Here is a 57,499-nt window from a genome sequence, read left to right as displayed (position 1 = left end):
GTTTAGTGATTTATTGACTATTTAAAACAGTTTCCCAAGCTGGGGGTCGCGAGTTCGAGCCTCGTTTACCGCTCTTTTTGAAAATCAGGCAGTTATCTATGCGATGCTGCCTTTTTTTATGTTCGGAATATCCCATTTGAGACAGCGTAATCGAAGCCTCTTTTTGTTTGCTTATGGTTGTTTATTCGAATTCGAATTAAAGTAGTAAAACGCTTCTCATTAAGCTTAATTTATGCTTTTGTATATGTATCTAAAGCAAATTAAACTTATATTTGCATTAACAGTAAAAACATGCTGGCGAAAAGATTACTTTTCTTTTTGATTTTAAATTCCGGACAGATAGAAATTTGGCGATACATCTGATTCGATGGAATATGTGATGGATTTGGAATTTATAAACAAGCATTCGTTATATTCAATCCAACAAGGAGGGAGGTGTTTTATGATGAAAAAAGAATATCGTATAAATCTTTATCAGGCTCTATTTATTTTGTTGGTGAGTTGGTTGTATACACTTTTAACCTACTACATACCATTTGAAATAAATAGGTATTCTTTATGTGAAATTTACACATTTCAAGGAGTACCGTTTGGGCTTTTATTGGGAGTAGTTCTACATTATTATGATAAACGTAAAAAATGACACTGTGAAAATTAAGAATATCAATTGCATTGTTCTGTCTTCTTGCCACAGTTTCCTGTAGTGTTGAAAGCGAGATAATTATGCCGAAGAGTGAATCTTTATCTGCTATGCAGGTCTCATGCAAACAGAGTAAAGAACTAACGTTTGTTCATAACAGAATGCCGGATTCTTTCTATAAATAAGCATTGTCGGATAAAATCAGGTTTGGTAAACCTTTATCATCAGATATATAATAAAAATATGACATCAGATTGATTATAACTGAAAGTTATATTGCATAAATAGAAACGATTGGTATGCTTAGGGCGTTTGTTGTATCTTTGCGCTTCGGAAATAATAAAAAAAATATCCTTATGATTTCAACCGTAACAAAAACGCTGCAAGCAAACAACAAAGCGATTTACGTCGCTCTTCTTTCCTCATTGAGTTTCTTTCTGTTTTTAGATTATATTCCCGGCATGCAGGCATGGTCTGCATGGGTGACACCTCCGGTAGCCCTGTTTCTCGGACTGGTTTTCGCATTAGTTTGCGGCCGGGCGCACCCGAAGTTTAATAAGAAAACCTCTAAATATCTGCTGCAATATTCCGTTGTCGGACTGGGCTTCGGCATGAACCTCCACGATGCTTTGGCTTCGGGCAGGGAAGGGATGGAGTTTACCATCCTCTCTGTAGCGGGCACGCTGCTGATCGGTTGGTTTATCGGGCGGAAAATCTTCAAAGTCGACCGTAACACTTCTTATCTTATCAGTTCCGGAACCGCCATTTGCGGCGGTAGTGCCATTGCGGCGGTAGGGCCTGTGTTGAAAGCGAAAGACAGTGAAATGTCCGTCGCGTTGGGAACGGTTTTCATTCTCAATGCCATTGCCCTGTTTATCTTTCCTCTGATAGGACATGCCCTGAATATGACTCAACATGAGTTCGGTACATGGGCGGCAATTGCCATTCACGACACCAGTTCGGTGGTAGGAGCGGGAGCCGCCTATGGCGAAGAAGCGCTAAAGGTAGCCACAACCATAAAATTGACTCGTGCTCTTTGGATTATTCCCGTAGCGTTTGCCACGTCTTTCATCTTTAAGAGCAAAGGACAAAAGGTAAGTATCCCTTGGTTTATTTTCTTTTTCGTTCTGGCGATGGTTGCGAATACGTATCTGCTGGCACATGTTCCTGCGCTGGGAGAGGCTATTAATAGATTTGCACGAAAGACGCTTACCATTACGATGTTCTTCATCGGAGCTTCGCTTTCCGTCGATGTGCTTAGGTCTGTAGGAGTGAGACCGCTCGTTCAGGGTGTGTTGCTCTGGATTGTCATCAGCCTGAGTACGTTGGCTTATATTTACTTTTTTGTATAAGCCGGATCTTACTTTTTAACTTTTCGGTATTTGCAGCCATCCGCATTTTGACACAGAGGCGCGCGGTTGTAATATAAAAATTGGGTGAAGCGGACTTGTTGCACCGACCGCTTCACCCAACTTGATAAAACACTAATTCCGACAGGCGTTCTGTTTTCAGACAAAAACCGTTCCGTTTTCGCAGATTACTTTTGTTGTTCGAACTTGGCGATATACAGGAAACGTGTGGGTTATTCCGTTCTCGCGGATCACTTTCTTTGCCTGAGGGCACTCCGTCCTTTTTTTTATTTTCCCGAAAAAGGGGACCGGATCGAAATGCACGGTATATGAGGTCTTCTCTATTCATGATAAAGAAAACGATTTCAATTTTCGATTGTGCGTGATCCGGTTTTCTTGTATGAACCGTCCGGCTTTTCAGACTGACTTCGGAAAAGCCGGAAACAACTGCCGGATTTCCGTAATGCGGTTTTTATTTCTTCTTCAGTTCCTCGAAGATCAACCCTTCCAATTCTTCTGAGAGCTCCGGATTGTCGGCGATACATTGTTTGGCGGCATCGCGTCCCTGTCCCAGTTTCGTGTCGTTGTAGCTGTACCACGAACCGCTCTTTTTAATGATACCCATGTCCGTACCCAAGTCGATGATTTCTCCGGAGTGGGAGATCCCCTCGCCGAACATGATGTCGAATTCCGCCTTGCGGAAAGGAGGAGCCACTTTGTTCTTCACCACTTTTACTTTCGTCAGCTTTCCAAGCACCTCTTCTCCATCTTTGATAGGACTTCCCGGACGGATATCCAAGCGAACCGAAGCATAGAACTTCAGCGCGTTACCTCCGGTTGTCGTTTCCGGATTGCCGAACATGACACCGATTTTCTCGCGAAGCTGGTTGATGAAGATACAAGTCGTACGTGTCTTGCTGACGGTTGCAGTCAGTTTGCGCAAAGCCTGAGACATCAAGCGTGCCTGGAGTCCGACTTTGTTTTCGCCCATATCGCCTTCGATCTCCGATTTCGGAGTCAATGCGGCAACAGAGTCGATAACGATAATGTCGATAGCCGACGAGCGAATCAACTGCTCGGCAATTTCCAACGCTTGTTCTCCGTTGTCGGGTTGAGATATCCATAAATTGTCGATATCCACGCCGAGCTTGGCTGCGTAAAAGCGGTCGAACGCGTGCTCCGCATCGATGAAAGCAGCGATCCCTCCGGCTTTTTGCGCTTCGGCGATGGCATGAATGGCGAGTGTCGTTTTACCCGAAGACTCCGGTCCGTATATCTCGATGATTCTGCCACGGGGATATCCGCCTACGCCTAATGCCACATTCAAGCCGATAGACCCGGTAGGTATCACCTCTACTTGTTCCACACTTTCGTCTCCCATTTTCATGATAGAGCCTTTGCCGAAATTCTTTTCTATTTTTTCCATTGCAGCCTGCAAGGCTTTGAGCTTTTCGCTCGAGCCTTTTTTGTTGTCTGCTTCAAAGTTCAGTTCGTCTTTTTTTGCCATCTGTTCTTTTGTTTTTAAGTTCTTGGTCGGGGCAGTTTCTTTTTTGCAAAACTATCCCAATATCTGTGAAGCGTGTTCTTTGGTCTTCACCTCTTTAGGAGTAATGATTCGTTCCACAACCCCTTCTTCATCGATAACGAAAGTGGTGCGGAAAGTTCCCATGTAAGTGCGTCCGTACATTTTCTTTTCTCCCCATACTCCAAACTGTTCCACCAGTTTCTTATCGGTATCGGCTATAAGTGTAAAGGGAAGGTTGTTCTTCTCTATGAATTTCCGGTGCGACTTTTCGTCGTCTACGCTTACGCCGATCACTTCATAGCCTGCTTTGCGAAGCTCGGCATAATTGTCGCGCAGATTGCAAGCTTGTGCGGTGCAACCCGATGTGCTGTCTTTGGGATAAAAATACAATACTACCTTCTTTCCTTTGTATGCGCTCAGACAAATCTCTTTGCCGTTTTCGTCGATGCCTAAGATTTCGGGCGCTTTATCTCCTACATTCATCATGACTTCTTTTTTAATGGTTATATAAATACCGATGCATCCACGGAGAATGTAGCACATATATTCCGTCTCCTGGGTGCATCGGCCGGTTTGTTTATTTATGCGGGCTGTTACAGTTCAAGATCCTTGTCGAATTCTTCGTGCCAGGGCAATCCTTGCTTGTTGAGCTGCTCCATAAACGGATCGGGGTTGAACTCTTCCACATTGTTCACGCCCGAGCGTTTCCATTCGCCTTTGAAGAACATCATGGCTCCGATCATGGCAGGAACACCTGTCGTATAGCTTACTCCCTGCATGCCTGTTTCCTTGTATGCCTCCTGATGGCTGCAATTATTGTACACGTAATACGTGCGTTCTTTGCCGTCTTTGATTCCGCGGATACGGCAGCCGATGGAAGTCTCTCCTTCATAGTTTTCACCTAAGTCTTGCGGATTGGGCAATACGGCTTTCAGGAATTGCAACGGAACGATCTTCATGCCATTGTAGTCTACTTCGTCGATACGCGCCATGCCGATGTTCTGTATGACACGAAGGTGAGTCAGGTACTCCTGTCCGAAAGTCATCCAGAAACGGGCGCGCTTGATGGTCGGGAAGTTTTTTACCAACGATTCCAGTTCTTCGTGATAAAGCAGGTATGAGTCGCGCGGTCCGATATTCGGATATGTGAGGTCTTTATGAATCTCCAACGGTTTGGTGGTCACCCATTTGCCGTTTTCATAGTAACGACCGTTCTGAGTGATTTCACGAATATTGATCTCGGGATTGAAATTGGTGGCGAATGCCTTGTGATGGTTTCCCGCATTGCAGTCCACAATATCCAGATAGTGAATTTCGTCGAAATAATGCTTGGCGGCATAGGCTGTGAATATTCCGCTTACACCCGGGTCGAAGCCGCATCCTAATATCGCAGTCAGTCCGGCTTCTTTGAAACGCTCGTGATAAGCCCATTGCCAACTGTATTCGAAATGAGCTTCGTCTTTCGGCTCGTAATTGGCGGTATCGAGATAGTTGACTCCGGCTTTCAGGCAAGCTTCCATGATTGTAAGGTCCTGATAAGGGAGCGCTACGTTGATCACCATCTCCGGTTTGAAGTCGTTGAACAACGCTACCAGTTCGTCTACATTGTCGGCATCTACCTTGGCGGTTTTGATGTTCGGATTCCCTATTGCTTCGACAATCTTGTCGCACTTTTCTTTCGTACGGCTGGCAATCATGATGTCTGTGAATACATCGGCATTTTGTGCCACTTTGTGTGCAACGACAGTACCCACACCGCCTGCACCGATAATAAGAACTCTACCCATTTTTATTTTTATGAATTATGATTTATAGTTTGTTTTTTTATGATTTTCGAGCTGGGCAGCCATGTGTGTAACCGATGTGACTCATAGTCGGCTGTTTACAACTTTCAAATCATTGCAAATATACATTTTTATTTTTAGATAGCTGCGGCGGGCTCTCCTTTTTTATCCTTTATTGTGCGCAATGATCCAAACGATGACGGGCGCTCCGAATAATGCTGTGACCGCATTGATGGGCAGCGTGCCTTGCATGCCCGGAAGTTGCGAGATGATGTCGCATATCAATAGTGTGACAGAACCGCAAAGAAGTGAAGCGGGAAGGATGACGCGGTGGTTTAATGTGTGGAACAATCCCCTTGCGATATGTGGCATGGTGATACCGATGAAAGCGATCGGTCCGGTAAAGGCAGTGGATGTGCCTGCCAATATGGCTGTTGCGAGAATGATCCATAGCCGCAGGCGGGGGACCGAAATGCCTAATCCGCCGGCATAATTTTTACCCAGCAGCAAGATATTGAGAGGCTTTTGTAAGAATAAGGCGACCATTGTTCCGATGATGATTACGGGCGCCATGATTCCCATTTGTTGCCATCCCACCGCCGAAAGACTGCCGAATGTCCAGGAAATGAAAAGTTTCAAGGCGTCGGGATTGCTTACGCTTTGTAAGATACTTACAATGGCTCCGGTGAAATAGCCGAACATCATGCCTACGATGAGCAGTGAAACTGTCTGCCGGATTTTGACGGATGCGATGATGATGAGCAGCAGTACGCCGATAGCGCCCATGAATGCGGCTGTGACCTGTCCCCATCCGCTGATGAACCATGCAGGAAGAGCAGATGTACCCAAGGTGAGCAACGCCACTCCGAGACTCGAACCGGAAGTGACGCCTAATACGTCGGGGCCTGCCAGCGGATTGCTGAACAAAGTTTGCATCAGTACTCCCGCAATAGATAAAGCCGCACCGGTGAGAATTGCGGTGAGTGCTTTGGGAAGCCTGTGGTTGAAAATGATTTCCCTGTAAATGAGGTTGTCGCTTGTTCCCGTGAGCGTTTTCCACACTTCGCCGACCGGAAGATTTACACTGCCGAAGGCGATGTCGGCAAGGAAAGCCGCTATGAGGGCCATGAAAAGCAGTAAGAATAGATGTACCCGACTCATGAAAATGTTTACTTTAATTGTTCGAAGTATGTCGACTCATATTCTTCCGTCTGTTGCGGATGGCAGATTTTGATCATATCTTTCAAGAGCAGGTCGGGTCGGGCCACTCCGCTTTCCCAATAATCGTTTCCTCCGGTTGCATTCATACGTTTGCCCATGTTGTATACCTGTCCTGTTTTGAAAGCTTTGAACAGTTTGTATTTACTGTTTGTCTTTTTGAGTTCGTCCAGCGAACGGGCTTTGACTCCTACCCAGATGTCTGCTTCACTGAAGTCGATAAGCGCTTTTTCGATGTTCAGCGGGATACTGGCGGAAACACTGTCGCGGCTATATAGGTACGTGGCGCCTGCGTCTCTGAACAATTGAGCGAGATAGCTTTTCCCTCCGGGCATACTCCACGTTCCCCGGTAATCTTCTCCGGAGAAGATGGCGGGTTCTCCGGAGAATGCCGCGGCTTTCTCTTTCAGCCGGTTATACTTTTCCGTTACCTCTTCGAAAATGCTGTCGGCTTCCGCTTCCTTATCGAAAAAAGCGGCTACGTATTTTATCCATTCCGCCCTTCCGAGTATTGACGGTTCCTGCCATTCTATATTATACAGGATGGGTATGCCGGTTTGCTTCATTTTCCGGCTGTTCTCATCATCGGCGTTGTATGCTGATGTCATGACCGCCTGCGGACGCAGGAGCAACAGGTTTTCGATGTCGAGGTTGAAAGCGTCTCCGAGATCTTTAACACGTCCTTCCTTGACTCCTTGCAAGATGGAGGGATTGTAAATGTATTGCGTACTACAGATGCCGGTCACTTTATCCAGTTCGTCCAGTAACTCGAGAAATCCCAAGTGTGTCGCCGAGTTGGCCATAAGGGTTTTAAGCGGAACGACAATTTTTTGCCCGTCTGCCGGAACATCGATCTCCTGCTTTTTTACCAGATAATATTTGTCGTATATCGCCCCATTCTTCCAAGGATTGTAAACGGTGACTGCGGTATACATTTCCGTATGTGCAATATCGAATCCTTTGGCATACGAAAGGCTGACTTTTGTTTCATTCGCTTTGTTTTTCGCTGCATCCGGCTTTCTGTGGCATCCCGCCAATAAAAGAATAAGCAATGTGAGAGATAGCAATCGTTTCATCATCGGTGGTTATTTAGTTTTCATTTCCTGCAAAGATAAAAAAAGATTTGCATTTGGAGGCATAAGAATACATTGGTTGCGATAATGAACGCATATCGAAATTGGGGCCAAATTATTCCGGTAAATGTTTGTTTCGCCCCGACATTGCTTTACGCGAAAGAGTGTCTTTTCTTTAGGCAGAGACGTTTTGTCCGAACGAGATTTTGTCGTTCTTTTGAGACCGATCATCGGGAGAATCATTGTTAAGATCTTATGGGGCACTGTTGCAAAGTCTTTTGCATTTCCGGAAGGCTGGCTTAAAATAAGATTGTGTGAATCACACTGACTTGGATTAATGGAACGTGAGGTGGAACAGAAGCGAACCTTAGCACTCGAAAGTAGACAGCTTAATGGAAGCGAGGGGAGGAGTAGAAGTAAACTCCAGAACTTTTCGATTATAGGTAGGATAATGTTCTTGTCCGGTGGAAGTGTTTTTATAGATTCTGTCTTTTTGGCAGATTTCGTGTCAGTCTTCTGTGTTCTCTCTTTTTTGGCACATCGTTTGTTTTTAAATGGTCGAATGATTTTGGACTTAATTTAAAACAACTTGAATAATAACAATAAATAAAATAACAATCATGGGAAAAATTATTGGAATTGATTTAGGAACTACAAATTCTTGCGTTTCCGTATTTGAAGGAAACGAACCTGTAGTAATCACAAATGCTGAAGGAAAGCGTACCACACCTTCTATTGTGGCATTTGTAGATGGCGGCGAACGTAAAGTCGGTGATCCGGCAAAACGGCAGGCCATCACGAATCCGCAACGTACAGTCTTCTCTATCAAACGTTTCATGGGTGAGAACTGGGATCAAGTGCAAAAAGAAATTTCGCGCGTACCATATAAAGTAGTAAAAGGCGATAATAACATGCCGCGTGTGGATATAGACGGACGTCTGTATACTCCGCAAGAAATTTCAGCAATGATTCTTCAGAAAATGAAGAAAACAGCCGAAGACTATTTGGGGCAGGAAGTTACTGAAGCGGTAATCACTGTTCCTGCATACTTCTCCGACTCTCAGCGTCAGGCAACGAAAGAAGCCGGACAGATTGCCGGACTCGAAGTGAAGCGTATCGTGAACGAGCCGACAGCCGCAGCGCTTGCTTATGGTCTTGACAAGGCTCATAAAGACATGAAGATCGCCGTATTCGACTTGGGTGGAGGTACATTCGATATTTCTATTCTTGAATTTGGGGGCGGTGTGTTTGAAGTACTTTCTACCAATGGCGACACTCACCTCGGTGGTGACGACTTCGACCAAGTGATTATCAATTGGCTGGTGGAAGAATTCAAGAATGACGAAGGCGCCGACTTGACACAAGATCCGATGGCTTTGCAACGTTTGAAAGAAGCTGCCGAGAAAGCCAAAATTGAATTGTCTTCTTCTACAACCACCGAAATTAACTTACCTTATATTATGCCAGTAGGTGGTGTGCCCAAACACTTGGTTAAGACGCTGACACGTGCTAAATTCGAATCTTTGGCACATAGCCTCATTCAGGCTTGTCTCGAACCTTGCAAGAAAGCGATGAGTGATGCCGGATTGTCTAATTCGGATATCGATGAAGTAATCCTTGTAGGTGGTTCTTCACGTATTCCGGCAGTTCAGAAGTTGGTAGAGGACTTTTTCGGTAAGGTTCCTTCGAAAGGAGTGAATCCGGATGAAGTGGTAGCCGTGGGTGCTGCTGTGCAAGGTGCGGTGTTGACCGATGAAATCAAGGGTGTGGTATTGCTCGACGTTACCCCTTTGTCGATGGGTATCGAAACGTTGGGTGGCGTAATGACTAAACTGATCGACGCCAATACGACAATCCCATGCAAGAAGAGCGAAACTTTCTCAACGGCTGCCGACAACCAGACAGAAGTGACTATCCATGTATTGCAAGGTGAGCGTCCAATGGCCGCACAGAATAAGTCTATCGGTCAGTTCAACCTGACAGGTATCGCTCCTGCACGTCGTGGAGTTCCTCAGATTGAAGTGACATTCGATATCGATGCCAATGGTATTCTGAAAGTATCTGCTAAGGATAAAGCAACGGGTAAGGAACAGGCTATCCGCATCGAAGCATCGAGCGGTTTGAGCAAGGAGGAAATCGAACGTATGAAAGCCGAAGCCGAGGCCAATGCCGAAGCCGACAAGAAAGAACGTGAAAAGATCGATAAGTTGAATCAGGCTGACAGCTTAATCTTCTCTACCGAGAATCAGTTGAAAGAATTGGGTGATAAGTTGCCTGCTGACAAGAAAGCTCCGATCGAAACCGCTTTACAAAAGTTGAAAGATGCTCATAAAGCGCAGGATTTGTCAGCTATCGACACGGCTATGGCAGAAATCAATACAGCCTTTCAAGCTGCAAGTGCAGAGATGTACGCTCAAAGTGGCGCACAAGCCGATCCGAATATGAACGGCGCTCAAGGTAATGCTGAAGGAGCGGATAGTAAGCATGGAGATAATGTACAAGATGCTGACTTTGAGGAGGTGAAATAGGCTTTAAGAAATAACCATAAATAAATATATAAAAAACGGTGTAATTCGTTGAGTTACATCGTTTTTTTTGCTCTTGCGTTATCTATTTATTATGCTACAATAGTACCCTATATTTGGACGTTGCTATGATATTGGGGATATGGAGCAGATGTTTTCTTGAATGATTATCACAGCAGAAATGCTAGTAATAATATCCCCGAAAGTTTTTCAAGCTTTCGGGGGGTATTATATTATCACACATTCTCTTAATTTATTCTATTTTCGGAATATTATTCCTAATTAGCTTTCTATGAATGGTCTGCAGGTAATTAAACATTTTTGTTTATGCATGTTTACATTAAGAATCCAAGTAAGATACCTGCTGCAACAGCAGAGCCGATTACTCCTGATACGTTTGGTCCCATTGCGTGCATGAGTAAATAATTCGTAGAGTCGTATTCCAACCCTACTACTTGTGAGATACGTGCAGAGTCCGGCACCGCAGATACGCCGGAATTTCCAATCAGAGGATTAATCTTATTATCTTTCTTCAAGAATAGGTTGAATATCTTTACGAATATTACACCTGATGCTGTAGCAATAACAAATGACAAAGCACCTAGAGCAAATATCTTGATAGAGTCGAATGTTAAGAATTCTGATGCTTGAGTAGAAGCACCTACGGTTAAGCCTAATAAGATAGTGATTGTATCAATGAGCGGTCCGCTTGCCGTATTGGCGAGACGCCGTGTTACACCGCTTTCTTTCAGCAGGTTGCCAAAGAATAACATTCCCAATAACGGTAGACCTGAGGGTACCAGAAAAGTGGTCAGCAACAAACCGATGATCGGGAAAATCACTTTCTCTGTATGAGATACGGCGCGTGGGGGTCTCATGCGAATCAGGCGTTCGTGTTTTGTAGTAAGCACGCGCATGATGGGGGGTTGTATCACAGGAACCAGAGCCATATAGGAGTAGGCCGATACAGCAATGGCTCCCATCAAATTAGGTGCCAGTTTAGATGAAAGGAAAATAGCTGTCGGGCCGTCCGCTCCTCCAATAATACCGATAGCACCGGCTTGCATAGGATCGAAGCCCATTGCCAATGCAATCATGTATGCTCCAAAAATACCAAATTGAGCGGCAGCACCGATCAACATCAGTTTCGGATTGGAAATCAGCGCTGAAAAATCAGTCATTGCTCCAATACCGAGGAAGATAAGCGGCGGATACCATCCCGAGGTTACTCCTTGATATAATATATTCAAAACAGAACCTTCTTCGTAAATGCCGACTTTCAGTCCGGCTTCCATGTTGAAAGGAATGTTACCGATCAGGATACCGAATCCGATAGGAATCAGCAACATCGGTTCAAACTCTTTGGCTACAGCCAAATAGATGAACACCAAGCCGATAATAATCATGGTAATATGTCCCGCAGTTGCGTTATAAAATCCTGTGTAGGTCCAAAAATCGGCAAGGTTGTTTCCTAAAAAGTCTATAAAGTCTCCCATACTATTCAATAATTACGAGGTCAGTACCTTCAAGAACAGAATCTCCCTTGCTCACATTGATGGCAGTGATCTTCCCATCCTTATCCGCATTGATATTGTTTTCCATTTTCATTGCTTCGAGGATGATAATGGTCTGTCCTTTCTTTACAATTTCACCCACATTTACTTTGATATCGAGAATTACGCCGGGTAGTGGAGATTTGACACCCGATTTGCCGGTAGATGGTGTTGTCGGTTTCACTACCGGTGTAGTCGGAGCTGTCGGAGCGGTAGCTGCTGGGCGTACAACCGGTTTGACAACGGCTTTCGGTTGCTTTTCCATTTCTACTTGATAAGGCGTACCGTTCACTTCTACGTGGGCAACGTTGTCTTCAATGTCTCCAATGGTTACTTGATACAAGTTACCGTTGATTTTATATTTATATTCTTTCATTGTTTTATCTTTTTATGAAATAACTTACTTTTTATGGGGAGTTTCACGTAAAGTATAGATTTTCGAACTCCATGGTGAATAACTACGTTTTATCGGAGTCATTGTCAATATTGTCTCTTCGATGTCGTGCACTTCATTTTGCATTTCGTGCAGTGCCATAGCAATAGCCGCATAAACTTCACCCGGAGCTTCTGTCAGTTCTTTTGCCTCGCGCTTGTCAATTCCCTTTGCTTTCATGGCATTCCGTTTGCTAAGGTTTACAGCAATTCGTCCGACAATTTTAAAAGAAATAAACAAAAGAATCAATCCGACGAACACCACACTCATTGCTGAGATCGACATACCGATACCACTGGCGTCGTGCTCTCTGAACTTTTCCATTTTTGCATTTCCGCTGATGGTTTTGTTATTCGTGCTTGGAGTTACATATTTGTCTCCACTTCCGCCTTTTACTTCCCATTCGTCTGCCCCGTCACTGATGCGTGCATACGATTGATTTGCATCTAATGTTCTTGCCGGTATGGTGATTTGATCGATCAATTTGCGACCGGAATCATATAACCCAATCCAATTAGTGGTTTCAGTACTCAATTTGAAATTTGTGTGAAAATTTCCTCGATTAGGTTCTCCGTCAGCCCAAAATAAAGCATGTTGACGAGGTTTTACCAAAGTGAGTACATCTCCTTTCGGAATAAAATAGGTAGCTGTATCACCTGGCTGGCTACTTGCTCTTAGCAAATAACCCGCCAAATCTGCGCTACCGTATGATTTGTTGAATATTTCAATCCATGCACTGTGTAGTCCGTAGTCGTCTTGAAAGTTTTTTTGATTATCAATCAAAACTTCATTCAGTATCAACTTATTGTTAGGTTTCTCTTCTTCACAAGAAGATAAACCGACCAACAGCAATAAAGAAAGGAATATTCCGATTTTGCTTTTATTCATAATCGTTCTTGTTTTAATGTGAAAGTTTGATTACAATGGAATATTGCCATGCTTTTTGGCGGGGTTGGTAAGTTTTTTCGTTTGTAATTGCTGCAAAGCCCGAATAATGCGGAAACGAGTATTTCGTGGTTCAATCACATCATCTATATAACCATATTTCGCAGCGTTATAAGGGTTGGCAAACAGCTTGGTGTATTCGGCTTCTTTTTCCGTCATGAATCCAACCGGGTCTGCTGCTTCTTTTGCTTCACGTGCATATAATACTTCCACGGCTCCGGCACCACCCATTACGGCAATTTCTGCTGTGGGCCATGCATAGTTCATATCACCACGAAGTTGTTTGCAACTCATCACAATGTGGGAGCCACCGTAAGATTTTCGTAAAGTGATTGTAACTTTGGGAACAGTGGCTTCACCGTAAGCATACAGTAATTTGGCACCGTGGAGAATCACACCGTTGTATTCCTGTCCTGTCCCCGGGAGGAATCCTGGGACGTCTACTAATGAAACGATAGGAATATTGAATGCGTCGCAGAACCGTACGAAACGCGCGCCTTTACGAGAAGCATTACTGTCGAGTACACCTGCCAAATATTTCGGCTGGTTGGCGACGATGCCCACTGACTGTCCGTTAAAACGGGCGAAACCGATAATAATGTTTTTGGCATAATCTCTTTGGATCTCAAGGAATTCTCCATTGTCTACAATAGCTCCGATCACTTCGTACATATCGTATGGTTTGTTCGGGCTATCGGGAATGATGTCGTTCAATGAATCCTCCAAACGATCAACAGGGTCGGTGCAATCTGTATATGGAGCTTCTTCAAGATTGTTTTGAGGAATGTAGCTTAACAGTTTCCGAATCAGAGCCAAGCCTTCTTCTTCTGTTTTAGCTGTAAAATGAGTAACACCCGATTTTGTAGAGTGAACGCTTGCTCCACCTAGGTTTTCCTGAGTCACATCTTCGCCGGTCACAGTTTTTACTACCTTGGGCCCTGTAAGGAACATATACGAAGTTCCTTCCATCATGAGCGTAAAATCGGTCAATGCCGGAGAATAAACCGCTCCTCCTGCGCAAGGTCCAAAAATTCCCGATATCTGAGGGATTACTCCCGAAGCCAGGATATTGCGTTGGAAGATTTCGGCATATCCCGCCAAAGCGTTGATGCCTTCCTGAATACGTGCGCCACCCGAGTCGTTGATACCGATACATGGAGCACCCATTTTCATTGCCTGATCCATAATCTTGCAAATCTTCAAAGACATAGTTTCCGACAAAGAACCGGCAGAAACTGTAAAGTCTTGTGCAAATATATATACCAGCCGTCCTTCGATGGTACCGCATCCGGTAACCACTCCATCGCCCGGATAGTGTTTTTTCTCCATTCCGAAGTTTGTACATCTATGTTCCACAAACATATCCATTTCTTCGAAGCTACCTTCGTCCAGCAGCATTGCTATACGTTCGCGTGCTGTATACTTGCCTTTGTCATGCTGCTTCGCGATTGCTTTTTCTCCACCTCCGATGCGTGCAACGGCACGGCGTTCGATAAGCTCTTTAATTTTTTCAAGTTGATTACTCATGTTGTTTACAATTTGACTGTATTACAATTCACTGTTTTTAAATTTGCCATTTGTTGTTCGCTATCTATCTTCTACTAAACTACATTTATTTGCGATTTACCTTTTTCGCTTTAATTAGAGCAAAATAAAATAGTCGGTGTACTACCTGTAAAATAGAAAAAGAAAATAAGTTTAATCAGTGTTCGCAAAGTTCTGTCAACACCCCCATTGTGGACTTGGGATGAAGGAATGCGATGTTTAAGCTTTCGGCACCTTTGCGAGGAGCTTTGTCGATAATGCGGATTTCTTTCGCTTCTGCTTCTGCCAAAGCATTGGCTACTCCATCTTCTACGGCAAATGCTATGTGATGTACCCCTACGCCCTTGTTCTCAATAAATTTAGCAATGGTGCTTTCGGGACATGTCGGTTCCAACAATTCGATTTTCGTATCGCCTACTTTCAAAAAGGCGGTTCTTACTTTCTGGTCTTCTACAGTTTCAATGTTGTAGCATTTCAAACCTAACACGTTTTCGTAGTAGGGAAGGGCTTCTTCAATACTTTTTACTGCAATGCCCAAATGCTCAATGTGTGAAATTTTCATAACAATATTTTTAATTGGGTTATTAATCTGTTTTTGCATAGTACAAAACATCCACAAAGAAAATCAATTATTACATAATAATGAAATATTTCTCGATTTAATTGTGGGGGTAAAAAAGAGAAAAAGCAGGTGAGAAGCACATAGTAAAAGAGTTTTGCAATGTCAGCATTGCATTTATGCGTATATTTTGATCAATAGATTGTTCAACCACCTCCAACGGACACGTATCCAACGACGGGTACTGCTTTGTTTTCCTCCGAAGCGGAGAACGAAGTCACGATAACCATGCTTGCGGAAAGGCAGACCTACGTCCATGAACTCCATGTGACGGAATCCTTGTTTGTGCGCATCGTCTAATGCTTTCCATACTGCCAGGATTCCAGGGCATTGCAAGGCATAAGTCTTACGCATGCCTCCGGAAAACCAGAGGTGTGCGTTTTGTCCTGAGTAAATACAGACTGATCCACCTATGATCTTCTCTTTATATTTTACCACAAATATTTTGGCTTTCTTTTTTTTAATCAGTAAGCGGTCCATGTGCCGGAAAAAGTCATTTCCGGGAAAGTAACGTCTAATACGGGAAGAGTACACATTGTGGAGCATGCGTGAAAAAGCTTTTATCTCTTCTTTTGTATGTGCCTCTTCTACTTTAGCTCCGTTTCTTATTCCTTTTTTTATCTGGCGAATACGAGACGGGCTGAAACGCTCTTCTACCCGATATACACTGTGAAGCGAGTTCCTTACACGCAGCCAGTTGACAGGAAAAAAGAAATTTGTTCGAAAGAATTTATAGCCAAACATGGGATTGCTCAGGTTACGGAACTCAATAAGAAAGCAAGAACGAGATGCTTCCTGAACTAAGTGTTCTAATATTTCCCCGAATACTTCTTCTGTTTTTTCTTTGTCTGCAAGAATGGTTTCATCAAGAATTTCACCGGTATCGTATACGATGCATTGTCTGGCGATGAATCCCGGCAACCATCTTTTACCTTTATGCATAGCTGCCAATAGGCGGGCAGCAAATTGCCCTTTTTCGGTTGCTATAATTAGCAAAGGTGTATATCCGGGAGTTACTTCGTAGATTTGAAACAGCTCTTTGGAATGAAAGGTATTATTCCCAGGTAATTCGGGGATATCTTTCCCTTGATAATATGTGGTTAATTTGAGTGGCATGTAAGAACAAAGTTACATTTTGTTTCTTATTTGAACAAGAAATCCGAGAATTTCCTTCTCGGATTTCTTGCTTTTATTTTCTTGTTTTTCTTTCAATCGGTAATCCCAGATGAATAAAATGATTGCTATTTCATAAGAAAACAGGCTCATATTCTAAACCGAACACGTCTGCTACGGCTTTATACGTAACTTTACCTTCCACAATATTTAATCCCGGTTGCAGGGACGGAATTTCTTTGCAAGCTTTTTCCCAACCCTTGTTAGCCAAAGCGATGACGTACGGAAGTGTGGCGTTGGTCAATGCCAGAGTGGAAGTGTAAGGTACGGCTCCGGGAATATTGGCAACCGCATAATGCACGATTCCGTCTACGACATAAGTCGGTTCGCTGTGTGTGGTAGGGTGGGAGGTTTCGAAGCATCCTCCCTGATCGATGGCCACGTCAACAAGCACTGTGCCGGGTTGCAGCATAGATAACATCGGTTTGGTAATTAGATGAGGAGCCTTGTCTCCGGGAATCAGGACGGAACCGATAATCAGATCGATATCCGGTAATTCTTTCTTAATTCTTAATTCAGAAGAATATAAAGTTTTTACGTTCTTAGGCAATACTTCGCTCAGGTAGCGCAGGCGTGCCAGGTTCACATCGGCAATGGTCACATCGGCGCCCATTCCTGCTGCCATTTGCGCCGCATTGGTTCCTACCACACCTCCGCCGAGGATAAGTACTTTCGCAGGTTTCACTCCGGGCACTCCGCCCAATAGAATTCCTTTTCCGCCTTGGGGCTTTTCCAGAAAACGTGCGCCTTCCTGTACTGACATCCGTCCGGCTACTTCGCTCATCGGAATCAGCAAAGGCAGCGAACGGTCCGGATTTTCCACCGTTTCGTATGCTAAGCAAATAGATTTGTTGGCAATCATCGCCAATGTCAGTTCTTTATCGGAAGCGAAATGAAAATACGTGAACAGTAGTTGCCCTTTTCTAATCAGGTTGTACTCGGGTGCGATAGGTTCTTTTACTTTTACAATCATGTCTGCGGAGGCGTATACATCTTCTATGGTCGGTAAAATTTTAGCACCCACGGCCTCGTACGCTTCATCCGGGAAACCACTATTGATTCCTGCAGTGTGCTGGATGTAAACCTGATGTCCTCTTTTCACTAACTCTGCTGTTCCGGAAGGTGTCATGCCCACCCGATTCTCATTGTTCTTAATCTCTTTAGGTACTCCGATAATCATAATGCCACATTTTAAGGTTAAACATGCCCGAAAATACAAAGAATCCCCTTACGTTGTTGCTCGTAAGGGGATGTTTAACAACAGAATGTTGTTTTTTATGGCTGTCTTTCCCGGAAATCAGTTCAGCAATCCCGGATTGGCTTCGGTTGCCGACACAGGAAGACGTAGCGTGTAGCGCGGATCGTCTTGTTGTAATACAAACTTCTTGTTCTCCAGCGTTTTTTCCATCTTGGGGCGGGTGGTGCGGCGTAAGTCGAACCATCGGTGTCCTTCGAAGGCCAATTCTCGGGCACGCTCGTCCAGGATTTCTTTTATCAGCTCGTCTCGTTGCATTCCATCCAAAGCTTTCTTTTTCTGTGCATATCCTTCCGGCGTATAACGCTTCTCCATCAGTTGCAACAACCGCTTGCGGGCTTCCGGCAGTTTGTTCAACCGGGCCGCTGCTTCGGCTGCGTTCAGGTAAACCTCTCCGGTGCGGAAGGAACAACGGTATTTGGAACTTCCATCTGCTTTGGCGATGGAGTATTTCCCGTCTTTGTTCGGTTCTCCGAAGTATTTTTTCAGCCGTAAGTCATTGGCGGTGTCGTATGTTTTACGCAGTTCTTCCCCTGCCCAGCAGGCTCTTTGTGTAGAAGAAGACTGAATTTGTTCGTATGCGTTGATGATTTCGACCGACTGGTACTCGTTAGGCATTTTACTGTCGGCTTCGTTCAAGTTTTCCAGAGACGATTTCTTTGCCAAAGCATTTTCCGCCTCCGCATATGCCTCTTCCCACTTTCCCATGTATAAATGCACGCGTGAAGCAAAAGCATCTGCAGCTATGACAGAGAAGCGGTAGAGATATCTTTCTTCCCACGTCTCTTTATTTATCAAAGTACGGGCTTTTGCAATATCATCCAAAATAGCTGTGTAGATTTCCTCTACCGTGTTTCGTGTGGGAATGGCTTCCAAATCTAAGTCCAGCTTTAGAGGAATGGCTTTTTTTTGAGGGGCCCCTTTTTTACCATACGGTTCTCCGTAGAGATTCACCAATATAAAATGAATATAGCCTCTTAAGAAATAAGCTTCTCCCACGAGCTGATCTATTTCCTCCCGGCTGCCTTCTTTAATTTTGCTTTTATTGTCGATGATGGCGTTGGCGTAATATATAATGGAGTAATAAACCTCCCAGTTGAAAGAATAAGTGGATGTTTTGAACGATCCGTCATTCCATCTTTCGATTTCGCCATAAACGCCTTGCTCGTGGTTGTCGTCTTTTATAATCACATCGTTCGTGCGCATATCGCATATGGCTCTGTCATTGAAGGGTTGCTGATAGGCTTTAGTTAGCAGAGACCGGTATTCGGACAACGTATTCGGAATTACTTTTCCTACGGGTTGAATGTCCAGAAAGCTGTCGCAAGACGAAAGCAGAAGACATCCTGCCATCGTAAAGGCGAGTGTGGTATATTTAGTTACTTTCATGATGTTTGTTGTTTAGAAATTCAAATTTAGATTGAATGTGAATGAACGCGGTATAGGCGTCGCATAAATATTGCTCATCGATTCGGGATCGAGGTAATTCTTATAGCTCGAACCGAACACACATACGTTACGGGCTTCCAATCCTACGGTAGCTCCGTTCAGACGAATGTAACGAAGCCATTCGGCCGGCAAGCGATAAGCCAAACGTATGTTTTGCAATCGTACATAGCTGAGTGGTTTTACCCAAATATCCAATGCTCTTGCTACTTGCGGCCGGTCATTCAATAATGAGTAATCGGCAGGGAAGTTATTACGTGTGATGAGAGCGGGAAAGCTTCCCTCTTTATTCTCAGGTGTCCATCTGTTCAGGATATCTCGATTCGTATTCCGCCCCGGATCATAATCGGTCAAACTATATGTGGGCGCAGTTTTTACATGTGCTCCCAAATTGTATGCGAAGTTTACATTCAGCTCCCAGTTACGATAACTGAAAGTATTCATAAATCCTCCCGAGTAGGGGGCATCGGATGTTCCCATGTAGCTGTAAAATTCTCTTTCCTCTTTAGGAGTTACATTCGGTCCCCAAAGGCCTATCCCTGATTCATCTGTCATTTTATACAATGCTTCCAGCGTTGTTTCTTTACCGTCTTTTCCTATAATCCTGATGCGTCCGTTTTCAGGATCGATACCTTTTGTCTTCAATGCGAATATGGCTCCTACCGGATAGCCTTCCAAGCCGGGCGTTGTCTGGTTGTCCGGAGTCATTACCTTCAATACTTTATTTTGATTGTAGGCAAAGTTGAAATTAGTGTACCAGGAAAAGTGCTTGGTAGTGATGTTCCGCGTCTGAAGGTTAATTTCGATTCCTTTATTCTCCATGCTCGCCCAATTGATGTTCATGCTGTTGAATCCGTTTTCCAAAGGAAGCATCCTGATGCCGATCAAATCTGTTCCTTTTCGATAATAATAATCGACGCTGATATTCGCAGCTTGGTTCAATACGGCAAAGTCTAACCCGATATTGTATGTGGCGGTTTTTTCCCAACGCAGTTTACTGTTAGGAGCAGAATTGATACGAATGATATCTTCGACATATCCGGGCATGATACTTGCCTTTTCGTATACTCCGACTAAAAAGGGTGAAGTACTTTTATCTATGTTTCCTTGCAATCCGTATGAGAAGCGAAGCGCCAGATTGTCCACCCATTTTATCGGTTGCATAAAGCTTTCGTTGGATGCTCTCCATAGTCCGCTGAACGAATAGATGGGCAAGTAGCGGTATTTCTTGTCGACACCGAAAAGGTCTGAGCCGTCCATACGCACGCTGGCGCCGAGGGTGTACCGGTTCATCAAAGAGTAAGATCCGTTGGCATAGAAAGAGGCGAATGCGTTTTCCACATAATTTTTAGTATGTAGCTTTACTCCTTGAGCTTTACTTTCATTCTCGAAAACAATATTGATGTTGGTAAGTGTTTTTGGGTCGTATCCATAAGCGGTGGATGAGTGGGTGTCGAACCAATTCTTACGTATTTCCGAACCTGCCATTACTTGCACGTCATGAATATCTTTGAATGTATTTTTATATTCTCCTTGCAATTTCCACGTTATTTGGGAAGTTGAGGAATGAGAGTAGGAGTGCATTCCTCCTTCGGGATGTAAATATTTCCCACCGCCATATTTCCCGTTCTCACGCGTGTTACGCATGTTAAATGTGTTTGCTCCCACATATTTTTCTTGCGCTGATTGGTCCCATTGCAAGCCTATTTGTGATGTAAGTTTCCATTGGTCGTTGAAACGAAGTTCGGCATCGAATATGGAATTGATTGCAGTTACGGTTGTTTCGTTACTTGTATTGTCACGTTCTTCAAATATATTGAAGCCTCTCTTTTCATCCGCTTTATCACTAGATGCTATATCGTAATCGTAAACATAATGATGATTCTCATCATAGGGGCTTAGATAAGGATTGGCGGTGCGTGAGTAAAAAATAGGATTTGCCAGTCCTTTCGAGTCTGTGACAAAGTTTTGGTTTTTCCGGCGGTTGGCAAATATCGAAAGACCGAATTTAAGCAATTTGTTTATCTGGTAAGATGTTTTGCTGGTCAGGTTGAAACGTGTCATGTTTACACCCGGCACATTACCGTTTTCGTTGGAGTATCCCAAAGAATTATAGTAGGTTACTTTTTCACTGCCGCCCGATAAGCTCAGGTTGTATTCTTGGGTAAAAGCATCGCGGAAAAGAATATCGTTCCAATCAGTGTTGATCGTTTTCAACCGGTTGATAGCATCCTGAACATCGGAAGGAAGTTCATTCCAACCGTTGGTCCGATAATCATTCATTAAGTCATGTTTATTTAGTATGGCGGCTACTCCCCCTTTTTCCTTGTAAGCAGGATGTGTTCCGAAAAAGGAATAAGTTTCTTTCAGCAATTCAAGTTCTAAATTTACTTTCTCTTCGGCATTCAGCAGGTTGAGTCGCGAAATGCTCGGATTCGGCGAATAAGTCAGTTTCGTGTTGAAATGTATCACCGGTTTTCCTGCTTTACCTCTTTTGGTGGTTACCACAATAACTCCGTTCGCTGCACGCGCTCCATAGATAGCCGTTGCTGCGGCATCTTTCAGAATAGTAATACTTTCGATATCGTTCGGACTAAGCCCGGCGATGGACGACTGGCTGATGTTGTTGATGTCATTGTCTTCGCCATTGATTCTGTCAAGCTTCGGAATGTCTGTTCCTTCCAATGGGATGCCGTCCAGTACCCACAGCGGATCTTGAGTGCCGTTCAAAGAAGCAGTTCCCCGAATACGGATACGTGCGGGCGCGCCCGGCGCACCGGAAGTATTGGTCACCGCCACTCCGGCAATTTGTCCCGTCAATGCCTGGTCGATGCTTTTCGTTGCCCCTAGCATAGCATCCGAAAGCTCCACTTTGGAGATTGCGGCAGTCAGTTTGCGACGCTCCAGCGTCTGGTATCCTGTCACCACTACGTCTGCCAGCGTATGCGATGAGGGCTGGAGTATGATGTGATAGTTTTTCTTATTGCCTTGTATGTTGACAGCTTGTTCCTGATAACCGATATAACTACAGAAGAACCGGGTAATTTGTTCGGGAACAGGTAGCGAGAACTTGCCGTCGATGTCGGTAATGGTTCCTAAGGATGTCTGAGAGATTCCCGCCTTTTTCAAATCATCGGCGCGGACGTACACAGACGCTCCGATAAGAGGCTCGTTATCTTCGCCCGAAACCACAATTCCCGTAATGATACGATTGCCTGCTTTTGCCATTGCCAACGCATTGGCAAGCAGGCATATTAAAATGAATAAATGTTTTTTTCTCATTGATGAATAAACTAATGTAAATTAAATTGATTTATTATTTCGTTCCTAAAGCTGTATTGATGCGTAAAATCATGTCTTCGTAATGATATCGGGTAGCGGTATCGGAAGTCGCGATACGGTTTTGCAGCAATTTCTTAATCCGTAATAATTCACCTCGCTTCACAGAGATTGCATCGGAGATACGGTTGAGCTGGGTGCCGTAAAAGTTCAATGTACGCGGCGCTCCCATTCTGTCGGGATTGTGAAGACTGCGCTGTTCGGCCGCATGGCAACTGCAGAAGCCGTTCGAGTGATCGATTAAAAAATGCTCTTCCGCCAATTTTTTATTAATCTTCACTGCTTCGGGTTCGGCGGCGGCAGTCAGTAGCGCGTCCAGAAAGTTTTTCTGCAGCGAACGTTCCAAGACATTCGGGCGTCCGCCACGCTCGGTGATTCCGAAGATGTGTTTGTGGAGCTCGTCCATCAGTTCTACCACGGTGAATGCTTTCTTTCCGTTTTTCGATTCGTTTTCGATCATACGCATTAGGCGGTTGTTTCCTAAAAGATCCCAAAGAATATATGCCTGAGCGTTTTTTAAAACCTGTGTCGGCGCATTTTCCTGCACTCCTACGGGGGTGTTCCGCAAGAGATAAGTGTATGTTCCGACTTCGGCGTCGAACAACCATTTCGGATAGGTCAATACTTCATTCAACAAGAAGTTTAATGCACCTTGCTGCTTCTCTTTTTCGACGAAAGTATACGTCTTCACTCCGTCGCCGACGGTGGTGTTTTCAATATAAATGCCGCCGATGTTTGCCAATACGTGATACAAATAATTGTTCCATTGGTTGATAACGGCATAATATAAGCGTGAAGCCTCTTCGTATGTCTGTCCTTTCTCTCCGGTAGTACTCCATTCCAGAATTTGCGGAACGATGCGCTTCAGATTGGCGATGCCCAAAAGAGACGAACGAACCGGGTCGTCGCCCAAATCTTCGTTTTGCGCGCGTGGGTCTACTGCGTCGCGTATGTCTTGTGCTTCGCTGTATTTATACAGACGGTCGGTGTGCCGGCTCAGAAACTCGAATAAATCGTCTTTTTCTTCTTCCGGACTGTTTTTGCCATACCAGCGATAGCCGTATTCAATGGCAAATTTGTCGTAAGGACCGATATGGGGGGAGAGAACCTTGACTCCATCACCCGGTTGAGCGATATAATTGAAACGGGCATAGTCCATGATGGAAGAGGAGGTCGAGTTCATCCGTGAAGTGAAACTTTCGGAACGGAGAGAGTCTGTGGGGAAAGCCCACGATCCCATCATGTTGTGGCGCAAACCCAACGAGTGTCCGACTTCATGGCAAGCGACAAACCGTACGGCGTCTCCCATCAATGCGTCGGGCAATTGGGCGCTTCGTGCCAATGGATCGATGGTTCCGGTCTGGACAGTAATCCATTCGCGTACCATCGAAAGCACGTTGTGCCACCACATAATATCAGCTTCGAGAATCTCTCCGGAGCGCGGATCAAGCAATGAAGGCCCCATGGCATTCTTTTTCTCTGAAGCGGCATATGTCAATACCGAGTAATTCACATCGTCCATATCAATATGCATGGTGTCTGTTATCTCTTTAGCAATGATCGCATTCTTGAATCCTGCCTTTTCGAAGGCCGACTGCCAGTCTTCAATACCTTTCTTGATATACGACCGCCACTGATAAGGCGTGGAGTTGTCGATATAGAAAACAATTGGTTTGGCGGGTTCTACCAACTCACCTTTCAAGTATTTCTTCCTGTCCTCCGGCTTGGGTTCCATGCGCCACCGAGTGATAAACTGTGCTTTATCGCTTCTCTGCTGATCGTCGCTGAAGCTAAGCAACGGATTGGTGAAATATCCTACCTTTTGATTGTCGAAACGTCCCATCATCGGTTTTTCGGGCAATAGCAAGATAGAAGAACTGGCTTCCACCGTAACGTGAACGGTTGTCGTTCCTTCCGTTACTTTGGTAGTCAATTCCGACGTGGCAATCACATTGTTCGGAAAAGCTTTTACCGATAAAATGCGTGAGAGATTCTTTATGGCGGATGTTCCGAGGTTGATATTGGTAAATACATTGTTGATACTCGTCTCCGTTCCGTCGTATATATCGTTTATTTTAATGACCAGCGTCGTCGAGTCGCTGTTTATGGCTTCAATCTTAAAGGCGGCGATGAGCGGAGATATGAAATTGTCCCGTACGGAACGATAGATCGCATCTTCTTTGGGTGTCAAAGGAAGCGGGCGTTGCTGGCGGAACATCAGTTTTCCGGCGCTTTTGTCCCATTCCATACGAATCATCTGATTTTCGTAGTTTACACCGCGATTTACTCCGGCTTCGTTGAGTTCTGAGGGGACACGCTGCAACTTGTTTACAATCAGCAAGTCGCGTCCTAATAGAGAGGTGGGAATTTCGAAATAGTACTCATTTTTTTTCTGTAAGACATTGAACATACCTTTGTTCACCTTACTGCCTTCCATTAATTTCTCGTAATCGCTTTTACTTTTTTCTTCCTTTTCGGCTTTCTTCTTTTTCTTTTTGTTGAACCAGCCCGGATGATGAGTTTCGGGAGTAGTTGCGGATGTTGAAATAGGGTTTACGTTTGTTAATACACAAGCAATGGTTATTGCCATCACATTGATAGATATTCTCATTGATTTAGAACTTAAATTTTGGATGTTATTAAAATAGCTTGCAAAAGTACAAAATTCCATTAGTAAGTTGTGCAATATGTGAGGGGAATATGGATAATAAAAGATTTATTAACTACTTTCTTATTTTGTTATTTGGTTGTTTTCTGCATTACCAGACGAGAAATCTTTGATATTTCCATCTCTATTATTTCATATTCTACTTTGAATGGTTTACTTTTGCGAAAATGAAAAAAGAATGTGAACCATGAAATTATATATAGCTGCTCTAATGCTGGCTTTTTGTATCGGAGGATACGCACAGAAGAAACAAGCAAGCTTTGTACCGCCTTTCGACTTTCCGCTTACCTTGAGCGGTAATTTCGGAGAAATCCGTTCGAACCATTTCCACGGCGGGTTGGATTTTAAAACCGGGGGCGTTGTAGGTAAACCCGTACGGGCATTGGCCGACGGATACATTTCGCGTATTCGTGTTACCAACGGCTCGGGTTATGTGCTCGATGTGCGTTATCATAACGGATATACGACTATCAACCGTCATTTGAACGGTTTCCTTTCTCCCATTGCCCAAAGGGTGGAAAAACTTCAATATGAAAAAGAAAGCTGGGAAGTGGAAATTATTCCGGCTCCCGACGAGTATCCGGTAAAAGCCGGTCAGCAAATTGCTTGGAGCGGCAACACGGGTTATTCGTTCGGACCGCACCTGCACTTGGATGTATTCGAAACGGAAACGGGAGATTACGTAGATCCCATGCCTTTCTTCCGGACTAAAATAAAAGATACTCGACCACCTAAAGCCGATGGGATAATGCTTTTCCCAAAACCGGGGATGGGAGTGGTAGAAGGCCTACAGGAAAACAAAGTGATTCTTCCCGATGGAAAAGATACGCGCCCCATAGAGGCTTGGGGCATGATAGGGGCGGGTATCAAAGCGTACGACTATATGGATGGAGCCAACAATCATTACGGAGTTTATTCAGTGGTTCTGACGGTCGATGGCAAGGAAATGTTCCGCAGTACGGTCGATCGCTTCGCATACGAAGAGAATCCGCAGATAAATTCGTGGACTTACGGTGGATATATGAAATCGTTTATCGATCCGGGCAATACTTTGCGGATGTTGAATGCGCCGCAGGGAAATCGAGGATGGGTGACTATCGACGAAGAGCGGGAGTATAAGTTTGTTTACACTTTGAGTGATGTTTTCGGCAATACCTCCCGTTACTTGTTTACCGTAATTGGGAAAGAACAACCTATCGAACCTTTGCAGTATCGTGAAAAATATTTTTTCGACTGGAATAAAACGAACTTTCTACAGGAACCGGGCATGACACTGGTCGTCCCCAAAGGGGCTTTGTATGACGATGTTCTTCTTTCTTACCGCGTGAAAGCAGATAGCGGAGCGGTGGCTTTTACTTATCAACTGCATGAGGAACCGCTTTCGCTTCATACCTCCGCCGAACTTCGCATAGGCTTGCGCAGAAAACCGGTAGCGGATACCACGAAATATTATGTGGCCCGCATTACTCCTAAAGGTAAAACGCATAGTGTGGGCGGTATTTATGAAGATGGATTTATGAAAACATCGGTCCGTGAACTGGGCACTTATACGGTAGCAATGGATACCGTCCCGCCGGAAATAACACCGGTAGGCAAAAAACTTTGGGTTAAAAACGAAAAAATCGTTTATCGGATTGAGGACAAGGAGACAGGTATCCGCTCATTCCGGGGAACAATTGATGGGAAGTACGCTCTTTTCGGACGCCCCAATATGGTAAAGCCTTATTGGGAGTGCAAGCTGAATCCGAAGTATATGAAGAAAGGCGGAAAGCATGTAGTGGAAATAACTGTAACCGACGGTTGCGGTAACCGTTCGGTTGCTCGAGATAGTTTTGTATGGTAATTAATTAATAATATAGTTGACGTATGAAGAAAAGAATCCTTTTATCTGCTGTAATGCTTTTGGCAGCTTTGGCGAACACTTTCGCCTGTACGAATCTCATTGTCGGTAAAAACGCTTCTGCCGACGGTTCGACCATTGTTTCCTATTCCGCCGACTCTTACGGATTGTTCGGGGAGCTTTACCATTATCCCGCCGCCACTTATCCTGAAGGCACGATGATGAAAGTACACGAATGGGATACGGGTAAGTATTTGGGGGAGATCGAGCAGGCACGCCGGACGTATAATGTGATTGGCAATATGAACGAGTTTCAGCTGACAATCGGGGAAACCACTTTCGGAGGACGTCCCGAACTGACCGATTCTACCGGAATCATCGACTATGGAAGTCTGATTTATATTACGTTGCAGCGCGCGCGTACTGCTCGTGAAGCAATTAAAGTAATGACCGACTTGGTGCAACAATACGGATATTACAGCAGCGGGGAGTCGTTCACCATTGCCGATCCCAACGAGATTTGGATAATGGAAATGATCGGTAAAGGCCCCGGTATCCGCGGTGCCGTATGGGTGGCGGTTCGTGTGCCGGATGATTGTATTTCGGCTCATGCCAACCAAGCCCGTATCCATCGGTTCGATATGAACGATAAAGACAATTGCATATACTCCCCGGATGTTGTTTCATTCGCTCGTGAAAGAGGATATTTCAACGGTGTGAATAAAGAATTCAGCTTTGCTGAGGCTTACGCTCCACTTGATTTTGGTGCCCGCCGTTTCTGCGAAGCACGAGTATGGAGCTATTTCAATCGGTTTACCGACCGCGGCAACGAATTCCTTCCTTATATAGAAGGGGATACCGATGAACCGATGCCGTTGTTTGTACGACCGAACCGGAAAATTTCGGTACAGGATGTGAAGGATATGATGCGCGACCATTACGAAGGCACTCCGCTGGATATTTCGAACGACTTCGGAGCCGGTCCGTATAAAATGCCTTATCGTCTGTCTCCATTAAACTTTAAAGTAGGAGATAAGGAATATTTCAACGAACGCCCCATCTCTACCCAGCAGACCGGTTTTGTGTTTGTGGCGCAGATGCGTGCGGATAAGCCCGATGCCATAGGGGGCGTACTCTGGTTTGGGGTAGATGACGCGAATATGACCGTATTTACGCCTGTATATTGCTGTGCCACAAAGGCTCCCGTTTGCTACACCCGTGTGGACAATGCCGACTATATCACCTTTTCATGGAACTCTTCCTTTTGGATATTCAATTGGGTGTCGAACATGATATATCCTCGTTACGATTTGATGATCGGTGATTTGAGATCCGTCCAGCGTGAATTGGAAGAAACATTCAATCGGATGCAGGAAAAGGTGGAAGAAACTGCTGCCGGTTTGCTGGAGAAAGATAAAAAAGCAGCGGTCGAATTTCTGACCGGCTATACGGACGAAACTGCCCGCAAGACGCTCGATACATGGAAAGAACTGGGAACTTTCCTGATTGTGAAATACAACGACGGGGTGGTGAAACGAATGAAAGACGGAGTGTTCGAACGGAATTCCATCGGTCAGCCTGCCACAGTCATTCGTCCGGGCTATCCGAAAGAATTCCTTGAGGAGTATGTGAAACGAACCGGAGACAGATATTTGGTAAAATAATGTCTTTTTTCCTACGAACCGGTAGGAATTATAAACTTATTATTTTAAATTTGTGTGTTGTAAAAACAACGGATAGGTAAAAGTAATTAATTTATAAAATAATACAATATGGAAAATCAGGAACTTATTAAACAGGTCACTGAGAAAGCCAAGAAGTGGTTGACCCCGGCCTATGATGCCGAAACTCAGGCTGAAGTGAAACGTATGATCGACAGTGAGGACAAAACCGAACTCATAGAAGCTTTTTACAAAGATCTGGAGTTTGGAACCGGCGGTTTGCGCGGAATTATGGGTGTAGGCAGCAATCGTATGAATATCTACACGGTAGGAGCCGCCACACAGGGGCTTTCCAACTATTTGAAGAAGTGCTTCAAGGATCTTCCTCAGATTTCGGTGGTGGTAGGGCACGACTGCCGCAACAACAGCCGCTTGTTTGCGGAAACTTCCGCCAATATATTCTCCGCCAACGGCATTAAAGTATATCTTTTCGAAGATATGCGTCCTACGCCGGAAATGTCTTTCGCCATTCGTCATTTGGGTTGCCAGAGCGGTATTATACTGACGGCTTCGCATAACCCGAAAGAATATAACGGATATAAAGCTTATTGGGACGATGGCGCTCAGGTATTGGCTCCGCACGATAAAGGCATCATCGATGAAGTAAATAAGATTGCCTCAGCCGCCGACATTAAGTTCGAAGGCAATCCGTCGCTCATTCAAATCGTCGGCGAGGAGATAGACAAGATCTTCCTCGACGCGGTGCAGACGGTGTCTCTCGATCCGGGAGCTATTGCCCGTCATAAAGACATGAAGATTGTTTATACGCCGATTCACGGTACGGGCATGACGATGATTCCGCGAGCTCTGAAAATGTGGGGATTCGAAAATGTATCTACCGTGCCCGAACAGATGGTGAAGAGCGGAGATTTCCCGACAGTCGTTTCTCCGAATCCGGAAAACGCCGAAGCATTGACCATGGCTATCGATCTGGCTAAGAAGATCGACGCCGACCTTGTGATGGCTTCCGATCCGGATGCCGACCGTGTGGGTATCGCTTGCAAAAACGATAAAGGCGAATGGGTGCTGATCAACGGTAACCAAACTTGTATGATGTATCTTTACTATATCCTGACCCAATACAGGCAATTGGGCAAGATTAAAGGAAACGAATTCTGTGTAAAGACTATCGTGACCACCGAACTGATCAAGAAAATTGCCGATAAGAACCAAATCGAAATGCTCGATTGCTATACCGGATTTAAATGGATTGCGCGCGAAATACGTATCCGCGAAGGTAAAAAGAAATACATCGGCGGCGGTGAAGAAAGCTACGGGTTCCTTGCCGGCGACTTTGTTCGCGATAAAGACGCGGTTTCTGCCTGCTGCCTCATTGCGGAAATAGCCGCTTGGGCGAAAGACAACGGCAAATCGCTCTATCAGTTGCTGCTCGATATTTATGTTGAATACGGTTTCTCCAAAGAAGTTACGGTTAATGTAGTGAAGCCGGGCAAGAGCGGAGCCGAAGAGATTAAAGCCATGATGGAGAACTTCCGCTCGAATCCTCCGAAAGAACTGGGCGGTTCGAAAGTGGTTTTGCGGAAAGACTATCAGGTATTGGAGCAAACGGATGACAAAGGCAATGTAACGAAACTCGATATGCCCGATACATCGAATGTGCTGCAATACTTCACCGAAGATGGAAGTAAAGTTTCCGTTCGTCCGTCGGGAACCGAGCCGAAGATTAAATTCTATATGGAAGTCACCGGCGATATGGGATGCCGCAACTGTTTCGCCAACGCCGATGCCGAAGCGACGGAAAAGGTAGAAGCTGTGAAGAAATCGTTGGGCATTTGATTAGCCCCATCATTTCCGGATAAATAGCACGGATGCGTTAAAAGCCGTTTCAGCCTCAGGTTTGTGGGCTGAAACGGCTTTCCTGTTTATACCGATGAGGCTCTTTCAATATTTTGTCATGTGGTTGATAAACCATAGTTTGGTTGTCTTTCTCTGTTTCGGTAGCCATTTTCTTGCGGTATGCCTGTCTTAATCTGCCTGTTCTCTCAAAGAAATTGTAAAAGTTGATACATAGAGTCGAATAAAAATAGTACTTTTGCCTCAACTTTTTTAAAATTACCGGTTATGGATACCATTCAGATAAAAGACAAACAATTTACCGTTTCCATTAAAGCGCACGACATTCAGAGGGAAGTGATTCGCGTGGCAAATGAGATCAATCGCGATCTGGAAGGAAAGAATCCCTTGTTTCTGAGCGTATTGAACGGCTCTTTCATGTTTACTTCCGACTTGATGAAGCATATCACTATCCCCTGCGAAGTGTCTTTCGTAAAGCTGGCTTCTTATCAGGGAGTGGCTTCTACCGGAACCATTAAGGAGGTGATCGGGCTGAACGAGGATATTGCCGGACGCACGGTAGTGATTGTAGAAGACATTGTAGATACGGGGCTGACTATGCAGCGTTTGGTCGAAAGTCTGGGAACCCGGCATCCGGAATCCATCCATATCGCTTCGCTTTTGGTGAAACCCGACAAGCTGAAGGTGGACTTGGATATCCAATACATCGCGATGAATATTCCGAACGACTTTATTGTGGGCTACGGATTGGATTACGACGGATTCGGACGCAATTATCCCGACATCTATACGGTGGTGGAATGAACAAGCCGGCAGGAGCGGGAATCGGATCGAGAAAGAAAGATTGTAAATATTAAAATCATAAATAGAAAATGTTGAATGTTGTAATTTTCGGTGCTCCGGGTTCGGGAAAAGGAACGCAGAGCGAACGTATTGTAGCGAAGTATGGACTCAACCATATCTCTACGGGAGATGTGTTGCGTGCTGAGATTAAAAACGGAACGGAACTGGGTAAGACGGCAAAAGGTTACATCGATCAGGGACAGCTGATTCCGGACGAACTGATGATCGATATTCTGGCAAGCGTATTCGACAGCTTCGGAGAGAGCAAAGGCGTTATCTTCGACGGTTTTCCCAGAACGATCGCCCAGGCGGAGGCGTTGAAAAAAATGTTGTCGGAGCGGGGACAAGAGGTGTCGGTCATGTTGGATCTCGACGTGCCGGAGGATGAATTGATGACGCGCCTGATTAAACGGGGGCAAGATTCCGGTCGTGCCGACGACAATGAAGAAACCATCAAGAAACGCCTGCAGGTGTATCATTCGCAGACAGCTCCGCTGATAGACTGGTATAAGAACGAAAAAAAATACCGCCACATCAAAGGGCTGGGTACGATGGAAGGCATTTTTGCCGATATCTGCGACGCGATAGAGAGCGTTTGATGCCCGGTAGAGTATCCGGTACTCATTTGTTTCTATTTATTTCCCGATTATTCATTCATTAATTATATACTGACGTGGCTGAATCGAATTTTGTTGATTACGTAAAGATATACTGCCGTTCCGGAAAGGGCGGAAGAGGGTCTACGCACATGAGGCGCGAGAAATATTGTCCCAACGGAGGTCCCGACGGGGGCGACGGAGGAAGAGGAGGTCATATCATCTTGCGGGGTAACCGTAACTATTGGACGCTGCTTCACTTGAAGTACGACCGCCATGCGATGGCGGGGCACGGAGAGTCGGGCAGTAAGAACCGAAGTTCGGGTAAAGACGGAGCCGACAAGGTGATTGAGGTGCCGTGCGGAACGGTGGTTTACAATGCCGAAACCGGCGAATACCTCTGCGACGTGACCGACGACGGGCAAGAGGTTATCTTGCTGAAAGGAGGTCGGGGCGGTCAGGGTAACTGGCATTTCAAGACGGCGACGCGCCAGGCGCCTCGTTTTGCGCAACCGGGCGAGCCGATGCAGGAAATGACCGTCATCATGGAGTTGAAGCTGCTGGCGGATGTAGGATTGGTGGGATTCCCCAATGCGGGCAAGTCTACTTTGCTTTCTTCCATTTCGGCGGCGAAACCGAAGATTGCCGATTATCCTTTCACAACGCTCGAACCCAATCTCGGAATCGTTTCATATCGCGACGGAAAGTCGTTTGTCATGGCGGATATTCCGGGTATCATCGAGGGAGCCAGCCAGGGAAAAGGTCTGGGGTTGCGCTTTCTTCGGCACATCGAACGCAATTCTTTGCTGCTTTTCATGGTGCCCGCCGATAGCGACGACATCCGCAAGGAATACGAAATACTGCTCAACGAATTGCGCACTTTCAATCCGGAGATGCTCGACAAGCAAAGGGTATTGGCAATCACCAAGAGCGATATGCTCGATCGGGAACTCATGGATGAGATCGAACCCACTTTGCCCGAAAGCATTCCGCATGTGTTCATCTCGTCCGTTGCCGGCTTGGGAATCGCCGAACTCAAGGATATCTTGTGGGAGGAGCTGAATAAAGAGAGCAACAAGATAGAAACGATTGTGCACCGCCCGAAAGACGTAAGCAAGCTGAAAGAGGAGTTGAAAGATATGGGTGAGGATGAAGACTTTGAATACGAGTACGAGGACGCCGATGAGGATGATTCGGATTTCGACTATGAATATGAAGAGGAAGACTGGGAGGAAGAATGATACCACTCACCAAAGATAAAAGGATGTTGGGGTTCAGGCTGTTGAGTGCCTGCCCCGACATTTCTCATTTTGTGACCACCCGTTACGGCGGATGCGGGGAAGGCGCGTACGGCACGTTCAACTGTTCGCCTTTTTGCGGCGACGATGAAGAAAATGTGCGGAAGAACCAACGGCTTCTTCTCGACGCGTTGCCTGTGCAACCTGCCGAATTGGTTATTCCCCGTCAGGTGCACGGAAGTACCTGTATGGTCATATCCGACCGTTACCACTTTGCTTCTCCCGATGAGAAAAAGGAAATGCTCGAAGGGGTAGACGCGCTTATCACCGTTTTGCCGGGCTATTGCCTCTGTGTTTCGACCGCCGATTGCGTGCCTGTGATGTTGTACCACAAAAAGAAGAATCTGGTGGGAATCATCCATGCCGGATGGCGAGGAACGCTGGAGTCCATCACCTTTTGGACCTTGACCGCCTTGAAGGAGAACTACGATTTATATCCCGAAGACTTTATCGCCTGCATCGGTCCGAGCATCTCTCTCGAATCATATGAGGTGGGAGAGGAGGTGTACGAAGCCTTCCGCAAGAAGAATTTCAACCTCGATTCCATATTCGTTTGGAACAAGCCTACCCGGAAACACCACCTCGACTTGTGGAGAGCCAACGAGCTTCAGCTGCTGGAAGCGGGTGTTCCTATCGCCCAGATAGAGGTTGCGGGCATCTGCACCTACATTCGTCACGAAGAGTTCTTTTCGGCAAGACGGTTGGGCATACAGTCGGGAAGAATCCTGTCGGGCATTATGTTGACGAAAAAAACAACTTATCAAATGCCGCGCTTTATATAGTGCGGGAAACCATCATAAAGCATGTTTGAAATCAAAGTATCCGAAGAAATAAAGAAAGCCTGCCCCGTGTTTGCCGGTGCGGCTGTGTATGCGGAAGTGAGGAATACGCCTTACTGCGAGGGACTGTGGGCGGAAATCGATGAATTTACCGGTTGGCTGACTTCGTCCACACGGATGGAAGACATCAAGAACCAGCCTGTGATTGCCGCTACGCGCGAGGCCTACAAACGCTGCGGGAAAGATCCGGGACGCTACCGTCCCTCTGCCGAGGCGTTGCGGCGCAGACTGATGCGCGGCATTCCGCTGTATCAGATAGACACGCTGGTGGATGCAATCAATCTGGTTTCCCTGCGCACGGGGCACTCCATCGGAGGGTTCGACGCGGACAAGATAGAGGGGGAATTTCTCGAGTTGGGCATCGGCAAAGCCGAAGAACCGTTTGAAGCCATCGGGCGGGGAATGCTCAACATCGAAGGGCTGCCCGTGTACAGGGATGCGGCAGGAGGCATCGGCACACCTACCAGCGACCACGAACGGACGAAAATGAATGTGGAAACGAGGCATATTCTTGCCATCGTGAACGGCTATAACGGTAAAGAAGGATTAGCGGAGGCTGCCGAAATGATCCGTTCGTTGTTGGTACGTTATGCCGGATCGGACGGAGGAACGGTGCTTTACTTCGAGTGACCGCTTTCATCGGCGGTGCGAGGTGAGCATGCCGCCGGTGGGTTGCAAGCCGTTTGTTTGCCGCGCCTCTTTTCGGTGAAGAGGCTACTCGGGGTTCGGGCAGCCGCTTGAATGTCCCAACGGTCGGGACGATTTTGGGAGGAGAAAGCTTTGTATCTGTGAAATGAAAGATCTGTTTCTGTCAAATGCGGATTTTGTTTCTGTGGAATGAAGGCTCTGCTTCTTTCCAATTGAACTTTTGTTCTCATCAAATGCAGCCTCTGTTTTCATCAATCCAAGCCTTCGTTACTGCCAAATGGAGCCTCTGTTTCTGTGGAATGGAGCCTCTGTTTCTGTGGAATAGAACCTCTGTTTCTATCCTCTGAAAGGGTTGTTACCGCTGCAAACAACCGTTATCCCTTACATTCATCCATTCCCAACAAACATTCGGGCGAATCTTTTCTATTTGAACCTCCTTTTTACCCCTCCCACCGGAAACTCCGGTCAAGGCACAAACTTGATGCAAACCGGGCGGTCCACAGGAATATCCTTGTTCGTATTCGTCAGCAGTCCGCTCTCTTCGTCCCGTTCGTACACCTGAATCGCACGGCTGTCTCTGCAAGCCACGAGCACGAACTTTCCGTTGGGGGTGATGGCGAAATTGCGCGGGTGAATCCCTGTGAGCCGGTATCCGGCTTTGGTCAGCCGCCCGTCTTCGGCATTGATTCGGAAGATGGCCATCCCGTCCGCTTTCAGACGGTTGCTTGCGTAGAGGAACCGCCCGTCGGGACTGATGTGTATATCCGCGCTTCCGCGTGCTCCCACCGTATCGGCTGCAATGCTTTGAAGCTCCGTCAGGTTTCCGTCGCGACAACCGAAAACTGTCACCATACCCGAAAGTTCGTTGATGAGATACGCGTATTCGCCTCCGGGAGCGAAAGTCAGGTGACGGGGGCCCGACCCTGCCTCCACACGGAATGCGGCGGGTGTGCCCTCTTTTAAGAAAGGCTTGCCGTTGTTCGCGTCGGCATTTTTGTCCACTTCATACTTATAAATCTTGTCCGTCCCCAAGTCATTGGCAAAAAGAAGGCGTCCGTCCGGAGAGAATTGTACGCAATGCAGGTGCGGCTTCCGCTGCCGTTCCGGGTCGGCGCCCGAACCTTCGAGCTTTAGTACCTCAGCTGCGGGAAGCAACGAGCCGTCTGGCGCGATCGGGAAGACGGAGATGCTTCCCCCGCTGTAATTCGCTGTCACCGCATATTTGCCGTTCGTGATGATGTAGCACGGATCTTCGCCTTGTGTCGGTTGCACATTGAGCGGGCGGAAGCTCCCTTTCTCCTTCTCGAAAGCGAACGCGCACACCGCCGCCCGTTCATCGTTCAGCTCGCTCACGGCATACACCGTATTTCCGTCGGGAGCGACTGCCAGATAAGACGGATTCTCCATCTCCGCTTCGCTCAAGAACGTGGCTGTTCCCTTTTCTTCGTCGAACCGGTACGAATATATCCCCTTGCTTTCGCCCGAAGTATATGTCCCAACCAGCATGGTCAGCTTTCCTTCCTGTTCCTGTAATGCTTGTTCCGCTTTATGCTTTTTCGGCGAACAGCCCCATGCAAGCATGCCGATCGCGCAACCCGTAATCAATGCCTTCTTCATATCGTTTTCGTATTTTCCATGTTTTTCGGTGTGTAAAGATAACGGTTTGATATAATAATTGCTAATGCCGGAACGAAAATCGGAAAATATTGCGTATCTTTGTTCCCTCGGAAAGAGTTCCGTACAGCCACTATCCTGTAAGGACAAATTTGGGGTTGACTGGATTTGACAGCGGGCAGAAATGGTAGGTAAGCATGCAGTGGGTCGGTAATTTCCACTTAAATCTCAGTTATCAAAATTTTATCTGGCGAAACTAATTACGCTCTTGCTGCTTAATCGAAGTATAGTAGATTAGCTTTATCCTGATACAAGGTGTCGGGACGAGACATCACTCGGAAGCTGTTGCTCCGAAGCATTCCGGTAAAGTGGTGCAGTGAAATCGGGGATAGTTCGAAGCGGCCTCGCGTTTCGGATGAAACTTTAGAGGATAAGGCAGGGATTGATGGCTTTGGTTCTGTCCTTGCACGAAAACTTAGGCAAAGATAAGCATGTAGAAAGCTTATGATTTCCTCGTTTGGACGAGGGTTCGATTCCCTCCAGCTCCACAATAAGCACTCATTGATAGTGTTTTATGAAATTTGTACACGAAATAGCCCCTGTTTTAACAATTGGGGCTTTTTTATTGCGATGCACGCAAGCAAACGGTATTGCCCCGATTTTCCCTTCCGATTGTCATGTAGCTTGACGGCTTTCTTTATATCCGTCGCCGATTGGCGCAACGATAAATCTCGCCTTCGTTTCTAAGCGTTAGCTCCGGTCTGGTTCCTGAACTGAACGGCGCTTTGCCCCGTCATGTTCTTGAAGAAACGGCTGAAAGAGGCCTGATCTTCGAATCCCAGCAAGTCGGCTATCTCTTTGGCGCTTTTGTTGCTGTACAGCAGCAAGCGTTTCGCTTCCGCCTCCACCCGTTCGTGAATGATCCGCAACGGAGAGGGAAGTTTGCATGTCGAGAATACATTCGAAAGAGTTTTAGGCGATTTGTGCAAAAGGTCGGCATAGTCCTGCACTTGCTTTTTGGTTTTGAAGTGCTCGTCTACCAGGTTGTAGTATTTACGCACAATTTCGAAACTCGACTCCTTTTCGGCTGTGATATTCAGCCGTTGCCTTGCCACACGCGTGCAAAGAATGATGAAACGCTTCAAGGTGATGCGCAGCATCTCTTCTTGAAGGCTGTCGGCGGTATTGAATTCCTTTTCCATTGCCTGCACCACTTCGGTCAGTTGCCGGTGTTCCTCCTCGTTCAGGGTGAAGCGGATCAGGTGCGATGAGCCGTTGAACAGGAATCCGCTGCACGATACTTCATGGTCGTTGCCGTATATACAGTAGAAGTTTCCGTTGAAGAGCAGCGTAAAGTACTCTCCGTCTATCGATTTGAATTCCAAATGCTGAAGGTTCGTCAGAGAAATCACGTCGTCTTTTGCCAGCAACATTTCCTGATGATCCACTTCCACGGTAATGCTTCCTTTCCGCACCCAGATAAACTTGTAGAGTCCCTTTTCTTTCCGGAGCGCTGTTTCGGTATGATAAGAATCGGTTATTGCGAGCGTTCCTTTCAGTTTGCTGTGATACTGTAGTGTCGTCATGATTTTATCTCCATGGCCGATGCCTCGAACGACAACGGCAATAAGTCGCCGATGGTTTTTATTTCGTATATATGCTTTTTCCCGAACAACAGGATGCGCAACGGTTGTCCGTAGCGCTTTTCGGTTTCGAGTATTACTTGCCGGCAGGCGCCGCAGGGAGGGATGGGATCTTCTAAAAAGTCCTGTTCGGTTCTGGCGGCAACAGCCAGCGCATCCACCGGTTGGTCGGGATATTGGGAGTTGGCATAGAATAGAGTCGTCCGTTCGGCGCATATCCCCGACGGGTAAGCGGCGTTCTCCTGATTGCTTCCGGTGACTATCGTCCCGTTTTTCAGCCGGGCCGCCGCGCCTACCGAGAACCGTGAGTAAGGGGCGTAACTGCCTTTTGTCGCATCCATGGCGGCTTTTACCAACATCCGGTCGGCCTCGTTCAGTTCTTCCAATTGATATGCTTTAATGATAGCGGTAATTGCCAGTTCTTTCATATTAAGTGAGGAGTTGGGGTTTATGTTTAATTTCACAAAGTTAGGAAAGAGATTGATATTCCCAATTATTTTTCGGACTTTTGTTCTCAATAACTCAGATATATGAAGGAATATGAGGAACAAATGGTATAGACTTCCGGGACTGTTGGTCGTTTTGTTTGTAACAATTCATGTACAGGCGCAAAGAAGAAATACGCGTTATTTGGAATATATAGACAAGTATAGCGATTTGGCTGTGGAGCAGATGAAGATCCACAAGATTCCGGCAAGCATCACATTGGCGCAGGGACTGCTCGAAAGCGGCGCGGGATACAGCCAGCTGGCGCGCAAAAGCAATAATCATTTCGGGATAAAATGCGGCGGAAATTGGCGAGGGCGTACGGTGAGACACGATGATGACGCGCGGGGAGAATGTTTCCGTGCGTACAGGCATCCGCGCGAATCGTATGAAGATCATTCCGCTTTCCTTAAGCGGGGAGCCCGTTACGCTTTTCTTTTCAACCTCGATATCACCGATTATAAAGGATGGGCGCGCGGACTGAAAAGGGCGGGTTACGCTACCGACCCGTCGTATGCCAACCGGCTGATTACCATCATCGAAGACTACGACCTTTATAAATACGACCGGAAAGGAGTCTATTCGACCCGGAAGTTGCGGAAAGAACCGTGGCTGATGAACCCTCATCAGGTGTACATCGCCAACGGAATAGCTTATGTGATTGCCCGCAACGGCGATACGTTCGAGGCGATCGGCAAGGAGCTGGGTATCGGATGGCGTAAGTTGGTGAAGTATAACGACCTGCACCGGGATTATACGTTGACCGACGGAGATATTATTTACCTGAAGGGGAAGAAGAAAAAAGCATCGCCTCAGTATACCGTTTATATCGTGAAGGATGGAGATTCGATGCACGCTATCTCCCAGAAGTTCGGTATCCGGTTGAAGAATCTCTATAAGATGAATCGCAAAGAGGGCGATTATGTACCCGAAGTAGGCGACCGCTTGCGCTTGCGTTGACGTGGAAACTGGGTGAACCGAACGATAAATTCGAACAGGGTGTCCGATTTCGGACACCCTGTTTTTTTTGCTTTTTGTTCTTTTTCAGCCTGTTATCTTTTTGGCACAGATTTGGCATATCGGATGAACGAAAATAAACATGTACTTATTAAATACTCGGATATGGACAGAGAAATACCCAAAGAGGTGCGCGATAAAGAGCGCAATAAAAAAATAATTCGTTATTCGTCGATAGGGATTGCCGTTGTGATAGCTGTCAGTGTGCTCATCTCTTTCATGAGGGCGGGGGTGGATAGAAAAACGCTGACTTTTTCCACGCTCGACAAAGGAACGCTCGAGGTAAGTGTGAGCGCGTCGGGAAAAGTGGTTCCGGCTTTCGAAGAAATCATCAATTCGCCTATCAACAGCAGGATTGTCGAAGTCTATAAGAAAGGAGGCGACAGCGTGGATGCGGGTACTCCTATACTGAAACTCGACCTGCAAAGCACGGAGACGGAATACAAGAAGCTGCTGGACGAAGAGCAGATGCGCCGTTACAAACTCGATCAGCTTCGTGTGAACAATCAGACAAAACTTTCGGATATGGCCATGCAGATTAAGGTATCGGCCATGAAGCTCGACCGGATGAAGGTGGAGCTGCGCAACGAACGTTATCTCGACAGTCTGGGGGCGGGAACGACGGACAAAGTCCGTCAGGCGGAGCTTAGCTATCATGTGGCGGCGTTGGAGTACGAACAGTTGAAGCAGCAATATAGCAACGAGCGGGAAATCGCTTCCGCCGAACTGAAAGTGCAGGAACTCGACTTCAACATCTTCCGTAAAAGTCTGGCGGAAATGAAGCGTACTTTTGAGGACGCGCAAATCCGCTCTCCGCGTAAAGCGATTCTGACTTATATCAATAATCAGATCGGAGCGCAAATATCGAAGGGGAGTCAAGTGGCGGTCATCTCGGACTTGAGTCATTTTAAAGTCGAAGGTGAAATCGCCGACACGTATGGCGACCGTGTGGTAGCCGGAGGAAAGGTAATTGTGAAAATCGGCAGTGAAAAACTGGAAGGCGTGGTGAGCAGCGTGACGCCTCTTTCGAAAAACGGGGTTATCTCTTTCACCGTTCAGCTTAACGACGATCACAACCGCCGCCTGCGGTCGGGGCTGAAGACGGATGTGTATGTGATGAATGCGGTGAAAGAAGACGTGATGCGCATCGCCAACGGTTCGTTTTATGTCGGTAGCGGCGAATATGAATTGTTTGTGCGCGCTTCGGAACATGAGCTGGTGAAGCGGAAAGTGCAACTCGGTGAATCGAACTTCGAATATGTGGAGGTGATCGGCGGACTGAAACCGGGCGATGTGGTGGTAGTCAGCGATATGAGTTCATATAAAAACAAGAATAAACTCAAGTTGAGATAGCGGGCATGCCGCCTGTCGCCTTGTGCTGTTATTGTTTGCCGGCATCGAATCAAATTTAAATATCAAACTTAAAACATTATAATTATGATTACATTGACTGCTCTTTCCAAGATATACCGTACGGAAGAGATTGAAACGACGGCTTTGGAAAATGTGAACTTATCGGTGGAACGCGGTGAGTTTCTCAGTATCATGGGGCCTTCGGGCTGTGGGAAATCGACCTTATTGAACATTATGGGGTTGCTCGATACGCCTACTGCGGGTACGGTGGAGATAAACGGCGTATCCACTGCCGGCATGAAAGATAAGGAGCTGGCGGCTTTGCGCAACCGGACTTTGGGGTTTGTTTTTCAGTCTTTTCATCTTATAAATTCGCTGAACGTTCTTGACAACGTAGAGCTGCCCCTGCTTTATCGCGGTGTGAAAGGGAGCGAGCGCAAACGTTTGGCGCAGGAGGTATTGGAGAAAGTCGGCCTGTCTCACCGGATGCGTCATTTTCCCACGCAGCTTTCCGGAGGGCAGTGCCAGCGTGTGGCCATCGCGCGGGCGGTTATCGGCAATCCGGATATTATCCTTGCCGACGAGCCTACCGGCAATCTCGACTCAAGAATGGGGGCGGAGGTGATGGAACTTCTTCATCGTCTGAACAAAGAAGAGGGGCGTACCATTGTTATGGTCACCCACAATGAAGAGCAAGCCGGACAAACCTCGCGTACCGTTCGCTTTTTCGACGGCCGTCAGGTTCAATAATCTTTTAATTTTATCACAACCTTTTAAAACTGTAAGCATATGACTAAGCATATTTTCATAGCCGCTGTTATCGTATCGTTCGGCATGTTTCTTTGTCCGCTTAACACACAACATATAAGTAAAAATGTTCCGGTAAGCGAGTTCTCATCCATTACGCTGGAATCTGTGGGCAATATCGTTTTTACCCAATCTTCCGGTTATGGCTGCCGCATCGAAGGCCCAAAGGAATACGTGGATAAAACCCGGATAACCGTAAAAAAACGAAAATTGACCATCAGCTATAAAAAGAAACATGTGAAGAATGGTAAGAAGCTGATGTTCTACATCACATCCTCCGAACTGACTAAAGTGGAATTGGAAGGCGTGGGCAACTTTTCCGCAGACGGAACGCTGAAACTGAAAAAGGTGGATTTCGAGTTGGATGGCGTGGGCAACTGCACGGTAAAAGCGTAGAAGATGTAACACATATATTTACAATATAAAGATTGACGATAATGCTGAAGATTTACTTTAAACAGGCCTTTTACTTGCTCCGGCAAAACAAGCTGATTTCTTCCATTTCTATCCTTGGTACTGCGATGGCTATTGCTATGATCATGGTAATCGTGATTACTCTCAGAGCTACGGTGGCACCTTTTGCTCCCGAAGTTTATCGGGAACGGACATTGCTGTTCCAGTATGCCGGATTGCAAGAGAAAAACAATGTGAATACACAAGGCAACGGCCCGATATCTTATAAAACGGCTAAAGCCTGCTTTAAGGAGATGACAGTTCCTCAAGAGGTATCTATTGCCAACAGGAGGGAGACCATGCTGGCGAGCCGTTCGGGCGGAGAAGCTGTGAGCAGTAATGTCATGCAATGCGATGATGCGTTCTGGCGGGTGTTTCGTTTCGATTTTCTTGCAGGCAAGCCTTTTGATAAAGCCGACTTCGATGCCGGCGCTACTAAAGCGGTGATTTCGGAAGACATTGCCCGCCAATTGTTCGGTACATCCGATGCGGTAGGCAAGACATTCCTCCTCAATCATTCTCCTTATCAGATAACCGGAGTGGTTCGCCCCGTCTCCGAATTGGCGCAGTTCGCTTATTCGCAGGTGTGGATTCCGATGAGTTCTACAAGCGCTTTTACAATGTCATGGGGACATGACGGGATTATGGGGATTGTCCGTGTTTTTATTCTGGCACGTTCAAAGGCGGATTTCCCTGCCATCCGTGAAGAGGCGGCACGTTTGAGAGACCGCTATATGGCTAACTATCCGGATTTCGAGTTGTTGTATCGCGGGCAACCCGATACGTATTTCGTAGCTGCCCAACGCTACTCCTCCAATAATCCTCCGGCGGTGAAAGAAGCTGTGAGGGAGTATCTGCTGACATTGCTTGTTTTGCTCATTGTGCCTGCAGTCAACCTTTCGGGATTGACGTATTCGCGAATGCGCAAGCGGCTCTCCGAAATAGGAATACGTAAGGCGTTCGGCGCTTCGAGAAAAGGACTGATGATGCAGGTGTTGTCGGAGAACATGCTTTATTCTCTCTTGGGCGGTGTTGTCGGACTGATATTGAGTTACGGGGCAACGATTCTGTTGGGAAGCATGCTTTTCTCTATCGATTTTCTGGGCACAGGCGTCAACGACTGGCGGGCGATGTGTGTCGTCCTGCTGTTCGATCCTGCTGTTTTTCTGCTGGCTTTCTTGTTTTGCTTCCTGCTCAATCTGCTGAGCGCAGGCATTCCCGCATGGAGAGTGACGCGGACGAATATAGTGAACGCCATTAATGAAGGATAATTTATTTACAGGAAATAATTAGTTGAACTGATATGCAATTGTTAAAACAAATGTGGAATGAGCGCCGTTCCAATGCTTGGTTATGGCTGGAACTGCTGATTGTTTTCGTGGTTTTGTGGTATGTAATAGATTGGATGTATATCACTGCGCGTACTTATTACGAACCGGTGGGCTTTGATATTACCGGCACCTATTATCTGGAACTCAGCCAAAAGAACGAAACCGGAGCCTCTTATATTCCTAAGGATCGCAAGAAAACGACATTGGGAGAAGATATTGTAGAGTTGATGAACCGTCTGCGGCAATTGCCGGAAGTGGAGGCGGTGTCCGCATCCCGTAACTCCCGTCCCTACATCGGAAGCAACTCCATGGGGTATATACGCATTGATACCGTGGAGCGCTTTGTGCTCCAACGTTTGGTCACTCCGGAGTTCTTTCAGGTATTCCGTTACCAAAGCACCGATGGGGGCGACTATCATGAGCTGATGAAGGCTTTGCAAGACGGGAATAAAGTGATCGGCGAGAATTTCTGGCCCGCTTCGTATCGCGGCGACCGTAGGCTGAAAGGAAACAATTTCATGTACACCGATGATTCTATCCACAGCTATAAAATAGGAGCGGTTTCTGCCAAGATACGTTACAATGACTTTTGGGCCAATGCCGGAGACAGATATTTGGCGTATCCTGTCACAGAAGCTGATTTGGCGCAATTGGATGCCGACCTTTATCCACGGGAATGGGAAGTCTGTTTACGCGTGAAGCCCGGTACTGCTTCCACATTTGCCAAAGATTTGATGAAGCGTTCCGAAAGAGACCTGAGCGTAGGCAACCTTTTTATTCTGGGAGTGCACGATTACGCTGATGTGCGCAAAAACTTCCAGCAAAGGAGTTACAATCGGGTGAGTATCCGTTTCTGGTTTGTAAGTTTCCTTTTAGCCAATATCTTTCTGGGTGTCGTCGGTACGTTTTGGATACGTACGCAACAACGGCGTTCCGAACTCGGACTTCGCATTGCGGTAGGCTCCAACCGTCGGCAGATATGGTCGAGATTGAACAGGGAAGGCATTGCTTTGCTGACGATGGCAGCCGTACCCGCCGCAGTCATTTGCTATATACTCGTGCATCTGGATTTTACGGAGAAGGCAATGGATGCGGAATTCCTCAGATTCTTTGCGGGAGTGGGCGCCACCTATTTGCTGATGCTTTTGATGATTGTGGCCGGTATCTTATATCCGGCGCGTCAGGCCGTTCGCATCCAACCCGCCGAGGCTTTGCATGAAGAGTAGATTAGAGTTGACAACAAAGAGATATAACGATATGATGAATTTGAAGAAGAACCTGCTCGCTTTGGCGATGGGCTGCCTGCCTTGGATGGCCCCGGCACAAGAGGAGCGGACGATAACATTGAGTGAGGCGATTGCCATGGCGCGCCTCCAATCGGTCGATGCGGCAGTGGCGTTGAATGAACTGAAAACAGCCTATTGGGAGTACCGTACTTTTCGCGCCGATTTACTCCCCGAAATGAGTCTGTCGGGTACTCTGCCCAATTATAATAAATCGTACAGCTCGTACCAAAATCCCGACGGATCGTATAGCTTTGTCCGCAACAATACGTTGGGGCTTTCCGGCAATCTGTCGGTCGATCAGAATATCTGGCTCACCGGCGGTAAACTGTCGCTCAGCTCGTCGCTCGATTACATCAAACAATTGGGTTCGGAGGGTTCCCGGCACTTTATGTCGGTTCCCGTTACGCTGAAGTTCATCCAGCCGGTCTTTGGAGTGAACAAGGTGAAGTGGAACCGCCGCATTGAACCGGTACGTTACGCCGAAGCGAAAGCCGCTTTCATTACGGCAACGGAGGAGGTGACGATGCGTGCCATAACTTATTATTTCAACCTTTTGCTGGCGGAAGAAACGTGGGTCACTGCCACTCAGAACGAGGCCAACGCAGAGCATTTATATAAGGTGGCGATTGCCAAACGAGAAATGGGGCAAATCTCCGAAAACGAGCTGTTGCAGTTGAAGCTTGCCGACCTGAAAGCCAAAGCTGCCGTGACTACGGCAAGCAGCGACCTGAATGCCAAAATGTTTCAGCTCCGCGCTTTTCTGGGGATAGGTGAGGAAGAAAAACTGCGTCCCGTGCTGCCCGATGCGGTGGACGATGTGCTGATGGAGTACAATTTGGTGCTGGATAAAGCGTTGGAGCGGAATGCGTTCGCCCGGAATATCAGGCGCCGGCAATTGGAGGCCGACTACGCCGTAGCTGCGGCGCGCGGCGACTTGCGCAGTATCGATTTGTTTGCCAGTATCGGTTATACGGGAGAACACCGCGACTTTCCGGCTGTTTACAAAAACTTGCAGGATAACCAAATCGTGCAGGTGGGAGTAAAGATTCCTATTCTCGATTGGGGGAAGCGTCGCGGAAAGGTGCGTGTGGCAAAGAGCAACCGCGAAGTGGTGCTTTCGAAAATACGTCAGGAACAGATCAAATTCAATCAAGATGTGTTTCTGCTGGTGGAGCATTTCAATAATCAGGCGCAACAGTTGCGCATTGCCGAAGAGGCGGATAAGATTGCCCGGCAACGCTATAAAACGAGCATCGAGACATTTCTGATAGGGAAAATCAATACGCTCGATCTGAACGATGCCCAGAACTCTAAGGATGAAGCACGCAAGAAACGTATTTCCGAACTTTATTATTATTGGTACTATTTCTATCAGATTCGAAGTCTCACGCTTTGGGACTTCCACACCGGAAAGGAATTGGAAGCCGACTTTGATGACATCGTTCGGAGGTAATCTCTCCCGGACGGGGGGACACCACCTCAAGAAACTTATGGATTTTTGAAACGGAGCAATCCGGCATAAAGTGCTCTTTCTATGGGCGGCACGATGAGCATATATATCCGCCGTGGTATGTATATATGGCTACCGCGGTGAGTATATATGGCTACCATGGTGGGTATATATGTACTGTAAAAAGGTTCGTTTTGAATCCTGTTTTGATAAAAAATCATCGAACGGAAATAAGGCTTTGTACAGAACCGCAAACGTGGATCGTGATTTTTGTTACTCTTGTCCGGGAAAGTGGAATTTTATTGTTATTTTTGTTGTTTGTTATGCCAAATACCATGATTCTAATTATCGATGACGACAGTGCCGTACGCTCCTCGCTCAGTTTCATGCTGAAACGGGCGGGCTATGAGCCGCAAACAGCCTCTAATCCGAAAGAGGCTATGGAGATTGTGCGCTCCGTGGCTCCGTCTCTCATCCTGATGGATATGAACTTCACTCTCTCTACCACAGGCGAAGAGGGGCTGACCCTGCTCCGGCAAGTCAGGATATTCCGTCCGGATGTGCCTGTGATACTGATGACTGCTTGGGGAAGCATACAGCTTGCCGTGCAGGGAATGCAGGCAGGAGCTTTCGACTTCATTACCAAACCTTGGAACAATGCCGCTCTGCTGCAACGCATAGAGACGGCTTTACAGCTTTCGGGCGTTTCGCGTGAGGATGTGCCCGAGACGTCTGTCGCATTCGACCGGGGGCAAATCATCGGACGCAGCAGGGAGTTGACGGAGGTATTGGACACCGTCGCCCGCATTGCCAAAACAAACGCATCGGTACTCATCACCGGTGAAAGCGGAACCGGCAAGGAACTGATAGCCGAAGCGGTGCACCGGAACAGCCTGCGTGCCAAAGGTCCGTTTGTGAAAGTAAATCTGGGAGGTATTTCGCAAAGTCTGTTCGAGAGCGAGATGTTCGGTCATAAAAAAGGAGCTTTCACCGATGCCGTGACCGACCGTGCGGGACGGTTCGAGATGGCTGATAAAGGAACGATCTTCCTCGATGAAATAGGCGATCTGGACTTCTCGTGCCAGGTGAAGCTGTTGAGGGTTCTGCAAGACCAGACATTCGAAGTGCTCGGCGATAGCCGTCCCCGTAAAACCGACGTTCGCGTAGTGTCCGCTACGAATGCCGACCTGCGCAAGATGGTGAGTGAAAGAACTTTCCGTGAAGACTTGTTCTACCGGATCAACCTGATTACCGTGAAACTTCCCGCCTTGCGCGAGCGTCGTGAGGATATTCCCTTGCTGGCAAGATATTTTGCCGACCGGCAAGCCGAACAGAACGCTCTGCCCCGTACGGAGTTCTCTGCAGACGCGCTGCAATTCCTGAGCCGTTTGCCTTATCCGGGCAATATCCGCGAGCTGAAAAATCTCGTGGAACGTACCATATTGGTAACCGGAAAACCGTTGCTAGACGCCGCCGATTTCGATTCACAGTACATTCGTCCCGAACATTCCGGCACAGGTGGAGAGGCGCTTCCCGAAGGACTCACGCTGGATGAGATAGAGCGGCAAACCATACTCCGGGCATTGGAATGCCATAAAGGCAACCTGAGCAAGGTAGCGGCAGCTTTGGGTATAAGCCGCGCCGCGCTTTACCGCCGTCTTGAGAAGTATCACATAGACAGTTGACCTTTATGCGCATCAGGGGATTTTTTTTCATACTCGTCTTTCTGCTTCTGCTACTCTGCGGATTATTCCTTTACTTGACGGATGCAATGCCCCGTGCCTATTTCTATGCAGGCGAGGGACTGATCGTTTTTACTCTGCTGTATCTGATACTCTTTTACCGCAAACTGGTAAAACCGTTGAAGACTATCGGGACGGGAATGGACCTTCTGCGCGAACAGGATTTCAGCAGCCGATTGAGCCCTGTGGGGCAACATGAGGCCGATCACATCGTCAATATCTTCAACCGCATGATGGAGCAACTCAAGAACGAGCGTCTCCGCCTGCGCGAGCAGAATCATTTTCTCGATTTGCTGATCAAGGCTTCGCCTATGGGGGTTGTCATCACGTCTCTCGATTACGAGGTTTCGGAACTGAACCCGATGGCTCTGAAGATGCTGGGCGTGCGGGCGGAAGAAGCGGCGGGCAAGAAACTGAATGAAATCGACTCGCCGTTGGCAGCCGAATTGTTCCGTTTGCCGAAAGGCAATACCGTTACCATTCGTCTCGACAACTCCAATATTTATAAGTGCACCCATTCCTCTTTCATTGACCGGGGTTTTCATCATCCTTTCTATCTCATAGAAAGCCTGACCGACGAGGTGATGAAAGCTGAAAAGAAAGCCTACGGAAAGGTGATCCGTATGATAGCGCATGAGGTGAATAACACTACGGCCGGCATTACTTCCACTTTGGATACGATAGATCAGGAACTTTCTTCGCACGAGGGGATGGAGGACATCTGCGACGTGATGCGGGTGTGTACCGAGCGCTGTTTTTCCATGAGCCGTTTCATTACCCGGTTTGCCGACGTGGTGAAGATTCCCGAGCCTACGCTCTCGCTTGTCAACCCGAACGAACTGGCTTTTGCCTGCAAACGGTTTATGGAAGGCATGTGCGCCGAACGTAACATTGCCATCTGTCTGGATATCGACGAAGGAGTGGCTGACGTGAAAATGGATGCGGCCCTTTTCGAGCAGGTGCTGGTGAACATCATCAAGAACGCCGCCGAAAGCATCGGCAACGGAGGTGAAATCGTGATTCGTACGCTTTCGCCGGCTACGATCGAAGTCGTGGATAACGGCAAGGGAATCGGCAAAGAAGCCGAATCGAAACTTTTCACCCCGTTCTTCTCTACCAAACCCAATGGGCAAGGCATCGGGCTTATCTTTATCCGCGAGGTTCTGGCGAAGCACGGATGCAGTTTCTCTTTACGCACTTATGACGACGGACTGACCAGGTTCCGTATTGCTTTTCCGTAGGCAAGCACTGGATATTGCCATTGGCGAGGGCTGATAATGCCGTGTTGGAATGTTAAATCCTCCTAATTGAAAACTTTATATGGAAATAGACCATCCTTTTTCTGAATAAAGATTAATTTTGCAACTAAATTAGTTTAATCTTAATAGAATAAGTATGAAACAGGGAGTTCAACCTGCTACCGGACGTTTGGGTGTCTTGGTAGCGGGAGTAGGTGGTGCCGTTGCTACCACTATGATTGCGGGAACATTGGCTTCCCGCAAAGGATTGGCTAAGCCGATTGGGTCTATCACGCAATTGGCTACCATGCGTATGCAGAACAATGAAGAAAAACTGATTAAGGATATTGTGCCTTTGACTTGTTTGGACGACGTAGTGTTCGGCGGTTGGGACATTTTTCCCGACAATGCGTATGAAGCCGCCATGTATGCGGAAGTGTTGAAAGAAAAAGATTTGGCAGGCATAAAGGAGGAAATGGAAACCATTAAACCGATGCCGGCGGCTTTCGACCATAACTGGGCCAAACGATTGAACGGTACGCATGTTAAGCAGGCGGCTACCCGTTGGGATATGGTGGAACAACTCCGCCGGGATATCCGCGAATTTAAGGCAGCCAACCATTGCGAGCGCATCGTTGTGCTTTGGGCGGCAAGTACCGAGATTTATATTCCTCTTTCCGACGAACACATGTCGCTGGCCGCTATGGAAAAAGCGATGAAGGAAAACAATACGCAGGTTATATCTCCGAGCATGTGTTACGCATATGCCGCGATTGCCGAAGGCGCTCCGTTCGTGATGGGAGCTCCGAACCTGTGTGTAGACACGCCGGCTATGTGGGAGTTTTCCAAGAAGATGAACGTGCCCATCTCCGGAAAAGATTTCAAGAGCGGACAGACTTTGATGAAAACGGTATTGGCGCCGATGTTCAAAACGCGTATGCTGGGAGTAAGCGGATGGTTCTCTACCAATATTCTGGGCAACAGAGACGGTGAAGTGCTGGATGATCCGGACAACTTCAAAACGAAGGAAGTCAGCAAACTATCTGTTATCGACACCATTTTCGAACCGGAAAAATTCCCCGATTTGTATGGCGATGTCTATCACAAGGTACGCATCAACTACTATCCTCCCCGTAAAGACAATAAAGAGGCGTGGGATAACATCGACATCTTCGGATGGATGGGATATCCGATGGAAATCAAGGTGAACTTCCTTTGCCGCGATTCCATTTTGGCTGCACCTATCGCTCTCGATCTGGTGCTGTTCAGCGATTTGGCCATGCGTGCGGGAATGTGCGGCATCCAGACTTGGCTGTCGTTCTTCTGCAAGAGTCCGATGCACGACTTCGAACATCAACCCGAACACGACTTGTTTGTTCAGTGGAGAATGGTGAAGCAGACTTTGCGTCAAATGATTGGTGAAAAAGAACCGGATTATCTGGCATAAGGCAGCTCCTTTTTTCGTTCTTTGCCTCGAGATGACTCATGGTCGAAACCATTGTCTCAAAGCAAAGAACGAAAAAATATAAAATCATTGGCTATGACTTCTTTGTAGATTATCAATACAATTCATTTCTCCAAGCTTGTTTTCAATGAAACCGCCCTTTCTACCAGTTCTTATAGGTACAGGCTTCGGTGCCGGCTTTTCTCCTGTTGCGCCCGGTACGGCCGGGGCGTTGCTGGCTTCCGTCGTTTGGATAATACTCTATCATTCGCTTGCGTACTCCTTCCTTTGCTGGCTTACCCTTTTTCTTGCCGCAGCATTTACTTTTGCCGGCATTTGGGCGGCAGACAAATTGGAGCCTTATTGGGGCGAAGACCCTTCGCGCGTGGTGGTAGATGAAATGGTCGGCGTATGGATCCCTTTGTTGGCAGTGCCCGATGGCGTCCATTGGTATTGGTATGTGCTCGGGGCGTTTTGCCTGTTTCGTGTCTTTGATATATTCAAGCCTTTGGGCATACGGAAGATGGAGAGCTTTGGCGGAGGAGTGGGAGTGATGATGGATGATATTTTGGCAGGATTATACAGTTTTATCTTGTTGGCAGGGGTAAGATGGGTGATTGGTTGAGGCGGATCGGGCGGACGATTTCGAGTAAGGGCGGGATATTTATGTTTTTACGGGCGCAACTCTCTGCGCAGATGTCTACGGTCGTCGATTTTCTGGTAACGATTCTTCTGGTCAGGCTGTTTGATGTATATTATGTGTATGCCACTCTGGCAGGGGCTATCTATGGAGGAGTACTTAACTGTGTTATCAATTATAAATGGACATTCAAGTCGAAAGGGAAAAAGACGAACGTGGCTGTGAAGTTTATCCTTGTATGGGTTTGCAGCATTCTGCTGAATACATGGGGAACCTATATGCTGACCGAGTCGTTGGAAAAGATTCCGTGGGTGCGCGACAAACTCAGTTTATATTTCAGCGACTTCTTTATTGTCCCTAAACTTGCGGTGGCGGTTTTTGTCGCGCTTATTTGGAATTACAACATGCAGCGGGTTTTCGTATATAGAAGCATCCATACGAAAAGGCTGTTTAAAAGGCGGAATGGAAAATAAACAGAAAATAAAATATGAACTACAGAGACTATTTACAGCAGTTGATTTATAAAATAATCGACCCGGTGATAAAGGGGATGATTAAAATCGGGATTACTCCCAACTTCATTACCACAGCAGGCTTCCTTTTGAATGCCGTGGCAGCCGGTATACTTGTATACGCAAGCATTTATGCCGAACACGGAGATTTCGCATATCTCGGTTGGGCGGGAGGCATTATTCTTTTCGCCGGTCTGTTCGATATGATGGATGGACGCGTGGCCCGGGTAGGAAACATGAGTTCTACGTTCGGCGCTCTGTATGATTCCGTGCTCGACCGTTACAGCGAACTGGTGACTTTCTTCGGCTTGTGTTATTACCTGCTGATGGAGGGGTACTTCTTTTATTCGGTTATCGCGTTTATCGCCCTCATCGGTTCGCTGATGGTGAGCTATGTGCGCGCCCGTGCCGAAGGATTGGGAATCGAATGCAAGGTAGGAGTCATGCAACGCCCCGAACGGGTGGTTCTGACTGCTTTGGGGGCTTTGTGTACAGGCATATTCGCTCATGTCACGGCTTTCGATCCTATTCTTATCTTGGTCGTACCTTTGACTCTGATTGCAGTTCTTGCCAATATGACCGCATTTGTGCGTATCAATCACTGTCGTAAAGTGTTGTTAATAACCGCGCGAAAGAAAGATAACTGAGATGCGGGTTATGATGCTGAACATAAATAAGAGGCCGTCGCGGAAAGAAACGGGAATCGTATTGGTGGGTACAGCTCTTTTCATCCTTCTTACGGCGCTGTTTATCGGGCTTCGTCCGGAGCACGTTTTTATGGCGGGGCTTTACTTGCTGTTGTTTTTCTCGGGTTTGCCTACCCGCAAACTGGCTGTCGCTTTGCTTCCTTTTGCTGTTTTCGGCATTTCGTACGATTGGATGCGGATATGGCCCAATTACGAGGTTAACCCGGTGGATGTGGCCGGATTGTATCATTTGGAGAAGAGCTTGTTCGGCATAACGTATCAGGGCGATCTGCTCATTCCCTGCGAATATTTCGCCATACGCCATTGGACGTTCGCAGACGCTCTGGCAGGAATCTTTTATCTTTGCTGGGTACCTGTTCCCATAGCGTTCGGCATCTGGCTGTATCTCACGAAAGCCCGGAGAACATATCTGAGGTTTTCGATGGTGTTCCTGTTTGTCAACCTTATCGGTTTTGTGGGCTATTATCTGTATCCGGCGGCTCCTCCGTGGTATGCCATCGAATACGGATTCGAACCTGTGCTGAATACTCCGGGTAATGTGGCGGGACTCGGTAGATTCGATTCGCTGGTGGGGATGAATATATTCGGCTCTATTTACGGACGTAACGCAAATGTGTTTGCGGCCGTGCCTTCCCTGCATGCGGCATATATGGTGGTCGCGCTGGTCTATGCCGTTATTCATCGGTGCAGATGGTATGTCATCGCCCTTTTCGCTGTTGTTATGGCGGGTATTTGGGCTACAGCCGTCTATTCCTGCCACCATTATATTATTGATGTCGTGCTTGGAGTGGCCTGCGCACTTTTCGGGATTCTGATTTTTGAAAAAGGGCTGATGAAAAGCAAGAAATTCAAGCGTTTTTTCGATACATACTACAACTACATTCGATGAGATGAAAAATAAATACCGCAATCTGTTTCTGCTCTTTGGGGTGGTGGCTGTTTTGATTATGATCCTCACTTTCGATATGGATTATCGGGAACTCTGGGCTAATCTGAGGCGTGCAGGCGTCTATCTGCCTTTGATTTTCCTTCTGTGGCTGTTCGTCTACCTCATCAATACCTTGTCGTGGCATGTCATTATAGGCAGTGGCGGTAAACCGAAAGTGCCGTTTCTGCGTCTTTTCAAGTATACCGTTACGGGATTCGCTCTGAATTATGTGACTCCCGTCGGGCTGATGGGAGGCGAACCCTACCGGATGATGGAGCTGAAGCCCTATGTCGGGATGGAAAGAGCTACATCGTCTGTGATACTTTACGTAATGACACATATCTTCTCGCATTTCTGCTTTTGGATCAGTTCGGTTTTGCTTTATGTCTGCTTATATCCTGTAGGCCCGGCAATGGGGATCGTGCTTGGAGGCATCACCGTATTTTGTTTGCTGCTCGGTCTGCTCTTGCTCAAAGGCTATCGGCACGGAATGGCGGTCGCCCTCACCCGGTTGGGTGGCCGGATACCTTTCTTGAAAAAGAAAGCGGTTCGCTTTGCCGAGTCGCATCGGGTACAATTGGAAAACATCGACCGCCAGATCGCTCTTTTGCATAAGCAAAACAAACGGAGTTTTTACGGAGCTCTTTTGTTGGAGTATGTGGCGCGTGTGCTGAGTTGCCTGGAGGTTTGGTTGATTTTAAATGTGCTGACTACGAATGTAAGCTTTCTCAATTGCATTCTGATTGCCGCATTCTCTTCGTTGTTGGCGAACCTGTTGTTCTTTTTGCCCATGCAATTGGGCGGACGTGAGGGCGGTTTTGCGCTTGCCGTGAGCGGACTTTCTCTTTCGGGCGCTTACGGAGTGTATGCCGCTTTGATTACCCGGGTGCGGGAATTGTTTTGGATTGTCGTCGGGCTTGCTTTGATGAAGGTAGGGAATAAAGAGGAATAAACCGGGAATCCGGCAAAGAAACATGGATTGCCGGGTTTATGGTGTACTAAGAAGTTTATTATAATCCCTCATCCTTAAATCCGATGAAAAATAATCAAAAGCATTCTTTAAAAAAATGCTGAAAAATACTTATCTTTGCGCCGATTTTTGCGATGATAAATCTCTCTAAATATAAGACGAATGATACTAAACTTCATAAAGCAACCTGCCAAACCGCATTATTGCACCATCTTATTTCTTGCCTTGTTCACTTTGTCTCTATTGTTTACCGGCTGTGAGGGCGAAGAGTACGTTGAGGCTGAAATCGAACAGGAGAAGCCTGAGGAAACCGAGAGGGGGAAAACGGAAGAAAAGGATGGGAAGAAGGATGAAGAGAATAAGCCCGGCAATACCGATGCTGCGGATCGTCGTGTTTTTGCTCAAGGGGTGACGGTGGAACATGGCTGGCATGATGTGGATAAGCTGAAAAAACCGCAGGACATCATGGCCTGTTGGCTTATCACAGCCTCCAATATGCTTCAGTGGTGGCAAGACAGATATACTGAAGGTGGCAATGAATTGCCCGAAGGTACCCCAAACGGCATAGGCAAAGGTCCATACAAGTCGGCTATATTCGATGACGCCATCACCAAATTTATGGCTCCCGAACGCGGAGGGAATATTACTACCGGTCTGATTTGGTACATCGAAGGTGAGAATGCCGCCTTAGCCAACCATTCATATCCCATGCCCGGTACGGGAGGCTACCTTAAAAACATGCAAGGAGAGCCGGTAGAATACAGTAAGAAATACATTCTCTCTTATGATGATTGGGAGAATATGGCTACAGAGGAAGAGGCATTGCAGATTTTCTCCGAAAACTTGCTCAACCGGCTCAAGATGGGGGCGGCTATGGGGCTCGAAATTAAAACGCATGTAGGCTTGGGAGGAGCGTTGCATGCAATCACTCTTTGGGGTGCGGAAGTAAATAGCAAGAATGAGGTGACGAGTGTATATATCACCGATTCGGACGACTACGAACATCAGCTTGTCCGCTGCCCCATAGAGACTTATGATTTTAAAAGTGAGCTTTATAATGCCAAACAGATCGCGATGAAAATACCCGCCGGAGAAGCTTATGAAGAGGGAGGTACTTGGGCTATATTACGTGTTTTCCACATAGCGCCGCCCAAGTCTGTCCGATTTTAAAGGGCCGTATCAAACTCTGTTTTGAGTAATGATACGACCCTTCTTTAGTCTGTTAGGATGTTCAAATTTCAAATTAAAAGTTCATCTTCTTAAAAATTGAGTTTTCACACACCCTCTTTTGCTTTTGCCCGAATGTCGTTTCTTTTTTTGTTTCTGCTTTTACTTCTTGCTGTATGCCGTCAGCATCCAAACCAGTTTTTCCTGTTCTTTCAGGTAGTCGCTCATCAGCGCAACGGTTACTTCATCGCCCGCTTGAGAAGCTACTGAAAGCACTTTGCGCTCTTCGCCGATAAGTAGGCTGATGGACTGAAGTACGTGTTGCAAGGCTTCCGCTCCGTCGGTGACTTTATCCACTTCGTTGATGTTTGCCAGTTTCAGGTAATCGCTGAATTTGCTGGCGGGGGTACCGCCCAGTGTCAGAATGCGTTCGGCAATTTCGTCCACCTTTTCGGCTACGTCGTCGTACATCTTTTCAAACTGGCTGTGGAGAACGAAGAACTCGGGCCCTTGGATGTTCCAGTGGAAACCGCGGAGGTTGGTGTAATAAATCTGGAAGTCGGCCAATAACTGCTGCAAAGAGCTTACTACTTTGTTTGCTTCCGACTCGGTCAATTGGATAAATGCTAATGTTTTCATATTCTTTTGTTTTTAAATGATTTATACTGATTCTTTTTTTATCTTGTTGCAAAGATAGCGGAAATAGTAGTTGGTGTCAAACTGAAAATTTCTATCTTTGCATAGAATATTTCTATGTATAAATAACCTTTTATAGATGACGATACAGCAATTGGAGTATATTTTGGCGGTGGACCGCTTCCGCCATTTTGCGCGTGCCGCCGAGCATTGCCGGGTGACGCAACCCACTTTGAGCGCGATGATTCAGAAGCTTGAAGAAGAATTGGGAGTGAAGTTGTTCGATAGAACGGTTCAGCCTGTTTGCCCCACCGCCGTGGGAGAGAAAGTAATCAGGCAGGCGCGTGTCGTACTGTCTCAGGCGGCGCAGGTAAAGGAGATAATCAGTGAGGAGAAGCAAGCCGTGTCCGGTACTTTCCGTTTGGGAGTGCTGCCTACGATTGCTCCTTATCTGCTTCCTCGCTTTTTCCCTCAGTTGATAGAGAAATATCCGGAGCTGGATATCCGGGTGACGGAAATGAAAACGCACGACATTCTACAGGCGCTTCATGCGGGCGAATTGGATGCGGCGATTGTTGCCAGCAGGTCGGACGACCGCATGCTGAGGGAGGAAACTTTGTTTTACGAGCAGTTCTATGCTTACGTTTCGCGCGGGGAGGCGTTGTTTAAGAAAGAACTCATCCGCACGGCGGACGTGACGGGCGAGCGCCTGTGGCTGCTCGATGAAGGACATTGCTTCCGCGACCAGCTGGTGAAGTTTTGCCGCATGGAGGCAGTGAAGGTCAGCCAGATGGCCTACCGTCTGGGAAGTATGGAAACGTTTATGCGGATGGTGGAGAGCGGCAAGGGAATCACGTTCATCCCCGAATTGGCTTTCCTGCAACTCACCGATGAACAGCGCGAGCTGGTGCGCCCGTTCGCCATTCCCCGTCCTACGCGCGAAATCGTGCTTGTTACCGACAAAGACTTTATTCGTATCAGCTTGCTTGCGGTATTGAAAGAGGAGATACTCGCCGCCGTTCCCAAAGAGATGCTTTCGTTGCAAAGTGCCCAGTATTTGTTGTAATTGAACACGGCAATGAAAAAGCGTTTCGTTTCGGTGAAACAAACTGTTCTTGCCGGTGAAACAAACTGTTCTTGCCGGTGAAACAAACTGTTCTTGCTGATGAAACAAGCTGTTCTTGCTGATGAAACAAAGTGTTCTTGCTGATGAAACAAAGTGTTTCTGCGGGTGAAACCGATTTCTTGTTTCAATGCAATAAAAACTTTATTAAGATGAGCAGAACCTCCATTCGGGAAAAACAGAGCTTCCGTTGGGGAAAAACGGAAACTCTCTTCGTTTGAAACAGAGGCTCTGCTTTTGCATTACACCCATTAAAGCCGTT

Annotated in this window: 46 protein-coding genes and 1 other RNA gene; 28 read left to right on the top strand and 19 right to left on the bottom strand. The window is 46.7% G+C overall.

The window, feature by feature from the left end:
- Positions 1-996 precede the first annotated feature (996 nt).
- Entirely contained in the window at positions 997-1,992 is a 996-nt protein-coding gene (locus tag C234_RS0114785; RefSeq protein WP_027326391.1) for a YeiH family protein, read from the top strand.
- Between the two features lie 469 nt (positions 1,993-2,461).
- Here the strand turns inward: C234_RS0114785 and recA are convergent, their stop codons facing one another.
- The 5 genes from recA to C234_RS0114755 form a co-directional block, all read right to left on the bottom strand.
- Positions 2,462-3,496 carry a recombinase RecA gene (gene recA / locus C234_RS0114775; RefSeq protein WP_021646603.1) on the bottom strand — a complete coding sequence of 345 codons (1,035 nt, stop codon included), beginning with the start codon at positions 3,494-3,496 and terminating at the stop codon, positions 2,462-2,464.
- Between the two features lie 51 nt (positions 3,497-3,547).
- Positions 3,548-4,000, bottom strand: a complete 453-nt coding sequence (gene bcp / locus C234_RS0114770) for a thioredoxin-dependent thiol peroxidase (protein ID WP_027326389.1) — start codon at positions 3,998-4,000, stop codon at positions 3,548-3,550.
- A gap of 107 nt (positions 4,001-4,107) precedes the next feature.
- On the bottom strand, positions 4,108-5,301 hold the full coding sequence (locus C234_RS0114765; protein WP_027326388.1) for a saccharopine dehydrogenase family protein: 1,194 nt from the start codon (positions 5,299-5,301) through the stop codon (positions 4,108-4,110).
- A gap of 162 nt (positions 5,302-5,463) precedes the next feature.
- A complete protein-coding gene (locus tag C234_RS0114760; RefSeq protein ID WP_027326387.1) occupies positions 5,464-6,459 on the bottom strand; it encodes a FecCD family ABC transporter permease in 996 nt (331 codons plus the stop codon).
- An 8-nt stretch (positions 6,460-6,467) separates the two neighbouring features.
- A complete protein-coding gene (locus tag C234_RS0114755; RefSeq protein ID WP_148295187.1) occupies positions 6,468-7,595 on the bottom strand; it encodes an ABC transporter substrate-binding protein in 1,128 nt (375 codons plus the stop codon).
- 614 nt (positions 7,596-8,209) lie between these two features.
- Here C234_RS0114755 and dnaK point away from each other — a divergent pair.
- The gene (dnaK, locus tag C234_RS0114745; protein ID WP_027326384.1) at positions 8,210-10,117 is read left to right on the top strand and encodes a molecular chaperone DnaK; all 1,908 of its coding nucleotides are present in this window, start codon (positions 8,210-8,212) and stop codon (positions 10,115-10,117) included.
- Between the two features lie 332 nt (positions 10,118-10,449).
- On the opposite strand, the gene C234_RS0114740 is transcribed toward dnaK, so the two are convergent.
- The 10 genes from C234_RS0114740 to C234_RS0114690 form a co-directional block, all read right to left on the bottom strand.
- Positions 10,450-11,610 (bottom strand): sodium ion-translocating decarboxylase subunit beta, encoded by a 1,161-nt coding sequence (locus tag C234_RS0114740; protein WP_027326383.1) that lies wholly within the window; start codon positions 11,608-11,610, stop codon positions 10,450-10,452.
- Between the two features lies 1 nt (position 11,611).
- A complete protein-coding gene (locus tag C234_RS0114735; protein ID WP_027326382.1) occupies positions 11,612-12,043 on the bottom strand; it encodes an acetyl-CoA carboxylase biotin carboxyl carrier protein in 432 nt (143 codons plus the stop codon).
- 24 nt (positions 12,044-12,067) lie between these two features.
- A complete protein-coding gene (locus C234_RS0114730; RefSeq protein WP_027326381.1) occupies positions 12,068-12,988 on the bottom strand; it encodes an OadG family transporter subunit in 921 nt (306 codons plus the stop codon).
- A gap of 30 nt (positions 12,989-13,018) precedes the next feature.
- Entirely contained in the window at positions 13,019-14,572 is a 1,554-nt protein-coding gene (locus C234_RS0114725; RefSeq protein ID WP_027326380.1) for an acyl-CoA carboxylase subunit beta, read from the bottom strand.
- A 175-nt stretch (positions 14,573-14,747) separates the two neighbouring features.
- On the bottom strand, positions 14,748-15,152 hold the full coding sequence (mce, locus tag C234_RS0114720; protein ID WP_027326379.1) for a methylmalonyl-CoA epimerase: 405 nt from the start codon (positions 15,150-15,152) through the stop codon (positions 14,748-14,750).
- A gap of 174 nt (positions 15,153-15,326) precedes the next feature.
- Complete coding sequence (locus tag C234_RS0114715; protein ID WP_027326378.1) at positions 15,327-16,325, bottom strand: GNAT family N-acetyltransferase; 999 nt, start codon at positions 16,323-16,325, stop codon at positions 15,327-15,329.
- Between the two features lie 130 nt (positions 16,326-16,455).
- Positions 16,456-17,562, bottom strand: a complete 1,107-nt coding sequence (gene ald, locus C234_RS0114705) for an alanine dehydrogenase (RefSeq protein ID WP_027326377.1) — start codon at positions 17,560-17,562, stop codon at positions 16,456-16,458.
- Positions 17,563-17,679: 117 nt separating this feature from the next.
- Complete coding sequence (locus C234_RS0114700) at positions 17,680-19,026, bottom strand: RagB/SusD family nutrient uptake outer membrane protein (RefSeq protein ID WP_034538529.1); 1,347 nt, start codon at positions 19,024-19,026, stop codon at positions 17,680-17,682.
- Positions 19,027-19,038: 12 nt separating this feature from the next.
- Positions 19,039-22,365 (bottom strand): SusC/RagA family TonB-linked outer membrane protein, encoded by a 3,327-nt coding sequence (locus C234_RS0114695; protein WP_027326375.1) that lies wholly within the window; start codon positions 22,363-22,365, stop codon positions 19,039-19,041.
- 34 nt (positions 22,366-22,399) lie between these two features.
- Positions 22,400-25,033, bottom strand: coding sequence for a zinc-dependent metalloprotease (locus tag C234_RS0114690; protein WP_027326374.1), 2,634 nt, complete (start codon positions 25,031-25,033; stop codon positions 22,400-22,402).
- 244 nt (positions 25,034-25,277) lie between these two features.
- On the opposite strand from C234_RS0114690, the gene C234_RS0114685 reads away from it, so the two are divergent.
- The 8 genes from C234_RS0114685 to C234_RS0114650 all read left to right on the top strand — a co-directional run bounded on the left by C234_RS0114685 (position 25,278) and on the right by C234_RS0114650 (position 34,672).
- On the top strand, positions 25,278-26,933 hold the full coding sequence (locus tag C234_RS0114685) for a M23 family metallopeptidase (protein ID WP_027326373.1): 1,656 nt from the start codon (positions 25,278-25,280) through the stop codon (positions 26,931-26,933).
- A 23-nt stretch (positions 26,934-26,956) separates the two neighbouring features.
- A complete protein-coding gene (locus tag C234_RS0114680) occupies positions 26,957-28,594 on the top strand; it encodes a C69 family dipeptidase (RefSeq protein ID WP_027326372.1) in 1,638 nt (545 codons plus the stop codon).
- A gap of 108 nt (positions 28,595-28,702) precedes the next feature.
- Positions 28,703-30,448 carry a phospho-sugar mutase gene (locus tag C234_RS0114675; RefSeq protein WP_021645427.1) on the top strand — a complete coding sequence of 582 codons (1,746 nt, stop codon included), beginning with the start codon at positions 28,703-28,705 and terminating at the stop codon, positions 30,446-30,448.
- 285 nt (positions 30,449-30,733) lie between these two features.
- Positions 30,734-31,270, top strand: coding sequence for a hypoxanthine phosphoribosyltransferase (gene hpt, locus C234_RS0114670; RefSeq protein WP_021645429.1), 537 nt, complete (start codon positions 30,734-30,736; stop codon positions 31,268-31,270).
- 68 nt (positions 31,271-31,338) lie between these two features.
- Entirely contained in the window at positions 31,339-31,908 is a 570-nt protein-coding gene (locus tag C234_RS0114665) for an adenylate kinase (RefSeq protein WP_021645430.1), read from the top strand.
- Between the two features lie 74 nt (positions 31,909-31,982).
- The gene (gene obgE / locus C234_RS0114660; protein WP_027326371.1) at positions 31,983-33,146 is read left to right on the top strand and encodes a GTPase ObgE; all 1,164 of its coding nucleotides are present in this window, start codon (positions 31,983-31,985) and stop codon (positions 33,144-33,146) included.
- Positions 33,143-33,985, top strand: coding sequence for a peptidoglycan editing factor PgeF (pgeF, locus tag C234_RS0114655; RefSeq protein WP_027326370.1), 843 nt, complete (start codon positions 33,143-33,145; stop codon positions 33,983-33,985). The genes obgE and pgeF overlap by 4 nt, the downstream gene beginning before the upstream one ends.
- Before the next feature lie 21 nt (positions 33,986-34,006).
- The gene (locus C234_RS0114650) at positions 34,007-34,672 is read left to right on the top strand and encodes a B3/B4 domain-containing protein (protein ID WP_027326369.1); all 666 of its coding nucleotides are present in this window, start codon (positions 34,007-34,009) and stop codon (positions 34,670-34,672) included.
- 483 nt (positions 34,673-35,155) lie between these two features.
- Here C234_RS0114650 and C234_RS0114645 read toward each other — a convergent pair whose 3' ends face one another.
- Positions 35,156-36,307 (bottom strand): lactonase family protein, encoded by a 1,152-nt coding sequence (locus C234_RS0114645; RefSeq protein ID WP_027326368.1) that lies wholly within the window; start codon positions 36,305-36,307, stop codon positions 35,156-35,158.
- A gap of 151 nt (positions 36,308-36,458) precedes the next feature.
- Between C234_RS0114645 and ssrA the strand changes: the two genes are divergently transcribed.
- Positions 36,459-36,855, top strand: a transfer-messenger RNA (tmRNA) gene (ssrA, locus tag C234_RS17280).
- A gap of 192 nt (positions 36,856-37,047) precedes the next feature.
- On the opposite strand, the gene C234_RS0114635 is transcribed toward ssrA, so the two are convergent.
- Positions 37,048-37,890, bottom strand: a complete 843-nt coding sequence (locus C234_RS0114635; protein WP_034536704.1) for an AraC family transcriptional regulator — start codon at positions 37,888-37,890, stop codon at positions 37,048-37,050.
- Positions 37,887-38,375 (bottom strand): cytidine deaminase, encoded by a 489-nt coding sequence (gene cdd / locus C234_RS0114630; protein ID WP_027326366.1) that lies wholly within the window; start codon positions 38,373-38,375, stop codon positions 37,887-37,889. The genes C234_RS0114635 and cdd overlap by 4 nt, the downstream gene beginning before the upstream one ends.
- Before the next feature lie 112 nt (positions 38,376-38,487).
- Between cdd and C234_RS0114625 the strand changes: the two genes are divergently transcribed.
- The 16 genes from C234_RS0114625 to C234_RS0114540 all read left to right on the top strand — a co-directional run bounded on the left by C234_RS0114625 (position 38,488) and on the right by C234_RS0114540 (position 55,481).
- Positions 38,488-39,393 carry a glucosaminidase domain-containing protein gene (locus tag C234_RS0114625; protein WP_027326365.1) on the top strand — a complete coding sequence of 302 codons (906 nt, stop codon included), beginning with the start codon at positions 38,488-38,490 and terminating at the stop codon, positions 39,391-39,393.
- A gap of 162 nt (positions 39,394-39,555) precedes the next feature.
- Entirely contained in the window at positions 39,556-40,803 is a 1,248-nt protein-coding gene (locus C234_RS0114620; protein WP_027326364.1) for an efflux RND transporter periplasmic adaptor subunit, read from the top strand.
- A gap of 84 nt (positions 40,804-40,887) precedes the next feature.
- A complete protein-coding gene (locus tag C234_RS0114615; RefSeq protein ID WP_021645442.1) occupies positions 40,888-41,553 on the top strand; it encodes an ABC transporter ATP-binding protein in 666 nt (221 codons plus the stop codon).
- A 39-nt stretch (positions 41,554-41,592) separates the two neighbouring features.
- On the top strand, positions 41,593-42,006 hold the full coding sequence (locus C234_RS16610) for a GIN domain-containing protein (protein ID WP_051290286.1): 414 nt from the start codon (positions 41,593-41,595) through the stop codon (positions 42,004-42,006).
- A 41-nt stretch (positions 42,007-42,047) separates the two neighbouring features.
- A complete protein-coding gene (locus C234_RS0114605) occupies positions 42,048-43,334 on the top strand; it encodes an ABC transporter permease (protein ID WP_027326363.1) in 1,287 nt (428 codons plus the stop codon).
- A 32-nt stretch (positions 43,335-43,366) separates the two neighbouring features.
- Positions 43,367-44,620 (top strand): ABC transporter permease, encoded by a 1,254-nt coding sequence (locus C234_RS0114600; RefSeq protein ID WP_027326362.1) that lies wholly within the window; start codon positions 43,367-43,369, stop codon positions 44,618-44,620.
- Between the two features lie 34 nt (positions 44,621-44,654).
- On the top strand, positions 44,655-46,133 hold the full coding sequence (locus C234_RS0114595; RefSeq protein ID WP_027326361.1) for a TolC family protein: 1,479 nt from the start codon (positions 44,655-44,657) through the stop codon (positions 46,131-46,133).
- Positions 46,134-46,465: 332 nt separating this feature from the next.
- Positions 46,466-47,815, top strand: coding sequence for a sigma-54-dependent transcriptional regulator (locus tag C234_RS0114585; RefSeq protein ID WP_027326359.1), 1,350 nt, complete (start codon positions 46,466-46,468; stop codon positions 47,813-47,815).
- A 5-nt stretch (positions 47,816-47,820) separates the two neighbouring features.
- The gene (locus C234_RS0114580; protein ID WP_027326358.1) at positions 47,821-49,113 is read left to right on the top strand and encodes a sensor histidine kinase; all 1,293 of its coding nucleotides are present in this window, start codon (positions 47,821-47,823) and stop codon (positions 49,111-49,113) included.
- A 154-nt stretch (positions 49,114-49,267) separates the two neighbouring features.
- The gene (locus C234_RS0114575; protein ID WP_027326357.1) at positions 49,268-50,557 is read left to right on the top strand and encodes an inositol-3-phosphate synthase; all 1,290 of its coding nucleotides are present in this window, start codon (positions 49,268-49,270) and stop codon (positions 50,555-50,557) included.
- Positions 50,558-50,702: 145 nt separating this feature from the next.
- Positions 50,703-51,179: a phosphatidylglycerophosphatase A family protein gene (locus C234_RS0114565; RefSeq protein WP_034536711.1), complete on the top strand. Its 477-nt coding sequence runs from the start codon at positions 50,703-50,705 to the stop codon at positions 51,177-51,179.
- Entirely contained in the window at positions 51,164-51,667 is a 504-nt protein-coding gene (locus C234_RS0114560) for a GtrA family protein (RefSeq protein WP_027326355.1), read from the top strand. The genes C234_RS0114565 and C234_RS0114560 overlap by 16 nt, the downstream gene beginning before the upstream one ends.
- 14 nt (positions 51,668-51,681) lie before the next feature.
- The gene (locus C234_RS0114555; protein WP_027326354.1) at positions 51,682-52,353 is read left to right on the top strand and encodes a CDP-alcohol phosphatidyltransferase family protein; all 672 of its coding nucleotides are present in this window, start codon (positions 51,682-51,684) and stop codon (positions 52,351-52,353) included.
- A 13-nt stretch (positions 52,354-52,366) separates the two neighbouring features.
- Positions 52,367-53,302, top strand: coding sequence for a phosphoinositol dihydroceramide synthase (locus tag C234_RS0114550; protein ID WP_394801271.1), 936 nt, complete (start codon positions 52,367-52,369; stop codon positions 53,300-53,302).
- Position 53,303: 1 nt separating this feature from the next.
- The gene (locus C234_RS0114545) at positions 53,304-54,293 is read left to right on the top strand and encodes a lysylphosphatidylglycerol synthase transmembrane domain-containing protein (RefSeq protein WP_027326352.1); all 990 of its coding nucleotides are present in this window, start codon (positions 53,304-53,306) and stop codon (positions 54,291-54,293) included.
- Positions 54,294-54,473: 180 nt separating this feature from the next.
- Positions 54,474-55,481, top strand: a complete 1,008-nt coding sequence (locus C234_RS0114540) for an IdeS/Mac family cysteine endopeptidase (protein WP_027326351.1) — start codon at positions 54,474-54,476, stop codon at positions 55,479-55,481.
- Between the two features lie 159 nt (positions 55,482-55,640).
- Here the strand turns inward: C234_RS0114540 and C234_RS0114535 are convergent, their stop codons facing one another.
- The gene (locus tag C234_RS0114535; protein ID WP_027326350.1) at positions 55,641-56,117 is read right to left on the bottom strand and encodes a Dps family protein; all 477 of its coding nucleotides are present in this window, start codon (positions 56,115-56,117) and stop codon (positions 55,641-55,643) included.
- Positions 56,118-56,253: 136 nt separating this feature from the next.
- Here C234_RS0114535 and C234_RS0114530 point away from each other — a divergent pair, with 136 nt between their 5' ends.
- Positions 56,254-57,180, top strand: a complete 927-nt coding sequence (locus C234_RS0114530) for a hydrogen peroxide-inducible genes activator (RefSeq protein ID WP_027326349.1) — start codon at positions 56,254-56,256, stop codon at positions 57,178-57,180.
- Positions 57,181-57,499: the final 319 nt, after the last annotated feature.

It is taken from the genome of Bacteroides pyogenes DSM 20611 = JCM 6294 (assembly GCF_000428105.1).
Taxonomy (GTDB): domain Bacteria; phylum Bacteroidota; class Bacteroidia; order Bacteroidales; family Bacteroidaceae; genus Bacteroides; species Bacteroides pyogenes.
The sequence above is the reverse complement of the archived record's forward strand: the minus strand, read 5'-3'. Positions and strand labels throughout refer to the sequence as shown.

Bases quoted from the DNA above. Each gene is read 5' to 3' on its own strand.
- C234_RS0114785 (WP_027326391.1), top strand. From the start codon at position 997: ATGATTTCAACCGTAACAAAAACGCTGCAAGCAAACAACAAAGCGATT.
- recA (WP_021646603.1), bottom strand. From the start codon at position 3,496: ATGGCAAAAAAAGACGAACTGAACTTTGAAGCAGACAACAAAAAAGGC.
- bcp (WP_027326389.1), bottom strand. From the start codon at position 4,000: ATGATGAATGTAGGAGATAAAGCGCCCGAAATCTTAGGCATCGACGAA.
- C234_RS0114765 (WP_027326388.1), bottom strand. From the start codon at position 5,301: ATGGGTAGAGTTCTTATTATCGGTGCAGGCGGTGTGGGTACTGTCGTT.
- C234_RS0114760 (WP_027326387.1), bottom strand. From the start codon at position 6,459: ATGAGTCGGGTACATCTATTCTTACTGCTTTTCATGGCCCTCATAGCG.
- C234_RS0114755 (WP_148295187.1), bottom strand. From the start codon at position 7,595: ATGATGAAACGATTGCTATCTCTCACATTGCTTATTCTTTTATTGGCG.
- dnaK (WP_027326384.1), top strand. From the start codon at position 8,210: ATGGGAAAAATTATTGGAATTGATTTAGGAACTACAAATTCTTGCGTT.
- C234_RS0114740 (WP_027326383.1), bottom strand. From the start codon at position 11,610: ATGGGAGACTTTATAGACTTTTTAGGAAACAACCTTGCCGATTTTTGG.
- C234_RS0114735 (WP_027326382.1), bottom strand. From the start codon at position 12,043: ATGAAAGAATATAAATATAAAATCAACGGTAACTTGTATCAAGTAACC.
- C234_RS0114730 (WP_027326381.1), bottom strand. From the start codon at position 12,988: ATGAATAAAAGCAAAATCGGAATATTCCTTTCTTTATTGCTGTTGGTC.
- C234_RS0114725 (WP_027326380.1), bottom strand. From the start codon at position 14,572: ATGAGTAATCAACTTGAAAAAATTAAAGAGCTTATCGAACGCCGTGCC.
- mce (WP_027326379.1), bottom strand. From the start codon at position 15,152: ATGAAAATTTCACACATTGAGCATTTGGGCATTGCAGTAAAAAGTATT.
- C234_RS0114715 (WP_027326378.1), bottom strand. From the start codon at position 16,325: ATGCCACTCAAATTAACCACATATTATCAAGGGAAAGATATCCCCGAA.
- ald (WP_027326377.1), bottom strand. From the start codon at position 17,562: ATGATTATCGGAGTACCTAAAGAGATTAAGAACAATGAGAATCGGGTG.
- C234_RS0114700 (WP_034538529.1), bottom strand. From the start codon at position 19,026: ATGAAAGTAACTAAATATACCACACTCGCCTTTACGATGGCAGGATGT.
- C234_RS0114695 (WP_027326375.1), bottom strand. From the start codon at position 22,365: ATGAGAAAAAAACATTTATTCATTTTAATATGCCTGCTTGCCAATGCG.
- C234_RS0114690 (WP_027326374.1), bottom strand. From the start codon at position 25,033: ATGAGAATATCTATCAATGTGATGGCAATAACCATTGCTTGTGTATTA.
- C234_RS0114685 (WP_027326373.1), top strand. From the start codon at position 25,278: ATGAAATTATATATAGCTGCTCTAATGCTGGCTTTTTGTATCGGAGGA.
- C234_RS0114680 (WP_027326372.1), top strand. From the start codon at position 26,957: ATGAAGAAAAGAATCCTTTTATCTGCTGTAATGCTTTTGGCAGCTTTG.
- C234_RS0114675 (WP_021645427.1), top strand. From the start codon at position 28,703: ATGGAAAATCAGGAACTTATTAAACAGGTCACTGAGAAAGCCAAGAAG.
- hpt (WP_021645429.1), top strand. From the start codon at position 30,734: ATGGATACCATTCAGATAAAAGACAAACAATTTACCGTTTCCATTAAA.
- C234_RS0114665 (WP_021645430.1), top strand. From the start codon at position 31,339: ATGTTGAATGTTGTAATTTTCGGTGCTCCGGGTTCGGGAAAAGGAACG.
- pgeF (WP_027326370.1), top strand. From the start codon at position 33,143: ATGATACCACTCACCAAAGATAAAAGGATGTTGGGGTTCAGGCTGTTG.
- C234_RS0114650 (WP_027326369.1), top strand. From the start codon at position 34,007: ATGTTTGAAATCAAAGTATCCGAAGAAATAAAGAAAGCCTGCCCCGTG.
- C234_RS0114645 (WP_027326368.1), bottom strand. From the start codon at position 36,307: ATGAAGAAGGCATTGATTACGGGTTGCGCGATCGGCATGCTTGCATGG.
- C234_RS0114635 (WP_034536704.1), bottom strand. From the start codon at position 37,890: ATGACGACACTACAGTATCACAGCAAACTGAAAGGAACGCTCGCAATA.
- cdd (WP_027326366.1), bottom strand. From the start codon at position 38,375: ATGAAAGAACTGGCAATTACCGCTATCATTAAAGCATATCAATTGGAA.
- C234_RS0114625 (WP_027326365.1), top strand. From the start codon at position 38,488: ATGAGGAACAAATGGTATAGACTTCCGGGACTGTTGGTCGTTTTGTTT.
- C234_RS0114620 (WP_027326364.1), top strand. From the start codon at position 39,556: ATGGACAGAGAAATACCCAAAGAGGTGCGCGATAAAGAGCGCAATAAA.
- C234_RS0114615 (WP_021645442.1), top strand. From the start codon at position 40,888: ATGATTACATTGACTGCTCTTTCCAAGATATACCGTACGGAAGAGATT.
- C234_RS16610 (WP_051290286.1), top strand. From the start codon at position 41,593: ATGACTAAGCATATTTTCATAGCCGCTGTTATCGTATCGTTCGGCATG.
- C234_RS0114605 (WP_027326363.1), top strand. From the start codon at position 42,048: ATGCTGAAGATTTACTTTAAACAGGCCTTTTACTTGCTCCGGCAAAAC.
- C234_RS0114600 (WP_027326362.1), top strand. From the start codon at position 43,367: ATGCAATTGTTAAAACAAATGTGGAATGAGCGCCGTTCCAATGCTTGG.
- C234_RS0114595 (WP_027326361.1), top strand. From the start codon at position 44,655: ATGAATTTGAAGAAGAACCTGCTCGCTTTGGCGATGGGCTGCCTGCCT.
- C234_RS0114585 (WP_027326359.1), top strand. From the start codon at position 46,466: ATGATTCTAATTATCGATGACGACAGTGCCGTACGCTCCTCGCTCAGT.
- C234_RS0114580 (WP_027326358.1), top strand. From the start codon at position 47,821: ATGCGCATCAGGGGATTTTTTTTCATACTCGTCTTTCTGCTTCTGCTA.
- C234_RS0114575 (WP_027326357.1), top strand. From the start codon at position 49,268: ATGAAACAGGGAGTTCAACCTGCTACCGGACGTTTGGGTGTCTTGGTA.
- C234_RS0114565 (WP_034536711.1), top strand. From the start codon at position 50,703: ATGAAACCGCCCTTTCTACCAGTTCTTATAGGTACAGGCTTCGGTGCC.
- C234_RS0114560 (WP_027326355.1), top strand. From the start codon at position 51,164: ATGGGTGATTGGTTGAGGCGGATCGGGCGGACGATTTCGAGTAAGGGC.
- C234_RS0114555 (WP_027326354.1), top strand. From the start codon at position 51,682: ATGAACTACAGAGACTATTTACAGCAGTTGATTTATAAAATAATCGAC.
- C234_RS0114550 (WP_394801271.1), top strand. From the start codon at position 52,367: ATGCTGAACATAAATAAGAGGCCGTCGCGGAAAGAAACGGGAATCGTA.
- C234_RS0114545 (WP_027326352.1), top strand. From the start codon at position 53,304: ATGAAAAATAAATACCGCAATCTGTTTCTGCTCTTTGGGGTGGTGGCT.
- C234_RS0114540 (WP_027326351.1), top strand. From the start codon at position 54,474: ATGATACTAAACTTCATAAAGCAACCTGCCAAACCGCATTATTGCACC.
- C234_RS0114535 (WP_027326350.1), bottom strand. From the start codon at position 56,117: ATGAAAACATTAGCATTTATCCAATTGACCGAGTCGGAAGCAAACAAA.
- C234_RS0114530 (WP_027326349.1), top strand. From the start codon at position 56,254: ATGACGATACAGCAATTGGAGTATATTTTGGCGGTGGACCGCTTCCGC.